At 60.8% G+C, this 57,671-nt stretch carries 51 protein-coding genes and 6 pseudogenes (1 of these 57 running past the window's edge); 24 read left to right on the plus strand and 33 right to left on the minus strand.

Features of this window, described 5'->3' with window-relative positions; genetic code table 11:
- The 3 genes and pseudogenes from AC1D08_RS30620 to AC1D08_RS30630 form a co-directional block, all read right to left on the minus strand.
- Positions 1–1,091 (minus strand): cytochrome ubiquinol oxidase subunit I (locus AC1D08_RS30620; protein ID WP_477424815.1); only part of this gene is annotated, 1,091 nt, incomplete at its 3' end.
- Positions 1,092–1,971: 880 nt separating this feature from the next.
- Positions 1,972–2,100, minus strand: a pseudogene (locus tag AC1D08_RS30625) (cytochrome b); the annotation flags it as partial.
- 219 nt (positions 2,101–2,319) lie between these two features.
- Entirely contained in the window at positions 2,320–3,084 is a 765-nt protein-coding gene (locus AC1D08_RS30630) for a sensor histidine kinase (protein ID WP_477424817.1), read from the minus strand.
- Between the two features lie 418 nt (positions 3,085–3,502).
- Here AC1D08_RS30630 and AC1D08_RS30635 point away from each other — a divergent pair, with 418 nt between their 5' ends.
- The 6 genes and pseudogenes from AC1D08_RS30635 (at position 3,503) to AC1D08_RS30660 (ending at position 7,554) form a co-directional block, all read left to right on the plus strand.
- Positions 3,503–4,261, plus strand: a complete 759-nt coding sequence (locus AC1D08_RS30635; RefSeq protein WP_477424819.1) for an SDR family oxidoreductase — start codon at positions 3,503–3,505, stop codon at positions 4,259–4,261.
- A gap of 72 nt (positions 4,262–4,333) precedes the next feature.
- A pseudogene (locus AC1D08_RS30640) lies at positions 4,334–5,316 on the plus strand (alpha/beta fold hydrolase).
- A gap of 89 nt (positions 5,317–5,405) precedes the next feature.
- Entirely contained in the window at positions 5,406–5,822 is a 417-nt protein-coding gene (locus AC1D08_RS30645; protein WP_477424821.1) for a cupin domain-containing protein, read from the plus strand.
- A gap of 47 nt (positions 5,823–5,869) precedes the next feature.
- A complete protein-coding gene (locus AC1D08_RS30650; protein ID WP_477424823.1) occupies positions 5,870–6,307 on the plus strand; it encodes a CBS domain-containing protein in 438 nt (145 codons plus the stop codon).
- 86 nt (positions 6,308–6,393) lie between these two features.
- On the plus strand, positions 6,394–6,852 hold the full coding sequence (locus tag AC1D08_RS30655) for a carboxymuconolactone decarboxylase family protein (RefSeq protein ID WP_477424825.1): 459 nt from the start codon (positions 6,394–6,396) through the stop codon (positions 6,850–6,852).
- A 54-nt stretch (positions 6,853–6,906) separates the two neighbouring features.
- Positions 6,907–7,554 (plus strand): HD domain-containing protein, encoded by a 648-nt coding sequence (locus AC1D08_RS30660; RefSeq protein WP_477424827.1) that lies wholly within the window; start codon positions 6,907–6,909, stop codon positions 7,552–7,554.
- A 120-nt stretch (positions 7,555–7,674) separates the two neighbouring features.
- Here AC1D08_RS30660 and AC1D08_RS30665 read toward each other — a convergent pair whose 3' ends face one another.
- The 6 genes from AC1D08_RS30665 to AC1D08_RS30690 form a co-directional block, all read right to left on the minus strand.
- On the minus strand, positions 7,675–8,373 hold the full coding sequence (locus AC1D08_RS30665) for a response regulator transcription factor (protein WP_477424828.1): 699 nt from the start codon (positions 8,371–8,373) through the stop codon (positions 7,675–7,677).
- Positions 8,363–8,752, minus strand: coding sequence for a response regulator (locus AC1D08_RS30670; RefSeq protein WP_477424830.1), 390 nt, complete (start codon positions 8,750–8,752; stop codon positions 8,363–8,365). Before AC1D08_RS30670 ends, AC1D08_RS30665 begins: the two co-directional genes overlap by 11 nt.
- 2 nt (positions 8,753–8,754) lie before the next feature.
- Complete coding sequence (locus AC1D08_RS30675) at positions 8,755–9,396, minus strand: response regulator transcription factor (RefSeq protein ID WP_477424832.1); 642 nt, start codon at positions 9,394–9,396, stop codon at positions 8,755–8,757.
- Positions 9,393–13,007 carry a PAS domain-containing protein gene (locus AC1D08_RS30680; RefSeq protein WP_477424834.1) on the minus strand — a complete coding sequence of 1,205 codons (3,615 nt, stop codon included), beginning with the start codon at positions 13,005–13,007 and terminating at the stop codon, positions 9,393–9,395. Before AC1D08_RS30680 ends, AC1D08_RS30675 begins: the two co-directional genes overlap by 4 nt.
- A 341-nt stretch (positions 13,008–13,348) precedes the next feature.
- On the minus strand, positions 13,349–14,962 hold the full coding sequence (locus AC1D08_RS30685) for an MDR family MFS transporter (protein ID WP_477424836.1): 1,614 nt from the start codon (positions 14,960–14,962) through the stop codon (positions 13,349–13,351).
- A 69-nt stretch (positions 14,963–15,031) separates the two neighbouring features.
- Positions 15,032–16,237: an HlyD family secretion protein gene (locus AC1D08_RS30690; protein WP_477424838.1), complete on the minus strand. Its 1,206-nt coding sequence runs from the start codon at positions 16,235–16,237 to the stop codon at positions 15,032–15,034.
- Between the two features lie 861 nt (positions 16,238–17,098).
- On the opposite strand from AC1D08_RS30690, the gene AC1D08_RS30695 reads away from it, so the two are divergent.
- The 5 genes from AC1D08_RS30695 to AC1D08_RS30715 all read left to right on the plus strand — a co-directional run bounded on the left by AC1D08_RS30695 (position 17,099) and on the right by AC1D08_RS30715 (position 23,142).
- Positions 17,099–17,359, plus strand: a complete 261-nt coding sequence (locus AC1D08_RS30695; protein WP_477424936.1) for a hypothetical protein — start codon at positions 17,099–17,101, stop codon at positions 17,357–17,359.
- A 525-nt stretch (positions 17,360–17,884) separates the two neighbouring features.
- On the plus strand, positions 17,885–19,444 hold the full coding sequence (locus AC1D08_RS30700) for an ABC transporter substrate-binding protein (protein WP_477424839.1): 1,560 nt from the start codon (positions 17,885–17,887) through the stop codon (positions 19,442–19,444).
- Positions 19,445–19,510: 66 nt separating this feature from the next.
- A complete protein-coding gene (locus AC1D08_RS30705; RefSeq protein WP_477424841.1) occupies positions 19,511–21,292 on the plus strand; it encodes an oligopeptide/dipeptide ABC transporter ATP-binding protein in 1,782 nt (593 codons plus the stop codon).
- The gene (locus tag AC1D08_RS30710) at positions 21,289–22,152 is read left to right on the plus strand and encodes an ABC transporter permease (RefSeq protein WP_477424843.1); all 864 of its coding nucleotides are present in this window, start codon (positions 21,289–21,291) and stop codon (positions 22,150–22,152) included. Before AC1D08_RS30705 ends, AC1D08_RS30710 begins: the two co-directional genes overlap by 4 nt.
- Positions 22,153–23,142 carry an ABC transporter permease gene (locus tag AC1D08_RS30715; protein WP_477424845.1) on the plus strand — a complete coding sequence of 330 codons (990 nt, stop codon included), beginning with the start codon at positions 22,153–22,155 and terminating at the stop codon, positions 23,140–23,142.
- Here AC1D08_RS30715 and AC1D08_RS30720 read toward each other — a convergent pair.
- The 4 genes from AC1D08_RS30720 to AC1D08_RS30735 all read right to left on the minus strand — a co-directional run bounded on the left by AC1D08_RS30720 (position 23,132) and on the right by AC1D08_RS30735 (position 27,347).
- Positions 23,132–24,997: a PAS domain-containing sensor histidine kinase gene (locus AC1D08_RS30720; RefSeq protein ID WP_477424847.1), complete on the minus strand. Its 1,866-nt coding sequence runs from the start codon at positions 24,995–24,997 to the stop codon at positions 23,132–23,134. The genes AC1D08_RS30715 and AC1D08_RS30720 overlap by 11 nt on opposite strands.
- Positions 24,998–25,118: 121 nt before the next feature.
- Positions 25,119–25,775, minus strand: a complete 657-nt coding sequence (locus tag AC1D08_RS30725) for a response regulator transcription factor (protein ID WP_477424849.1) — start codon at positions 25,773–25,775, stop codon at positions 25,119–25,121.
- Between the two features lie 721 nt (positions 25,776–26,496).
- Entirely contained in the window at positions 26,497–27,006 is a 510-nt protein-coding gene (locus tag AC1D08_RS30730; protein WP_477424942.1) for a hypothetical protein, read from the minus strand.
- Positions 26,892–27,347 carry an alpha/beta hydrolase gene (locus AC1D08_RS30735; protein WP_477424851.1) on the minus strand — a complete coding sequence of 152 codons (456 nt, stop codon included), beginning with the start codon at positions 27,345–27,347 and terminating at the stop codon, positions 26,892–26,894. Before AC1D08_RS30735 ends, AC1D08_RS30730 begins: the two co-directional genes overlap by 115 nt.
- Positions 27,348–27,744: 397 nt before the next feature.
- Here AC1D08_RS30735 and AC1D08_RS30740 point away from each other — a divergent pair, with 397 nt between their 5' ends.
- From AC1D08_RS30740 to AC1D08_RS30760, 5 genes and pseudogenes are all read left to right on the plus strand, one after another.
- Positions 27,745–28,674 (plus strand): MBL fold metallo-hydrolase, encoded by a 930-nt coding sequence (locus tag AC1D08_RS30740; RefSeq protein WP_477424852.1) that lies wholly within the window; start codon positions 27,745–27,747, stop codon positions 28,672–28,674.
- 62 nt (positions 28,675–28,736) lie between these two features.
- Positions 28,737–28,952: a (2Fe-2S)-binding protein gene (locus tag AC1D08_RS30745; protein ID WP_477424854.1), complete on the plus strand. Its 216-nt coding sequence runs from the start codon at positions 28,737–28,739 to the stop codon at positions 28,950–28,952.
- 234 nt (positions 28,953–29,186) lie between these two features.
- Positions 29,187–30,101, plus strand: a complete 915-nt coding sequence (locus AC1D08_RS30750; protein WP_477424856.1) for an MBL fold metallo-hydrolase — start codon at positions 29,187–29,189, stop codon at positions 30,099–30,101.
- A 96-nt stretch (positions 30,102–30,197) separates the two neighbouring features.
- Positions 30,198–30,657 (plus strand): annotated as a pseudogene (petA, locus tag AC1D08_RS30755) (ubiquinol-cytochrome c reductase iron-sulfur subunit).
- A gap of 4 nt (positions 30,658–30,661) precedes the next feature.
- Positions 30,662–31,234 (plus strand): annotated as a pseudogene (locus AC1D08_RS30760) (cytochrome b); the annotation flags it as partial.
- Positions 31,235–31,336: 102 nt separating this feature from the next.
- Here AC1D08_RS30760 and AC1D08_RS30765 read toward each other — a convergent pair.
- A complete protein-coding gene (locus AC1D08_RS30765; RefSeq protein WP_477424858.1) occupies positions 31,337–32,248 on the minus strand; it encodes an ankyrin repeat domain-containing protein in 912 nt (303 codons plus the stop codon).
- A gap of 629 nt (positions 32,249–32,877) precedes the next feature.
- On the opposite strand from AC1D08_RS30765, the gene AC1D08_RS30770 reads away from it, so the two are divergent.
- On the plus strand, positions 32,878–34,644 hold the full coding sequence (locus AC1D08_RS30770; RefSeq protein ID WP_477424860.1) for an adenylate/guanylate cyclase domain-containing protein: 1,767 nt from the start codon (positions 32,878–32,880) through the stop codon (positions 34,642–34,644).
- Between the two features lie 312 nt (positions 34,645–34,956).
- Entirely contained in the window at positions 34,957–35,409 is a 453-nt protein-coding gene (locus tag AC1D08_RS30775; protein WP_477424861.1) for a thermonuclease family protein, read from the plus strand.
- A gap of 114 nt (positions 35,410–35,523) precedes the next feature.
- On the opposite strand, the gene AC1D08_RS30780 is transcribed toward AC1D08_RS30775, so the two are convergent.
- From AC1D08_RS30780 to AC1D08_RS30835, 12 genes are all read right to left on the minus strand, one after another.
- Positions 35,524–36,060, minus strand: coding sequence for a plastocyanin/azurin family copper-binding protein (locus AC1D08_RS30780; RefSeq protein ID WP_477424863.1), 537 nt, complete (start codon positions 36,058–36,060; stop codon positions 35,524–35,526).
- A 304-nt stretch (positions 36,061–36,364) separates the two neighbouring features.
- On the minus strand, positions 36,365–36,940 hold the full coding sequence (locus AC1D08_RS30785) for a thermonuclease family protein (RefSeq protein WP_477424865.1): 576 nt from the start codon (positions 36,938–36,940) through the stop codon (positions 36,365–36,367).
- Between the two features lie 48 nt (positions 36,941–36,988).
- Complete coding sequence (locus AC1D08_RS30790; protein WP_477424867.1) at positions 36,989–38,212, minus strand: PAN domain-containing protein; 1,224 nt, start codon at positions 38,210–38,212, stop codon at positions 36,989–36,991.
- Positions 38,196–39,851 carry an ABC transporter permease gene (locus AC1D08_RS30795; RefSeq protein ID WP_477424868.1) on the minus strand — a complete coding sequence of 552 codons (1,656 nt, stop codon included), beginning with the start codon at positions 39,849–39,851 and terminating at the stop codon, positions 38,196–38,198. Before AC1D08_RS30795 ends, AC1D08_RS30790 begins: the two co-directional genes overlap by 17 nt.
- A 196-nt stretch (positions 39,852–40,047) precedes the next feature.
- A complete protein-coding gene (locus tag AC1D08_RS30800; protein ID WP_477424870.1) occupies positions 40,048–40,614 on the minus strand; it encodes a phage terminase large subunit family protein in 567 nt (188 codons plus the stop codon).
- Entirely contained in the window at positions 40,592–41,209 is a 618-nt protein-coding gene (locus tag AC1D08_RS30805; protein ID WP_477424872.1) for a hypothetical protein, read from the minus strand. Before AC1D08_RS30805 ends, AC1D08_RS30800 begins: the two co-directional genes overlap by 23 nt.
- Positions 41,181–41,519 carry a DNA methyltransferase gene (locus AC1D08_RS30810; RefSeq protein WP_477424874.1) on the minus strand — a complete coding sequence of 113 codons (339 nt, stop codon included), beginning with the start codon at positions 41,517–41,519 and terminating at the stop codon, positions 41,181–41,183. The genes AC1D08_RS30805 and AC1D08_RS30810 overlap by 29 nt, the downstream gene beginning before the upstream one ends.
- A gap of 631 nt (positions 41,520–42,150) precedes the next feature.
- A complete protein-coding gene (locus AC1D08_RS30815) occupies positions 42,151–43,158 on the minus strand; it encodes an alpha/beta fold hydrolase (protein WP_477424876.1) in 1,008 nt (335 codons plus the stop codon).
- A 407-nt stretch (positions 43,159–43,565) separates the two neighbouring features.
- Positions 43,566–44,231, minus strand: a complete 666-nt coding sequence (locus AC1D08_RS30820) for a glutathione S-transferase family protein (RefSeq protein WP_477241421.1) — start codon at positions 44,229–44,231, stop codon at positions 43,566–43,568.
- A gap of 123 nt (positions 44,232–44,354) precedes the next feature.
- Complete coding sequence (locus AC1D08_RS30825) at positions 44,355–44,975, minus strand: pyridoxamine 5'-phosphate oxidase family protein (RefSeq protein ID WP_477424938.1); 621 nt, start codon at positions 44,973–44,975, stop codon at positions 44,355–44,357.
- A 10-nt stretch (positions 44,976–44,985) separates the two neighbouring features.
- Positions 44,986–45,450: a nuclear transport factor 2 family protein gene (locus tag AC1D08_RS30830; protein WP_477424877.1), complete on the minus strand. Its 465-nt coding sequence runs from the start codon at positions 45,448–45,450 to the stop codon at positions 44,986–44,988.
- A gap of 61 nt (positions 45,451–45,511) precedes the next feature.
- Positions 45,512–46,060, minus strand: a complete 549-nt coding sequence (locus tag AC1D08_RS30835) for a carboxymuconolactone decarboxylase family protein (RefSeq protein WP_477424879.1) — start codon at positions 46,058–46,060, stop codon at positions 45,512–45,514.
- Between the two features lie 122 nt (positions 46,061–46,182).
- Here AC1D08_RS30835 and AC1D08_RS30840 point away from each other — a divergent pair, with 122 nt between their 5' ends.
- The 6 genes from AC1D08_RS30840 to AC1D08_RS30865 all read left to right on the plus strand — a co-directional run bounded on the left by AC1D08_RS30840 (position 46,183) and on the right by AC1D08_RS30865 (position 51,529).
- On the plus strand, positions 46,183–47,088 hold the full coding sequence (locus tag AC1D08_RS30840) for a LysR family transcriptional regulator (protein WP_477424881.1): 906 nt from the start codon (positions 46,183–46,185) through the stop codon (positions 47,086–47,088).
- A gap of 180 nt (positions 47,089–47,268) precedes the next feature.
- Positions 47,269–47,649: a hypothetical protein gene (locus tag AC1D08_RS30845; protein ID WP_477424883.1), complete on the plus strand. Its 381-nt coding sequence runs from the start codon at positions 47,269–47,271 to the stop codon at positions 47,647–47,649.
- A gap of 69 nt (positions 47,650–47,718) precedes the next feature.
- Entirely contained in the window at positions 47,719–48,561 is an 843-nt protein-coding gene (locus AC1D08_RS30850) for a cytochrome b/b6 domain-containing protein (RefSeq protein ID WP_477424885.1), read from the plus strand.
- Entirely contained in the window at positions 48,561–49,322 is a 762-nt protein-coding gene (locus AC1D08_RS30855; RefSeq protein WP_477424887.1) for a molybdopterin-dependent oxidoreductase, read from the plus strand. The genes AC1D08_RS30850 and AC1D08_RS30855 overlap by 1 nt, the downstream gene beginning before the upstream one ends.
- A 705-nt stretch (positions 49,323–50,027) precedes the next feature.
- Positions 50,028–50,750 carry a ubiquitin-activating E1 family protein gene (locus AC1D08_RS30860; protein ID WP_477424889.1) on the plus strand — a complete coding sequence of 241 codons (723 nt, stop codon included), beginning with the start codon at positions 50,028–50,030 and terminating at the stop codon, positions 50,748–50,750.
- A gap of 446 nt (positions 50,751–51,196) precedes the next feature.
- On the plus strand, positions 51,197–51,529 hold the full coding sequence (locus tag AC1D08_RS30865) for a hypothetical protein (protein ID WP_477424891.1): 333 nt from the start codon (positions 51,197–51,199) through the stop codon (positions 51,527–51,529).
- Here AC1D08_RS30865 and AC1D08_RS30870 read toward each other — a convergent pair.
- The 7 genes and pseudogenes from AC1D08_RS30870 to sdhA all read right to left on the minus strand — a co-directional run.
- Positions 51,522–52,001, minus strand: a pseudogene (locus AC1D08_RS30870) (beta-ketoacyl synthase N-terminal-like domain-containing protein); the annotation flags it as partial. The gene AC1D08_RS30865 and the pseudogene AC1D08_RS30870 sit on opposite strands and share 8 nt — an antisense overlap.
- 10 nt (positions 52,002–52,011) lie before the next feature.
- Positions 52,012–53,197 (minus strand): annotated as a pseudogene (locus AC1D08_RS30875) (beta-ketoacyl-ACP synthase).
- Positions 53,198–53,271: 74 nt separating this feature from the next.
- Positions 53,272–53,589, minus strand: coding sequence for a hypothetical protein (locus AC1D08_RS30880; RefSeq protein ID WP_477424892.1), 318 nt, complete (start codon positions 53,587–53,589; stop codon positions 53,272–53,274).
- Between the two features lie 569 nt (positions 53,590–54,158).
- A complete protein-coding gene (locus AC1D08_RS30885) occupies positions 54,159–55,016 on the minus strand; it encodes an SMP-30/gluconolactonase/LRE family protein (RefSeq protein WP_477424894.1) in 858 nt (285 codons plus the stop codon).
- A gap of 27 nt (positions 55,017–55,043) precedes the next feature.
- On the minus strand, positions 55,044–55,808 hold the full coding sequence (locus AC1D08_RS30890) for a spermidine synthase (protein WP_477424896.1): 765 nt from the start codon (positions 55,806–55,808) through the stop codon (positions 55,044–55,046).
- A gap of 24 nt (positions 55,809–55,832) precedes the next feature.
- The gene (locus tag AC1D08_RS30895) at positions 55,833–56,612 is read right to left on the minus strand and encodes a succinate dehydrogenase iron-sulfur subunit (protein ID WP_477424898.1); all 780 of its coding nucleotides are present in this window, start codon (positions 56,610–56,612) and stop codon (positions 55,833–55,835) included.
- A gap of 48 nt (positions 56,613–56,660) precedes the next feature.
- Positions 56,661–57,671, minus strand: the 3' portion of a protein-coding gene (gene sdhA, locus AC1D08_RS30900; RefSeq protein WP_477424900.1) for a succinate dehydrogenase flavoprotein subunit. 783 nt of this gene lie beyond the right edge of the window; the window shows 1,011 of its 1,794 coding nt (coding positions 784–1,794); its start codon lies off the right edge, out of view; its stop codon occupies positions 56,661–56,663.

Genomic DNA, 57,671 nt, shown 5'->3' on the forward strand with positions numbered 1-57,671 from the left:
GGCGCCGCGATCTGAGTGATCGTGAGAAAAGCCCGCGAAGTGTCCAGTTGTTCGCGCCAGCGAAGCCATCCGCCGAAAAGGACGAGCCCGAGCATCAGCATGCCGCAACCGACCATAACCCGGAAAGCGAAGAAGGGGATCGCGACAGGTGGGCGCTGGTCAGCCGGAAAGTCCTTGAGGCCCTTGACCTCGCCGTCAAGCTCGTGGGTCAGAATGAGGCTGCCAAGCCAGGGAAGGTCGATGACAAAGCGGTTGCGCTCGCCCTTGTCGTCCGGAATGGCGAAAAGCGTCAGTGGCACCCGCCTCGCGGTTTCCCAACGCGCTTCGATCGCAGCGAGCTTGGCCGGTTGGTGCTCAAGCGTGTTCAGACCGTGCTGGTCGCCGATGAAAATCTGGAGCGGGACCAGCACCGTAAGCAGCCAGAGCGTCATGGACAGCATCGTTCGCCCTTCCGCGACGGACCGCCCGCGACGCATCAGATAGGCGCCGACGCCCATGACGACGAAGCCGGTCGTGACGAAGAAGGCGACCACGGTATGCGCCAGCCGGTATGGGAAGGAAGGATTGAAGACCACCTTGAACCAATCCGTCGGGAAGAAACGACCGTCGATGATCTCGTAGCCGGCCGGCGTCTGCATCCAGCTATTGGCCGACAGGATCCAGAAGGAAGAAAGCAAAGTTCCGAGTGCCACCATCAGTGCGGCGACGAAATGCGCCCAGCGTGGCACCAGTTGCCGTCCGAACAGAAGGACGCCGAGGAAGGCCGCCTCCAGGAAGAATGCCGTCAGACCCTCATAGGCGAAAAGCGGGGAGAGCACGTTGGCGGTGGCGTCGGAAAAGCGGCTCCAGTTCGTACCGAACTGAAAGGGCATGACGACCCCGGTGACGACGCCCATCCCGAACGCAATCGAGAAGATCTTGATCCAGAACGTCGAGATGCGGAGATAGATGTCCCTTCCGGTGAAAAAATTGAGGCCTTCCAGCATCGCGATGAACGCCGCCAATCCTACGGTAATAGCCGGCAGCAGGATGTGCCAGCCGATGACCCAGGCGAATTGCAGGCGCGACAGGAATGCAGCATCGAAATCCATCGCTTATCTCCTCCAGGCGCGAACGAGCTGGCAAGAGCGGCCTCAGTCCGACTGTTGGTAAAGCCGCGACAAGTTGTCATGGCTCGTTTTCTAACGCCGTGGTCAGAGCCAAAATCGGATATCGACAGGGTTAGTTCTGGAGCCATTTGACAAACGACATCATGTCCCTTTTCACCGAGCCGCTCAACAACTTTGCCCGAGCGCCCCGACCGCCGATGACATCGATTCATGTCACTCCTCATGGGCAGGACGAAGAATGGGCCGGGCGAGGTATGCGACCCTATTGGACAAAGGCATGGATCGGCCTATGCGAGAGTCCAGGTCGCGCCCTGCGCCCTGCCGGACGCATCGACGCAGGCAGTGTATCCCATGCCGGGATCAACTCGCCGATGACACAAACAGAGGCATCGTCATTGACAATGATGACGAGCGGCTGCTCCGGTGTCCAGCGAGACACGACCTTAGCCCTTCACTCAGGAAGCCTTAAACCAATGTATCGACTGCACGCGTCCTAGGCACGATGGCTCACACCTCGCGAAGGTTTGCATGGTGGTTCGCCTGAACAACCCGCCGAGGAATCGAAAAATGACGATACGGTCCGCACTTTCGAAATTGCTGCCGATCATCCTGAGATTCTGGGGCGTCGCCCCGACAACGCCGCTGGTGAGACACGGCGGCGGCCAGTTTGCTCGCGCGGAATCTACACACGCAATGGGGTGAGGGCCTCGATCTCCCAAGGCGGTGAATGGTCTGGCGAAGAGCCAGACCGCTGCGTCTTGGTGAGCGCCAAAAATTTAGGAAACAGGAAGCAACGGATGAGCGTTGGACACTCGACCTATGTCGCCAAGACCGGGATCGGCCGCTGGTTCGATGCTCGGCTCGTATAGGCATAGTTCAGGTTGCGCGGGACGGGATAGACGATGAAGGAATCATGCACCATGCGTGGCAGCGGCACCACCCCGCCTATTTCTGCTCCGGACGGAGGCGTCACCGGCCTCGTGCTGGCGATACATTGTGCGGCCGACACGACACTCACCCTCAATTCGGTCGAGAAACTCGTGCGCGACGTGAATTCCGGCTGGCTGCGCGAGACACCGGCCATCGATAGCCCGTGCGGTAGTAGGCCACTGCGAGCACGCCATGGGCAATCGGCAGCTCGAAGCGATGTTGCGAGGCATTTTCGGTGATCGCTGGGTTCATGTGAGCATCCTCAGCTATTCGGTTGCAGCTATGGCCCGACGTCTGCTTGCCCCGCCGCGGGCAATCGCAAGATCACTGTTGTGCCTGACCCGAGCGCGCTGTCGATTTCGACACTGCCGTCATGCTGTTCGGCGAAATGCTTCACCATCGGCAAGCCGATACCGCCCAGGCCCTGGCACTTCGTGGTGAAGAAAGGATCGAAGGCGCGGGCCATGGTTTCCTGGGTCATACCGATACCGGTGTCTGCGACGCGCAGCTCGACAAGGGCGCCACGGACTTTATCCGCTAATGCGACGTCTATCGAGATCGAGCCGCCGTTAGGCATCGCGTCGCGCGCATTGAACACGAGATTCAGGACCGCGTTCTGCAGGCCCAAACGATCGCATATCGCGGGAGGCAAATCGGATCCGATACGGACCTCGAGCTGGATCTGCAGTTCCCATGCGCTTCGGATGAGAGTTTCGACCTCAGCCAGGCAGCTACTCAAGTCCGTGTGTTCGATTTCTCTGGGAGCCTCCAAGGCTCTGCCCATTGTATCTCGCACGAGCGCGCCAGCGCGTTGCAGCGCGGTCCTGGCACTGGCGATCACGGGCTCAAGGGCCGGAACCGTTGAGATGCTTGGGTCCCGCGCGACGCGGTTCAGCGCGGATGACGCAACCTGGATGAGATTGCCCAGGTCATGAACGATGCCGGCGGTCGGCTGCTCGGTACGGCGGGCGTGCAGGGCAACTTGGGCCTTCCTATCAAAGCCACTGTCGCCAATCGTGCCTGGTCTTGCTTCTGCGCGTGACAATTGACGTCCCTCCAATCCCCGGGCACGAAACTGCTGTGGTCGTGCCGAAAACACTATGTGGGCAGGCACCCGCGGTCGATTGGGTCGAGGATCAGGACGACGCGCGCAGCCGGATAGGATGGCCTACCGGAAGCTCCCCGGGACGCGGCTCGATGTGTGTGGGAAGATCGACCAGCTACGCCGATGGTCCGTTCGACCAATGCACCGGCACTGCCCTTCGTCCCATACTGTCTAGAATCCCCCAGTCTCTGAAAGCATCGGCACTAGACCTTCGCATCAAACGACAGATGCTTCCGTTCGATAGTTTGGCCGGCGTCTCCGTCGCATTGTTTACCGCGAAGACAGGGTGACGTGCCGGCTGTATGGCCGCTCGGACAGACAACCCCAATCCCTGGAATGCGAACAAGGAGGTTCGACCATGAAAATCGTCGTGATAGGCGGCACCGGACTCATCGGCTCGAAGACGGTCGAGAGGCTGCGCAAGAAGGGCCATGAAGTGCTCGCTGCGTCGCCAAACTCGGGTGTCAATACGATCACAGGCGAAGGATTGACCGAAGCGCTTACGGGAGCGCAGGTCGTCATCGATCTGGCGAATTSGCCATCCTTCGAGGACAAGGCCGTCCTGGAATTCTTCGAGAGGTCCGGCCGAAACCTGCTCGCCGCGGGAAAGGCCGCCGGCGTGAAGCACCACATCGCGCTTTCGATCGTGGGGGCCGAGCGTCTGCCCAAGAGCGGATACATGCGCGCCAAAATGGCTCAGGAAAAGCTGATCCGGGGCTCCGGCATCCCCTACACCATCGTCCATTCGACGCAGTTTTTCGAGTTCCTTGGCGGCATCGCCCAGTCGGGAACGGTGGGAAATATTGCAACGGTTCCGTCTGCCTATTTTCAGCCGATCGCTTCTGACGACGTCGCCGACGTCATGACCGACGTGGCGCTCTCGCCGCCCGTCAACGGCGTGATCGAGATCGCTGGTCCCGCGCCGGTCCGGATGAGCGACCTTGTCGCGCAGTTTCTGAAGGCGACGAACGATCCACGCAAGGTGGCTGCGGATCCCCACGCCTCCTATTTCGGCACGGAGCTGGACGACCGGTCGCTCGTCCCCGGCGATCACCCGCGGATCGGCGCCAAGCGCTTCGAAGACTGGTTCAGCCACGCCTCGCCTCGGCCGCATTGAGCGACCCGACCCGTGGCCGCGCGTCGCCGGATGTCGCGCGGGCCTCGAGCTCGAAACACGAAGGAGCAAACAATGAAAGAGCACCTTCCTTCCCACCACCGAGCATCCCGCCGCGATGTCTTGTTAGGCGCCATTGCCGCAACGGTTGCGGTCGGCCTGTCACGAGCCGCGACCGGACAGGCGGAAGGAAGCAAAACCTTCCCTCCTCCACCTCAACCAAAGGATCGACGACCATGAGCACGATCACCACGAAGGACGGCACGGAAATCTACTACAAGGACTGGGGCACGGGCCCGGTCGTCACCTTCTCTCACGGCTGGCCGCTGAATGCCGACGCCTGGGATGGCCAGATGCTCTTCCTCGCGCAGAACGGGTTCCGCGTTGTCGCACACGACCGGCGCGGGCACGGCCGGTCGAGCCAGGCTTCCTCCGGCAACGACATGAACGGCTATGCCGATGATCTCGCTGCCGTCATCGAAACGCTAGACCTCAAGGACGCCACGCTAGTGGGTCACTCCACTGGCGGCGGCGAGGTCGCCCGCTACATCGGTCGGCACGGAACCGGCCGGGTCGCCAAGGCGGTTCTCATTGCTGCCGTTCCGCCGATCATGCTGAAGACCGAGGCCAACCCTGAAGGCCTGCCGATGGAAGTCTTCGACGGCATCCGTGCCGGCGTCGCGGGCGATCGGTCGCAATACTACAAGGACCTGGCGCTCGCCTTCTACGGCGCCAACCGGCCAGGCGCCAAGGTCTCGCAGGGCACGTTGGACCAGTTCTGGTTGTGGAGCATGCAGGCCGGCGCAAAGAACGCCTATGAGAGCGTCAAGGCATTCTCAGAGACGGACTTCACCGAGGACCTCAAGAAATTCGATGTCCCGACGCTGGTCCTGCACGGGGAAGACGATCAGATCGTGCCGGTTAAGGACTCGGCGCGGAAGTCGGCAAAGCTGATCAAGGGTGCCAGGGACATCTACTATCCGGGCGCGCCGCACGGCATCACCGCCACGCATCAGGACCAGGTCAACGCCGAGCTGATGGCATTCATTAGCTCATAGACTAGCGCCGTACCTGGCGCGAGCCCGATCGCCGGTCGTCCCTCGCCGGCCGGCGATCCCCCATCACACACCCAACTGGAGTCACGACAATGATCAGAACAATCTTCTGCACCGCCGCTATCACAACCAGTCTCGTCACGGTCCCGGCGCTCGCCCATGATTCCCATGGCGACAAGGCCACGCTGATCTACGACCACACGCTGCCGAACGTGCCGGGCAAGAGCATGCGCGCCGTGCTCGTCGAATACGAACCAGGCGGCACTTCTGCTGGACATACGCATCCAAAATCCGCGTTCATCTTTGCGACCGTTCTCGAAGGCGCAATCCGCAGCCAGGTCAATGACGGACCGGTCACGACATATCGCGCCGGCGAAAGCTTCTCGGAATTTCCGGGCGACCGTCACGGCGTCAGCGAAAATGCCAGTGCGACCGAACCCGCCAAGCTTCTGGCCGTGTTCGTCGTCGATACCAGTGAAACGGAGCTGACCACATACAACGACGACTGAGGTCGACCATCTCACGGATCGGTGTTTGAACATGGAGGACCGCTGCAATGCTCATCGACAAACTGCATGCATTGACGTCGCCACGCCTTGCCGTCATCGACGTCAATGCCACCGTGCAGGCGGCCGCCCTTTCGCTTTCCAGGCCCGGCATCGGCCTTGTCGTGGTCCGCAATGGCAACGGCGGCGCCGAAGGCGTGCTGAGCAAATCTGACCTCGTCCGCCATCTCGTCAGTTCGGCCACGTCAGTGCCGCCAATTTCAGCCCTGATGAGCAGACAGATCGTTTCGTGCACGCCGGAGGATGATCTGCATGAGGTGTGGCAGACAATGGCTGCCACTAACCTGCAGAACATGCCCGTGGTCGACGTAGGCGCCCGGCCTATCGGTATTCTCGACATACGCGACGCGATGAAAGCTCTGTTCGAACAGGAAGAGATCCAAGATCAGATACTCTCCAACTACGTCGCCGGTGTCGGCTATCGCTAGCCGAGATCGTCAGCCGTCGGCGCCGACGAAACAACGCCGGCGCCTCGCGAGAAAATGAAACCAACAACCGACATCAGGAGCCTCACATGACCAAACGTCTGAATTTCCTGGCCCGCAAGAACGGCGGCATCGAGGGTCTCGTCGCCATCGAGAGCTGGCTTGCCAACAGCTTCGACCCGAAGCTGCTCGAACTCGTCAAGGTGCGGGTGTCGCAAATGAACGGCTGCGCGCATTGCCTGCACATGCACCGGCAAGACGCCATCAAGCTGGGCGAGACCGACGACCGGCTGCTGCTGCTCGACGCTTGGCGCGAGTCTGCCCTCTACACGGAACGCGAACGGGCCGCTCTCGCCTGGGCGGAAGCCCTCACCCGGATCTCAGAAACCCATGCGCCTGACGCTGCCTACGAGGAAGCCCGGAAGGCCTTCTCGGAAGATGAACTCGTCGCGCTGTCGATCGGCGTCGCTACGATCAACGCCTGGAACAGGTTGGCGATCGGCTTTCGCCTGCAGCACCCCGCAGATCGCATGCGCGCCGCCGCTTGAAACCGGCGACGACACGGGCCGGCGAAACCGGTCGGATTGAGGAGATAGTTCGAGATGAACGGAACCACCAGCCGGATACTTGCAGGGGTCTCGGTACCCGATACCCCGCTCGTGCAACAGGCTCTTGAATATGCGCGGAGAGAATGCGAGGCTTATCTGTTCAATCATGTCGTCCGCTCCTGGTTGTTTGCGGCACGGCTCGGGCAACTCCGTAACATCGACCACGACGCGGAAGTCGTCGCGGTCGGGGCCCTGTTGCACGACATCACGCTCAACGAGCGTTTTGACGGTCCGCGCCGTTTCGAAGTCGAAGGCGCGGATCTGGCCAGGGTCTTCTCACGACAAGGCGGTGTCGACGAGCGCCGGGCCCAGCTCATATGGGACAGCGTGGCCCTCAACTCGACCCCGTCGATCGGCCTCTACAAGGAGGCGGAGGTAGCCCTTTGCACTGCGGGCATCTGCCTGGATGTTGTCGGACTCAAGTACGAGACCATCCCTGCGGCAGAAATCGCCAGGATTGTAGGTGAATTCCCGCGGCTCGAGATGAAGCGACGCATGACACGGTGCTTCTGTCACATCGCCCAGACGCACCCGGAAACAACCTACGACAATTTCGCCCGGGACTTTGGCGAACGCTTCGTGCCCGGGTACCGGGCGCCGTCTTCCGTCGACGTCGTGTCGAACGCGCCCTTTGAGGAATAAGCCCCTCTAATTCCAGAGCGACCGCTTTTGGTTCGCCCGGCCTGACGAATGCGGCTTCCGGCTCTGCGCCGGCGACGGGTTCCTCTTCCGCGCTTAGACATCCCACGGATGACCATGGGATCAAGCCGAAGGCCTGGCCGCGCTGGTATCACGTATCGTAGCCGGCAATGTTTCCCATGCCCGGATCAGCTCGCCGATGGACGCGACCTCCATCTTGCGCATCACATTGCCGCGGTGGAGCTTGACGGTGATCTCGCTGATTCCGAGGTCGAATGCGATCTGTTTGTTGACTCGTCCATGCGCGACTTCGCGCAAGACCTGACGTTCGCGTGGCGTCAGCGTCTCATGGCGTTCTACATTGCGCTTGACGACGACTGCATCCGCCCGCCGAGCGGCGTCCATCGCAATCCCCGCAATCACCGCGTCAAGCAGGGTTTGGTCGCGTGCTGGCTTGGTGAGAAAGTCGACGGCGCCGGCCTTCATCGCCTGGACAGTCATTGGAATATCGCCATGCCCGGTCAGGAAGATGATTGGCTTGGGGTTGCCGCTTTGGGCCAGACGATGTTGCAGGTCGAGCCCGCTCGCTCCTGGCATGCGCACGTCGAGGATCAAGCAGCCGGGGCCGTCCAATACGTCGGCGTCGAGGAATTCGCGGGTTGAGGCAAAGCAGATCGACTGCAAGCCCGCCGACAGGATCAACTCGGACAGCGCCTCACGAACAGCGGCATCGTCATCGACAATGATGACGAGCGGCTGCTCCGTGTCCCACTGCTGTGATAGCGGTGCCGATCTCCGCGGAAGCGGCTGCTCACCTGTCATGATCATCCTCCATTTTTTGATTGCGCAAGGAGTCGCCGACCGCCGCAAGCAGGGCTTGGCCATCGAAGGGCTTGCGGAAAAATCCGCTGATGCCCTGCGCGCGGTCCTGATCGGCTATCTCGTGGCGGCCTGTGATCAGGAACACCGGCAGCTCCGGACGCGCCCTCTTCACCAGGTCACGAAGTTCAAAGCCGTTCATGCCGGGCATCCCGATGTCGGTGATGAGCACGTCCAGGCCCGACAGCCCGCTGACAAGCAACTGTCCCGCCGATGAGAAGCTGCGGGGCACATAGCCGGCGGACTCCAGAAGCTCCTCCAGCGACTCGATCAGTCGTGGATCGTCGTCGACAACCGCCACAACACGCCTGACGTTGCTCACGCTCAGCTCCTTCCCGCCCGGCGCGAGTGGGTGATCGGTATTTCCAATCGCTCCGCGATACGCACGAGATCGGCGAACGACGCCGCCACCATTTTCTGCATGACGTTCCTTCTATGGATTTCCAGCGTGACCTCGCTGATCCCCAGTTCGGCGGCGGCCTGCTTATTGAGCAAGCCACTCACCACCAGGGGCAGCACGTCGCGTTCGCGCGGCGTCAGGTCGAGATAGCGTTGCCTCAACACGCCGAGCTCGGCGCGCTCTGACCTATTTGCCTGATCCTGGGCAATCGCCGCATGGATGGCGGCCATGAGGTCCGCATCACTGAACGGCTTGGTCAGGAAGTCCACGGCGCCGCGCTTGATCGCGCGCACGGATGACGGGATGTCGCCGTGCCCTGTTATGAAAACGATCGGCGGATGATCCCCCTCGGCGATCTGCCTCTGCAGCTCGAGGCCGTTGATATCCGGCAATTCGACATCGAGGATGAGGCAGGCCGGCAAGTCCGGCTTGTCGACGCCGACATAATCGCCGGCCGATGCGAACGCGATAGCGTGCATGTCGTGTGACTCCAGGAGTTCGCCGAGCGCCTCGCGAATGCGTTCATCGTCATCGACGATGTAGACAATATGGTCTTCGGGCTTCATGGCGCCGCTTTCGCTTTAACCGGCAACGTGAAGAGGAACGTCGTTCCGTGCGGTTCGTTCGTCTCCACCCACAGCCGGCCGGCGTGGGACTCGACAATCGAACGGCAGATCGCCAGCCCCATGCCCATCCCATGCCCTTTCGTCGTGAAGAACGGCTCGAATATTCTCTCCGGAAACTCGACGCCCTGCCCGCGATCGCTGATGTCCGTCTGGATCACATCGCCCAGTCGGCGCACGCGCACGCCAAGGACCCTCTCGCCCGCAACAGAGTCCATCGCATCCATACCGTTGCGCATGAGATTGACCAGGACCTGCTGGATCTGGACGCTATCGAGCAACAGAAGCGGAAGATCGCGTTCGACGTCGGTATTGATGCGGACACGATGCCGCCCCGCCTCCTCCGCCATGAGATCCAGCGCCTCGCCAATGACGCTAGACAGCGCTGTGTTGGTCCTCTGGGTTTCCATGGATTGTTTGAACAAGGCGCGGATGTGGCTGACGACATCCGCCGCCGCGTTGGCGTCCCGGATGACGCGCCCCACCGTTTTCTGCGCCCGCTCGATATTGGGAGGGTCGGCGGTGAGCCAACGCTGGCATGCATGCGAGTTCGCCACAACGGCCGCCAAGGGCTGGTTGACCTCATGCGCGATCGATGCGGAGAGCTCGGCCAGGCTGGCCGCCTGGGTCTGACGCGCAAGGTTCTCTTGGGCAAGGCGCAATTGTTCCTGCACCCGAACCTCACCGTCGATGTCCAGGCAGATCACGTTCCATTGCATAATGGCGCCTTCGGCGTTGCGCATCGGCGCGGCGCGTGTCTCGACCCAGCGATATTCGCCATCGAAGCGCCGCAGACGATGCCTCCGCGCATAAGGCTCGCCGGTGGACAGCGAATGGGCATATCTCTCCTTGACGCCCGCCACATCGTCGGGATGAACGCCGGCGTCGAGTGTGCCGACCAGCCGGGACTTTCCTGTCCCGTCTAATTCTTCGAGATTGTATCCGAGAAATTCGCGGAGCTGCTGGCTGCGATAAACCGGCTCGCCATCCGGCGCGGCGCAATCGATCATCGCCGGCAGCGTTTCGACGAGCTGCCAGAGGAAGCGTTCTCTCTCGCGCAGCGCCTCCTGAGAAGTCACATGATCGTGGATATCAACATTGGCTCCGTACCACCGGATAATGCGACCGCTCTCATCACGGAGTGGATCCGCGTGGCCCTCTGTCCAGCGGTATGAGCCATCCGACCGGCGGTTGCGAAACTTCAGCTCGAACGGTTGACCCGTGCTGAAGGAATGGGTCAAGGCGCCCAGCAACGCGGCCCTGTCATCCGGATGGACGATGGTTTGGATGGCACTCGGCAATCCGCCCTCAGCATCAAAATCTTCCAGCTTCAGACCGATATAGTCCATCATGGTTTTGTTGATGTATGCTGGCTCGCCGCCAGGCGTTACACACCACATCTGCACTGGCACGGTGTCGATGAGCTGCTGCAGCTGCCGCTCGCTGCGTCGCAGCGCCTCCTCGACGAGCAGCTGATCGTCGATGTCATGCGAGAGCCCGTACCACTCGACGATGCGCCCGCTCTCATCTCGCAGCGGCTCCGCGCTGCCTTCGACCCAACGGTAGACGCCATCCGCACGCCGCAGGCGATACTTCTTGGAGAAGCGCTCGCCCGTGACGAAACAATGGTTGAACGCTTCCGACAGACCTGCAGCATCATCGGGATGGACGACCGTCTGTATGACAGCCGCCAGCCGGCTCATGCCCGGCTTGTCTGCGTCTCCTATGTCCAGACCGAGAAAAATCACTAGGCGCTTGTTGAAGAAGGTCGGCTCGCCCTCCGAACTCAGCCGCCAAAGCAGGCTCGGAACCATATCCACGAGTTGCGCGAGTTCCCGCTCCCGGTCGCGCAATGCCTCCTGCGCGCGCACCTCATCGTCGATGTCCATGGCAGCCACGTACCATTGCACGATCGTTCCCGCTTGATTCCGCAGCGGCTCCGCGCGGCCCTCCATCCAGCGATAGACGCCGTCCGCGCGGCGTCGGCGATACTTCATGGTGTAGGGTTCGCCGGTTGCGAGGGCGCGGCCAAGTACTTCCCTCATACGGGGTCCATCCTCCGGATGGACGGTTGCCCCTATCATCGCCGCCACGCGGCTCATTCCTGGCCTGTCCAAAGCCGCAACGTTATCCAGGCCGATAGATTCTAGCGTACGCTTGCTGAAGAAGGTCGGCTCGCCGTCAGGCGCCATACGACCAATGTTAACCGGGACCATGTCGACTAGCAGTGACAGCTCACGCTCACGCTCACGCAACGCCGCCTGCGCGCGCACCTCGTCGTCGACGTCGAGGGAAACGCCGTACCATTCGGCAACCGCTCCGTCATCGTCACACCGTGGTTCTACCCGGCATTCCGCCCACCGGTAGTCGCCATCCTTCTCGCGCCAACGAAACCGCATCGTGGAGGCGTTGCCGGTTGCGAAGCAGTTCCACAGCGTCCGTTGTACCTCGGGAGCGTCCTCCGGATGAGTGAGTTCCTGCACCAATGTCTCGATACGCGGGGACTGGAGAGCATCGAAGGTCGGGATAACGGCGCGGAAATGGTCCTGGTATCGCTTGTTGAAGTACAACGGCTGGCCCGTTGACGTAGCGCTCCACACGCGGACCGGGAGTGCATCGATCATCCGCTGAAGTTGGCGCTCGCTTTGTCGCAATGTACGCAGCGCCATCTGGTGCTGCTGGGATATGGCGGAGACGATGAGCGCCGAGAATGCCGAAATGGCCAGAAACAACTGCAGCATGATGTGCTTTTGCTTCAGAGATTCGGGATCGCCGGCAAATTGGCTGGCACCGGATATCGTGAATACCGCCGTGATCAGCGCGAGGAGGATCAAGGCGACGGCGGCGCCTTTGAACTCGAAGCGCACTGCGGCCCAGAGCAGAGGCGGCATGATTATGTAGGCGAAGGGCAGGTAACCGCTGAGTGAAAGAGTTGCGACGCCAAGAAAGATCAGCCCCAGGATGCAGACTTCCAACCAACGCGCCTTCGAGAGCTGAGTCACGTCACGCCAGTTCTGGAAAACGACCAGCGCCAGGGGCGCGACGATCAGGACCCCTGTGGCGTCGCCGATCCAGAATAGCGGCCAAGCCCCCGTGAAAGTTTGCGATTGCATGCCAAACCACGCAAGGGTGGCACTTCCGACCGTCGCGCTTGCGACAGGTGCGATTCCGGCGGCCAATACCACGAATGCGAGAACTTCCTGCAAGCTTTCCAGCCGGACCGGCCGCTTGCAGGTCAGGTTCACGAGCCATGCCCCGACCACCGCTTCAAGTGCGTTGCCGGCATAGATCAGGAAGGCCGCAGGCAGCGGACTGTGGAACCACAGGAAATTGCTAAACAGTTCGGCCAGACAGCCCGCCGCTACCCACCACGGCCAGCTGGGCCTGGACGCGAGGACAAGCGTAGCGATGAACAGCCCGCTCGGGGGCCAGATGGAAATACCTGTTCCAGGCACGGTTGCAAGCAGCTGAGCGAACCCGCAGCCCAGGACATATGCCGCAAAAAAAAGTCCCAGGTGCAAAAATTGGGGGCGATGCGACCAGACGTGCATCATTTGCTGCTCCTCCAGGACAAGCAAAGCATCGGAACTGTCAGTGCTACGTATAGCACTTGTGCTTGGTGACTGGACCTGCGCTGGCGAACTCACACCCCACCCTAGTCCCACCAAGCACCAGCCGCACCTTATGGAAATCCATTAGGCGAGACGAGCTGAGTGGCATGCCCACCAAACCTCCGGCCCAACAAACCTCCGGCCCACCTAACCTCCGGAGTGACGCCCTTAAGCTGCCCGAGTGGATGCACCCCGCTCCCTGTTGGCGAGGGCGCGAATTCCCGTGCTCGTCTCACGGTCCGCTCAGTCGTGTCCGGCCTTTTGGTCGGTTCGGTCAGCGCGGCTCAGTGCGCGCCGCCGCTTTCGATATGGCTGGGCTTCTTCAGGAGCAGAGCGGCTGCGAGCGCGATCACCAGGGCGATGCCAAGCAGGAAGAACGTGTCGCTGAAGGCCATGATGTAGGCCTGCTGTCGGACTCTCAGTGCAATCGCGATCACCGCTTTGTGCGCGGCGAGCGCGTGGTCGCTGACGCCATGCGACAGGAAGTAGGCGCTGAGCCTCTCGACGCGGGAACGCGTTGCCTCTTCCAACAGTGAGACCGACTGCACCAGCACGTTCGAATGGTACTGCTCGCGCTTGGTGAGGAAGGCCTGCAGCAGCGCGATGCCGACGGCGCCGCCCAGGTTGCGGGTCATGTTGAACAAAGCCGATGCTGAGCCGGCGTGCTCCTTCTCGATGCCTGATGTGGCGATCGCCGAGAGCGGCGCGAAAACCAGCGCCTGGCCGATGGCGCGCACGATGTTCGGCCAGAACAATTGGTCGCTGGCATAGCCGGCGGTCATGTGCACGTTCATGAAGTTCGAGGCGGCGAAGAGTGCGAAGCCGGCCGCGATCACGAGGCGCACGTCGAAGCGCTGCATCAGGCTCGGAACCAGCGGGATCAGCAAGAGCTGCGGCAGGCCGGTCCATGCGAGCACCATGCCGATCTGCTCGGCATTGTAACCTTGGATGCGCGAGAGATAGACCGGCAGAATGAAGACCGAGCCGTAGAGCGCTGTTCCCAGCATGAAATTGGCTAGGATGCCGAAGCCGAAATTGCGACGCACGAGCAGTCTCAGGTTGAGCAGCGGATGGCTCGAGGTGAGTTCGATCCAGACGAATAGCGAGAGCGACACGGCCGCGACGATCGCCAGCCGCAGGATGAAAGGCGAGCCGAACCAGTCGTCCTGGTTGCCTTCCTCGAGCACCGTCTGCAGCGCGGCAAGCCCGACGGCCATGGTCACGATACCCCGCCAGTCGCCCTTACCAAGCAGAGCAAGCTGCATCGGGGTGCGGTCGAGCGAGAACCACAGCATGCCGATCATTAGCGCGCCGGGCACCAGATTGACGTAGAAGATGTATTGCCAGCCCCAGTTCTCAGTGAGGTAGCCGCCGATGGTCGGTCCGATCGCCGGCGCGAAGGTGGCCGAGAGTGCGAACAGCGCCAACCCAATCGGCTGCCTGGCCTTGGGCAGCAGCGTGATGATAATGGTGAAGGCCATGGGAATCAGCACACCGCCGGTGAAGCCCTGGATCGCCCGCAACACGATCATCTGCCCGAGGTTCGCGGCGAATGCACAGGCGACCGAGAAGGCAAGGAACAGGACCGCGTTGGCGATCAGGTAATTGCGTAGCGAGAAGACCTGCGACAGCCAGCCCGTCAGCGGGATCACGACAATCTCGGCGATGAGATAGGCGGTCGAGATCCAGCCACCGTCGTCGATGCCGGCGCCGATAGCGCCCTGGATGTCGGCAAGCGAGGCGTTGACGATCTGGATGTTCAGCACGGCCATGAAAGCGCCGAGTGTAGAGCCAACCACCGCCACCCAGACGCGCGGCGATGTGGCGGCACCAGCAGCCCCGGTCGCGTTCCAGGCGGTATCGGCCGGAGCGGGGATGGACGAGACGATGGCGGTCATGGCTGCAACTCCGTAAGTGCAGGGAGGATGGCCGAAAAACCGATGTCGATAGTCGAGAGCGTCGGGAGATTATCCGCCCGCCGTCCCTTTGGTATCGATGGTCGGCTCGACCGACATGCCCGGCCTCAACACCCCGGCGAAATCGTGATCATCGACCACAATCTTCACCGGGATGCGCTGCACGATCTTGGTGAAGTTGCCGGTGGCGTTGTCGGGCGGCAGCAGCGCGAATTCCARGCCGCTCGCCGGCGACAGGCTGTCGACATGGCCCGTCAGCTCGACGCCGGGCAAGCCGTCAATGGCGACGCGCACCGGCTGGCCATCACGTACGTAGGTGAGCTGCGTCTCCTTGAAGTTGGCGACGACATAAACGGCATTCAGCGGCACCACCGCCATCAGCTGCGTGCCGGCCCCGACATACTGGCCAACTCTAAGCGTGCGCGCGCCGACGGTACCGTCGACCGGCGCAGTGATGGTCGCATAGGAAAGATTGAGCCTGGCCTGCTCGCCCGCGGCCTCCGCACGGTCTACCTGCGCAAGCGCCTTGTCGCGCTCGGTGGCGAGAACATCAATCCTGGTCTCAGCCGCAACGACCGAAGCTTGGTCGCGCGCCAACCCGGCGGCGAACTGGTCCGCCTCGGCGCGGCTGGCCTCGGCCTTCTGGGCTGTGCCAGTGCCACTCTTGGCCAGCGCGGCGTAACGGTCGGCGTCGGCCGTGGCGAACCTCAGCGAGGCCTGCGTCGCGGCGACCGTCGCCTTTGCCTGCTCGATCAGCGATTGCTGCAGCGCGATCTGCGCATCGAGATTGCGGACGGTCGCCTCGGCCGCCTTGACCTCGGCCTCGGCTTGAGCAAGTGCGGCGCGGAAGTCGCGGTCGTCTATGCGGGCGAGAACCTGTCCCGCCGTGACGTTTTGGTTGTCGCGGACCAGCACCTCGGCGATGTAGCCTGAGATTTTCGGCGCGACTGTCGTGGAGTCGGCCTTCACATAGGCGTCGTCAGTCGATTCCAGATATTGGCCGTTCGTCCAGTAATCGTAGCCCCAGTAGCCGCCTCCCGCCGTGCCAGCCATGAGCGCGAGCGCAAACACGAGGCGCTTGAGGCGGCGCCTGGGTTCCGGCGCGATCACCTCCTCAGGGGTGACCGCGGCGGGAACCGGCAGCAAGCCGGGCTGCTCGGACTGCGCGGGCCACACGACGGGGGAAGCAGGTTGCTCAGCTGGTGCGGCCTCGTCGGTTGGGTCGGCGAAGCTCTTGGTGGCGGGCATCTCGGACATCTCGTCCTCCAGACGATCTTGCACAGCAGGCCTCCAAACGCGGATGGCCCTGATCAAGTTATTTTAGAAAGGCGCTGCAGGTCGATCAGGTGTCGGGCTAGCTTGCTTCGTCCGAACGTCTAGGATTTCTGACACTTCGGTAGCACTACTCGTTTCTGAATCACGAACGCGCAGCTCTGCCATCATTTCAGCCGCACCGCCTTCCCGGGGACGGCCGCAGCAGGTCCGCGAGCTCGTCCCCGGTGGTCACGCTAGATTATCTGCGGGCTCCGGACTTAGTGCTCGAAGGTATCTGCGACCTGCGACCTGCCACAAGCTCCATGACAGGGATCGTCGCAACGCAATGCCCAATCATAACGTGCGTCCACATCGGTCCCTGCGCAGACCCGCATCCGAGCAGGGATAGGGCGACCACTGCCCAACGATTGGACCATTCGGCCCAAGCTTCGTAGCGAGAGAGCGCAGGGTAGAAGAGCATACAATCAGCTCCCACGATCCCCGCGTTCCTAAAAGCCCTTGGGCGGCACGAAGAGACAAATCGTATGGCCTGCATCAATACCCGCCCTGATGCGCGCACCAATGGTATTCGCCATTGGGCGAAGTTCTTCACCCGCTTGTCTTGATAGCCCACGACCTCGCCAGTGAATTTGCCTTCAGGCTTTTCCACAGACAGGCGAGGTGAACGGGCCGAAACTATCCGACAGGATCCTATCAGGATCGCCCTCCATTGGGCGCATCCTTCCAAGACCTTGGCATCGCATCGCAGATACTCTTGCAGAATAGGTTCGCGGGAGGAGTCGGCGCATTCTGTTTCCCAAAGCCGCAATCCTCATGGAGGAGTCAATGTACGATCTCGCGGGAATGCCGTCGCACCTCACATCCCTTGCCGTACCAGCTTTCGCAGCCCGGAACGTCGTGGGGATGTCACTAGCCGTACAGTTGGCATCTGCGGTTCGCGAATTCATCGCACCCCGCTACAGGCCCGAGCTCCACTATATGCGAGGCCCGGGACCCGCCTGTGCGCGTCGCGCGATCAAGGTTGAATCGAGGCAAGTCCAGCCGGCAGGCTGCCAACCACGGCACGATACGGCCTGGCACGGATACCTTGGAGGCAGCCAATGAACTGTATCCACTGCGGCTCCACTTTTCACCGGCGACTGTTCCATTATCGCTTCTGCTCGCAGATGTGCTGGGAGGTCGTCAAGAGAGACACACCTTGGTTCAAAAGAAGCTTGGGCCCGATGCCTCAGTGTGTGAAGGCTACCCTGTGCGACAGGGTGGATATTCTCGACACCATGCCCGCCGGTCGGATGAGAATTGATGTCGGCCGCAGTGCTTTCAGCAATCTCATTCGGTTCGATCGACCTTTGCTGAGCCGGCATTCGCGTTTCAACAATCTATGCCTAAGGATAGGGTATCCTCTGCCGGGGACTCATAGACTGCTATCGGTGGGCTGACGTATCGTGCAACCGGGCAGTGTATAGTCTGGCTGCCAGCGCCGATGTCGAGGGACGAAGGAAAGTCTCGACGGCATCGGCGGATGCTGAGTTGAACAAGGGCCTGAGATGCCCTCTTCGGCTAAGGATTTGAGTGCGTATGGCTTGCCGCAGTGCCCTCGCCGAAAGACCAGGCCAACAGGGACAATTAATGCAGACGTCCTACTCTCGTCCGGCCAAACAATCCTCCAGACGCAGCTTTGGCCTGCGTATGCTGGGACTCGCGATCGGTTTGCTGCTTTGGGTGGCGCCGGCGTTCGCTCAGGATGTATTACGCATACCGTATGTGGCCGATATCGGCACATTCGATCCCGACAACGGGTTTGAGACCGGCGCGATGAGCGCAATTGACAACGTCTACGAAGGCCTCGTCGAATACGAGCCGGGTTCGACAAGGATCGTCGGTCGGCTCGCCAGGAGTTGGGATATCTCGGACGACGGGCTGACTTACACATTCCACCTGGTCGAAGGCATCAAATTCCACGACGGCACGCCATTCAATGCGGCAGCGGTCATAAAGTCGTTCGAAAGGCTCCGCGATCGTGGGCTGAGCCAGAGCTACCGCCTGGCCAATGTAAAGGACATGAGGGCGCCCGACGATTCGACGGTCGTGCTCACGCTGGGCCATCCTCAGCCTTCGCTCCTCGATGCCCTTTCCAGTGCGTGGGGGCCAAAGATCATCAGTCCCGTAGCGCTCGCCGAGCATGATAACGGCGACTTCGCGAAGACCTGGCTCAATGAGCATGCGGTCGGCACCGGTCCATTCAAACTGGCTGAATTCAAACGCGGTCAGCGCTATGTGCTCGAACGCAACGACGACTACTGGGGTGACAAACCGTTCTTCCGGCAGATCCAGATTTCGGTCGTGCCCGATATCAGCCAGCAGATACTTCAATTGCAGGCGGGTGCGATCGATGCCGTGCCGATCAACTATCCGTTCGCGCAACTTACCAGCCTGCCGGGGGGTCTGGAGATCACCGCCGCCCCGAGCATGATACCGTACTATCTCTTCGTTAAGCCGAACTCGCCGCTCGACGACGCGGAGGTCCGCAAGGCCGTTTTGACAGCGATCAACCCGGCGCTGTGGGTCAAGGACGCCTTTGGAGAGTTCGCAAGCTTGTCGAGGTCGGTATATCCCAACGTGATGCTCGACCCAGTGAGCCCGATCCGATTCCCGACCGACTTCGAGGCAGCGAAAGCCGCGATCGCCAAACATGGCGCGGTCAATTTGGTCATCGGCCTTCATAGCGCGGCCCCGAGCTACGGCCGCATCGCCGACCTGATGATAGCGCAACTGGCTTCGATCGGCGTAAAGGCAACGGCCTACGTGCTGCCCTCCGGAGCTGCTTACACCTTGAAGGACGACCCAAACCCTCCCGATTTGCTGCTCACGATCGCGGGCCCGGACGCCGCTCATCCGGAGAGCCAGGCCAAGGTGTTCTTCACAAAAGGCGGTCCCCTTAACTTCTTTGGCCGGGTCGTGCCGGAAGCCGATGCCATCGTGGATCAGGCCGGACGGTTGACCGACATCAAAGAACGCGACGCTCTCTACGAGAGAGCGGGGCAGATGTATTTCGATGCCGGCATCGTCATCCCGCTTGTCGACGTCAACGATGTGGTTGTCCACGCCAAGGGTCTGAAGGACCTTGGACTGCGTCCCGTGTACCCACCCGGCAACATCGACTTCAGCACCGTTCGCTGGGGACACTGAACTCCGGCCGTCCGGTTCATTCCGCAAGCAGGTCAGGCTCGCACCGCAGATGATCAAGCGCACCGAATGTCCGAACCCGTGACCGAGTCCGTTCTCGCCGTCAAGGACCTCTCGGTCTTCCTCAGCCGTGAAGGCCGTCCTTCCCGCGTGCTCGATGACATCAGTTTCGACATGTTTCCAGGCGAGATCGTCGCGCTGGTCGGGGAAAGCGGTTCTGGCAAGACAAGCATCGGGCTGACGCTTCAGGGGCTCCTGCCGCGCGAATACCTGCCGCAGGTTGCAGGCTCGATCCGGCTTGCAGGGATCGAGCTTGTCGGCGCGGGAAGGCGCACCTGGCAGTCGGCCCGCCGCCAACTCGTCCGTGCCATCTCGCAAGATCCAATGGGCGCGCTCAACCCCACGATGACGATCCGCCGCCAGATGCGAGAAACCAGTGGGGGGGCCGAGGGATCGATCGAAGACTGGCTCAGCCGAACTGGCCTGCCTGACCCGGACCGCATCGCCGATGCGCTTCCGCATCGCCTGTCGGGGGGGCAGCGTCAGCGCGTGCTGATCGCCATGGCAATGATGGCAAGACCGAAGCTGCTCATCGCCGATGAACCGACAACCGCCCTCGATGTCACCATGCAGGCGCAGATCCTCGACCTGTTGCGCGATCTCGCCCGCGAGCAGCAGACGGCAATTCTGTTCGTCACGCACGATCTGGGTGTGGCGGCCTCACTGGCCGAACGCGTCCTGGTTCTCTATGCCGGACGCATCGTTGAAATGGGCCGGACAAGGGACGTGGCCCGCAATGCCGCGCATCCCTATTCCGCCGGCCTGCTCGCCGCTCGATTCGATCTGGACACTGATCGACGGCGCCCGCTTCCCACGCTCCCGCCCGAGCGCACACCCTCCATAAATGTTGAGAACGCCTGCGCCTACGCGACACGTTGCCCGATCGCCCAGCCAGACTGCACGGCGATCCGCCCACCGCTGGAGCCTGCTTCCGTCCACGATGGTGCGGTCGCCTGCCTTCACCACAATCAAACCTCATTTCTCTTAGCGCAGCGCGCTGTTGCGAAACCATGGCCGGCCCAGGCGATCCAGGAAACCGCCGCCTTGAGGCTATCCAACGTCGGAAAGACATATCGGACAGGCCCCCGATCGTTTTGGGGACGGCGTCAACCGCAGCCCGTTCTTAGGTCGGTCAGCCTCTCGATCAAGCTTGGCGAGTGCGTGGCGCTGGTGGGCGAGAGTGGCGCCGGCAAGTCTACCCTTCTGAGGATTGCTGCCGGGCTCGTGGTACCGGAGAGCGGCACTGTTACACGCTTCGACAAGCTTCCTCCGCAAGTCGTGTTTCAAGACCCAGTGGCGGCGCTGACGCCATGGCTCACGATCGGCGAGCAGATCGGCGAGCGTCTGCGAGCCGTTTCGCTGGACAGTGGTTACGGCCGCCGTCGCGTCGGAGAGGCAATAAAGCTGGTCGGCCTCGATCCGGTCCTGATGGACGCGCTGCCGGCCGAGATGTCGGTCGGGCAGTGCCAGCGCGCCGTTCTGGCACGCGCGGTAATCGTCCCCCCAAGGCTTCTGCTCTGCGATGAGCCGATCAGCGCCATGGACGTGTCGCTGGCAGCCACGACCTTGAACCTTCTTAGCGATCTTCGGCGGCGGCTCGACATGGCGATGCTGTTCGTGACCCACGACCTGGCGGCCGCCAGGATCATCGCCGACCGTGTCGCGGTGCTGAAGGATGGCGAGTTGGTCGAGGTTGCCGACCCAGATGCCATCATTGCCGCGCCACAGTCCGCCTACACGCGCTCCCTCATCGCCGCGATGCCGAGCCTGCAGGCGGGAGGCGGACGATGACCAGCAGGCGAACCCCGGACACGCTGCCTGCGCGGCCTCGGTTCAACTGGCGCGATTTCTTCCGGCGTGCCGGTTGGCTTGAAAGCATCGGTATTTTCGGCGTGCCTGTCGTCACCGTTGTGGCCGTGCTGGCGCCGTGGATCACGCCGTTCGATCCACAACTGCGCGTCGCCGGGGCCTACCTGCCGCCTTCGGCCGAACATTGGTTCGGCACCGACGAGATCGGCCGCGATCTGCTCTCGCGGGTGATCCTCGGTGTTCGATATACGTGGCTGCCAGGGCTTGCCGTTATCGGTTTCAGTCTCACTGTGGGCTCTCTTGTCGGACTGATTTCGGGCCTGATGGGCGACAAGGTCGATCTGGTCATTGAGCGGATCGTCGACTTGTTCTTAGTCCTTCCAGGAACGCTCATCGCACTCGCTGTCGTGGCTTCGCTTGGCCCCGGGCTCGTCAACACGATGATCGCGCTCGCCATTTTCTGGTGGCCCTGGTACGCGCGCATATCCCGCGATGAAATTCGTCGTCTCAAGGCCCGTCCTCATGTCGAGGCAGCGCGCATCGCTGGGGTGCGCGGTCCGCGCCTGCTGTTGCGTTACCTGTTGCCGGGAGTGGTCCCGGCCTTGCTCATCGGGGCGTCACTGGATGTCGCCAACATCATCATGACGATGTCGCTAATGTCGTTCCTTGGCCTTGGACTGCCTGCACCGGCGCCTGAACTCGGAGCGATGACGTCACGCACCCTCGACAGTCTCACCGTCTATTGGTGGCTGCCGATCCTGCCCGCCGCGATCATCTTTCTCCTCTGTCTCCTCGCCAACCTTGCGGGCGACGGCATTCGCGCTGCGCTCAGGGGGGCCTAGATGCTGGCATATCTCATCAAAAGCTTCGTCGGCGCTGTCGTCGTTCTCCTGGTGATGAGCTTCATCGTTTTCTGCCTCCAAAGCATTATCCCCGCCGATCCAGCGCGGGCCATTGCCGGGCCGAGCGCTCCGCCGGAAAAGGTCGAAGCGATGCGCGAGCAGCTTGGACTGGACGACCCGGCTGTCGTTCAGTACGGGCGCTTTCTGTTGCGCCTCGCGCATGCGGATCTGGGGACGTCGGTAAGAACCAGGCGGCCGGTGGCTGACGACATTCAGCAATATCTTCCCGCCACACTTGAACTCGGACTGGCGTCGATCGCTTTGGGAGTGGCGCTCGCCGGCGTCATGGCAGCGCTTCAGTTCTTGATTCCGGGATCGGGCGGCATAAGGCTCGCTATGGTGGGGGTGGGTTCCACGCCGATCTTTCTGTCGGCATTACTACTCACCTACTTTTTCTGGTTCCGACTCGATTGGCTTCCCGGAGCTGGGCGGCTTGCCTACCGCGACTTCGCAGGCCCCACGGGACTCAACGTCGTCGATGGAATACTGGTCGGCCGGCCCGAAGTCAGCGTCGACGCGCTGCTGCACATGATCTTGCCGGCGCTTGCACTGGCGTTGCCGATCGGCATCGCTGTTGGGCGAAGCCTGAATGGTGCGCTTCACGACGTGATGAGTCAGGCGTATGTTCGGACAGCACGCGGCAAGGGTCTCAGCGAGACAAAGGTGCTGTTGAGCCACGGTTTGCGCAATGCTGCCACGGCCCCACTGTCCATGCTCGGCCTGCAGGTCCGCCTTCTCTTCGGCAACTTGCTTGTTGTCGAGCGCGTTTTCGGGTGGCCTGGTCTGGGTCTTTACACGGTCCAGGCTTTTGCCAGCGCTGATCTCCCGGCAGTGCTGGGCGTCGCCATCGTCTTCGGAATCCTGTACATCTTGATCAACACGCTGATCGAAATCGGGCAGTCGATGGCCGATCCCCGGATCAACCTCTGAATGCCCTCACTCCGGCGCTTACTATCGCAGCGGTAGGTGTCTTGGCCGCGTCGGCAGCGTTGATGGGGAGGCTGAAGGTTATCGATGCCCCCCCTGTCTCGACATTTTCTGCCCAAAGCCGTCCGCAGTGTGCCTCGACAATCGAGCGGCAGATTGCCAGGCCCATTCCCATTCCATCCGGCTTGGTTGTGTAGAACGCCTCGAAAATCCGTTCCGGATTGCTAAGTCCGCGGCCGCGATCTCGCACTTCGACCTGGACTGTTCCGTCATTCTGACGCCGCGACGCGATCCGCAGGCTTCGCACGCTAATGGCGACGTCCTGCATCGCTTCGATGCCGTTGCGGACGAGGTTGAGGACGACCTGCTCCATCTGAACGCGATCGGCAGCCGTCGCAGGAAGGCGGGGATCGAGGTGAAGGTCCAGCTTGACGCTGCTCGATGCGATCCTGTCACCCAGGAGATCACACACTTCGCGGATCACGGCGTTCAGATCGATCGCGTGCGGATCGCCTTCGGTTTTGCTGAACAGCGCCCGGATGCGGCTGATCACCTGCGCCGCCGCGTCGGCGTTTCTGATGATTTTTTGGGCGACCCGGCTGGCGTGATCGAAGTTTGGCGGATCGGCGTTCAGCCATCTCTGGAACGCGCCGGCGTTGGCCACGACCGCCTGCAGCGGCTGGTTGAGCTCGTGGGCAATGGACACCGACAGTTCGGACAGGCTGGCGGCGCGCAAGGCGCGCGCGAGCCGTTCGTCCGCCAGACGCAGGGATTCCTGAGCGCGGACCTCATCGTCGACGTCGAAGTTGACGCCGTACCAGCGAACGATGGTGCCGTCTTCGTCACGTAGCGGTTCGAAGCGCGAATCGATCCAGCGATATTGGCCATCCTTCCGACACAGCCGACCTTTGTGCTGGAGTGGCTCTCCACGAGCAAAGGACTTCTGGAACACGGCCTTGACGGCCGCCCGGTCATCGGGATGGAACAACTCCACATGCGAGGCGAATTGCCGCGTGCCACGCGGTTCCACCATGGCCGAGTCGATGCCCGCCCAGTCGACGAACCGTTTGTTTAAATAGTACGGCAACCCCGCCGGCGTCATCAGCCAGATCATAGTAGGAACCGTATCGACCAGCAGCCTGAGCTCCCTCTCGCTCTGGCGCAGCGCAGCTTCCGCCTTGCGCCGGTCATCGATGTCTTCGGTATGGCCAAACCAGCCGACAATTCGCCCCTGCTCATCGCGCGAGGCAACACCCGTATCGCGAAACCATCGATAGGTGCCATCGAACCGGCGCAAACGCTGCTCTTCGATCATCGGCTCGCCCGTCTCCAGGCTGTGGCGCCATTGCGCCATGCTCGTCTCGACATCGGCGGGATGGACAAATCTCAGCCACCAGGAAAAGTCGTCGGCATCCATGATCTCGCGCATTTCCTCGGCGGTGACACCAACGTACTCGAGGGCTGCAGGATTGAGGAACCGAAGGCGCCCGTCCGGATTGGCGGACCAGCCAAGGCCTGGAATATCGGCGATACTAGGTCCGGCTCCCTGGTAGACCCGGTCAAAAAAGCTGATCCTCCTGAATATGTTCACCACCAACCACAGGCCAAACGCTGCGACAACAAACGCGACCAACCGGACGGCGCCATCCTCGGCCCCGTATGCCGGCACGATCACAGCTGAAAGCAGACTGCCTGCGGCAATAGCCGCCAATCCCGCCTTCCATCCCAGGCAGAAGCATATAGCTGCAATGGCGACCAGCAGGCCGGAAGGCTCCCCGGCAAACAGAGCAAGTAACACTGTCCCAGCGCCGATCGCCCCAGCTACGGCGCGGCGTTGTGTCATTGTCGTCAGTTTCATTTCAAACCCTCCCGAAACCGCCTATGCGCGGTTTCGGTATCAATCACAGTCCCCGAGGACCACTGCGCCTCGCTGCGCACATATCCTCCCAGCAGCGAGGGCCGCACCTCGAATGGCGTTTTCAGCGCATATCGGCGGGCATCGACTGCCAGGTACTCAAGAGATGCGTGAGGGACCTTGCATTCATCTTCTTCATCATGTTGCTCCGATGGAGCTTCACGGTGATTTCGCTGATGCCAAGATCGAATGCGATCTGCTTGTTCATCGCCCCGGAGACCACAAACCCAAGCACCTCACGCTCGCGGGGAGTGAGCGTCTGGTAAAGCGCCATGGTCTTGCGCGATACTGTCGCCRCCGCCCTCCGAGCAATATCGGCAGCGACGGCTGCCGATATTGCATCGAGGAAGGTCTGGTCGCGCACAGGTTTGGTCAGGAAATCAACCGCCCCCGCTTTCATCGCCTGCACACTCATGGCGATGTCCCCGTGGCCCGTCAGGAACACAACCGGCGTCTGTATGCCCTTGGTCAGTAGCAGATGCTGGAGATCCAGGCCGCTCAGTCCCGGCATGCGCACATCGAGAACAAGGCAAGCCGGGCGATCCGGAAGCTCTGCATCCAGCACTTCCTGGGTCGAAGAGAACGATATCGACTCGATGCCGACGGAAGTCAGCAACTCCTCCAGGGAGTCGCGGACCTCTGTGTCGTCATCGACAAGAATCGCTATGGGGCTGCCTAAGCTTCCTGAATATGCTCCGGATGCTGAATCTAGCACGCCCATGATCCTCGCCTTAGGGAGATCTGCTGGACACGAAATTGGCTGCGCTTACACAGTATATTATCAACCGCGTGTCCGCCACACGTCAACCATGACCTGCGCTTGATGCCTGCCGCTGGGAACCGATTGAGCGACAGATAGTCCCGTACATGCCCCACCAACGTGTGACGTTACCGTCGGGACTTACATAGCGGAATTAGGATCGGCAGCACTACTACGCCAAAGTGCGATCGAGCCGAGAGGTTTCGATGCCCAACCTATGCTTCGGTATAGGTCTGCATAACGCACGCCGACGCGACAGTTGATCGTCTCCGCGAAGGGCAGCAACTCCTCCGGATGTTTGCATAGCTCAACGAAAGGGCCGGTACCCGTCACGACACCTGTGGTCAGATAGCCGATGATGATGCCGAGTCCGAGGCGCCTCAAGGGAGGCGCCTGCGACGCCCCCTCGCTCCAGCCAAGGCGTCCGCGAGGTAATACTTGGCGACGATCTGCGTCCACAGGTGCGTGCTGTACGGGTCCCAGTCCAGTCGGCGTAGCGCAGCGGAGGCCAGACAGTCTTGTTGTCTTGAGTCATCTGATCGGCTCCATGTTCCTGGCGCTTCTCCCCGCGTTACGGACCTTGGCAAAAGGAGGTTTATTAGAACGCACATCGAGCTCATTCTACTTAAGTGATGACGTCCTGCACCTCGTGATGGGCAATCGCCGCCGATATTCAGGGCGGCTAGGCTGCCTGAAGCGGCAGAATCTTGGGCGCGCGGGCGTTCTTCGCAGCCCAATCGAGCGCGAAGTCCGCGACCTCCTCCCAGCCCGGCTGAAGACAGGTCCAGTGTGAGCGGTTGGGATAGATTTTCAGCTCGGTGTTCGACGGCGCCTGCTTCTGCTTCTCGAACATGGCTTTGGTCATCTTGGCCTGGGCAATGAGGTCGAGGCCCCCGCCAATGAGCAGCAGAGACGCGCGATTGGGGTTGTCCCAGAGGATCTTCCCTGCGGCCGAGACCAGACCGTCCCAGTAGATCTTCCCCGGCGTGGGGACGATGTAGCGGTCGTAAATGGTGTTGACCTGCCCTGCCGGCACAGTCTGTGCGAAGCGCGTACTGAAGAATCTCCGCGACATGGTCATGACGCGGCGCCAGCTCCCCCAGGAAAAGAATACGGGGAAGGTCGACTTGATGGTCTGCCACCCAACGAGAACGCCGGAAGTCGGCGCGGGGTCGATGGCGACGCCGGCCACGCCGAGCCCCCGGTCAAGCAGGTGCTGCGTGAGGTACCGCCGAACGAGTGTCCGATCAGGATTGGTGGCTCGGGCAACGTGCGGATGAGCCGATCGTAGTGATTGATAAGCTCGTTGATGCCGACCTGGGCGAGGGCGGGGTTCGGGGACGCACGCAGCTCGGTGGGAGATCGGTCGTCGAGCGGCCAAGCCGGGGCGGCGACAGTGTAGCCCCTGGCTTCGTAACGAGCCTTGAAGCCTTCCCAGCAATGGGCGTTCAGCCAGGCGCCGTGGATCAGCATGATGGTCTTGGACATTGGTCTCTCCGTCGGTTCTCTGCTTGATATGCCCGCACTCCACATTTGCTCGATCGACCAGCGAGCCGATAAGAGCCATCAGAACGCTATGTTGAGGGCGCGCGTGAAGTCGACTGCATCAAGGCCGTGGGCGGCTAATACCGCGGAACAGGATGTCCCCCACGTAGGTGTACCGCCGACTGGCAAGAAGCACAGCGGCCGTTAGCTTGGACAAAGCGGGCCTTCTGATTTCTGCGCGGGGTCACCCAAGCTCGCGAAGGGTCTGCCATAGACCTTTGCATGGCATGACTGACGCTTCCGTTCGATGTTCGCGCAGGCTGCTGCGGCGCAATCTCCTCAGCAGACGCCGAGCGGCCGTCCATGGAGGCGCGTGCCATTCCACGGGGGCCACGGTGGAGGCGGCCGATATTGCCGTGGCAAAGGCGATCAACAGGAGACAAAGATGAACACAAACATCAGCATGGACGACATTTCACACTCCAGTCGACCGGGGCCCGACGAGCTGGTTCCGTCGCGCTACGCACTCAAGGTCGGCGAGATTGACGTGTTGATTGTCAGCGATGGAATACTACCAATTCCATCCCAGACTATGGCATACAATGTCGACCCGGCCGTCCGGGCAGCCTGGCTGGAGGACGAGTTCCTGTCGCCGGAGATGCTCGAGTGGCCGCTGAACGTGGTCGTGGTGCGCAGCGGCGGCCAGACCATTCTCGTCGACGCTGGGCTAGGGGCGGACCCGGACTTGCACTTGCCCCGGGCCGGCCAGTTGATTCATCGACTTGAGGCCGCCGGCATCGATCTCGCATCAGTGACTGACGTGGTGCTGACCCACATGCACATGGACCACATTGGCGGGCTGCTCGTCGACGGAGTGAAGGAGCGGCTGCGTCCGGACCTGCGGATTCACGTGGCAGCCGCTGAGCTCAAGTTTTGGGAGTCACCCGACTTCTCCCGTGTCTCCATGCCACAGGGGTTCCCGGACGCGCTTCGGCGGGCAGCCAAGCGGTTCGTGAATGAGTACCGCAGCCAGCTGCGCCCGTTCGAAGACGAACACGAGGTGGCGCCAGGGGTGGTCGTCCGTCGCACCGGCGGTCACACCCCCGGGCACWGTGTTGTCCGCCTGACGTCAGGCGACGACCGGCTGACGTTCGCCGGTGACCTCATATTCCAGGTCGGGTTCGACCATCCCGATTGGCACAACGGCTTCGAACACGACCCTGAGGAGGCGGCCCGCGTCCGCGTCAGTCTTATGCGCGAGCTCGCGGCGAACCGCGAGCCGCTGGTGGCTACTCACCTGCCGTTCCCGTCACTCTGCCATGTGGCAGTGGACGGCGACGTTTTTCGGTGCGTACCGGTTGTCTGGGACTACTGACCGCTTGCTGGGCTAAGACCGGAACCAGGCTAGATATCATCGCCGTCGAGAAACGTGGCCCCATGATCGTCTGTTCGTGCAATGCGTTGACCGATCAAGATGTCCGCTCGGCTGTAAAGGCGGAGCGGCCGCGCTCGGCCAGCCAAGTCTATGGCTGTCTCGGCTGCAGCCCCAAGTGCGGACGCTGCGCGCTCACCATTCGTCGCCTTATGGACGAGGCGCGCGGCAGCGCCCGTCCTGCATCCTGCAAAGGCTGCGCGCGGTGCCCGCAATCCTGACTCGGCCACCGCCGGAGCGGAGCTCCGCTGAACATGCGTGACCCGGACGGCTACCTCGTCGAGGTCGGCCAGTCCACCGGCCTGCCACACGGCAAGCTCGCTGCAAACCGGAGGACCTCCCTGGGTGAACTGTGTTACCGGCCGGGAAGTTCCCGCTAGCAAGGCAACCATCCGCCAACCTGGCTCCTTACGACAAGCCCGTGAACAACGACACAATGGAAGGAACACAGACAAATGAACGTGATCAAGAAAATGGACGGCATTGGACCGGCGCTCGACGAGTTGGTCCCGTCGCGCTACGCGGTGCAGATCGGCGACATTGAGGTGCTGATCATCAGCGATGGCGTGGTAACGCCGCCCTCCGAGTCAATGGCCACCAACGCCGACCCGGCCGTTCGAGCGGCTTGGCTGGACGACATGTTCTTGTCGCGGGACGCGTTCGATTGGGCGCTGAATGCGGTCGTCGTGCGTAGCGCCGGCCGGACCATACTCATCGACAGTGGGTTGGGGGTGGAAGTCCCGGACTTCCCCAGGGCCGGTTTTTTGGTCCAGCGACTGGAGGCCGCCGGCATCGACCTCGCATCCGTGACTGACGTGGTGCTTACCCACATGCACTTTGACCACGTCGGCGGTCTGCTCGTCGACGGGGTGAAGGATAGGCTGCGTCCGGACCTGCGAATCCACGCGTCCGCCGCCGAGGCCAAGTTCTGGGCAGCGCCCGATTTCTCCCGCACCGCCATGGGCCCGGTGCTCTCGGACGTGGCTCGCCGGGCAGCCAGTCAGTTTCTGGACGAGTACCAAAGCCATCTGCGGACCTTCGAGGCGGAGCACGAGGTGGCACCAGGGGTGGTCATCACTCGCACCGGCGGCCACACTCCCGGGCACAGCGTGGTCCGCTTGGCCTCCGGCGGCGACCGGCTGATGTTTGCCGGCGACGCCCTGTTCCCGGTCTCGTTCGACCACCCCGAGTGGCACAACGGTTTCGAACACGACCCGGAGGAGGCGACCCGCGTTCGGGTCCGTCTTATGCGGGAGCTGGCGGAAACCGGCTCCTTGCTGGTGGCCACGCATATGCCGTTCCCCTCCGTAGGCCGGGTGGCGGCCGCCGGCGACCTGTTTCGTTGGGTACCGGCCTGGTGGGATTACTGACCGCTGTTAAGGAAGCCAGAAAAGCAACGCCGTGGCTTGCTTTGCCCCTTACGGCTGAGGCGATGAAGCAGCTTTTCCAACAACAGGAGTCGCATCATGGCAGACTTTTCCGGACTCGAAGCCGGCACCGCCGAACGCACATCGCCCACCGAGACCCCGGCCCCCGTCGAGGTCGACGTCTCCTCGCTGACGCCTGGCATGTCGCTCATTGTCAAATGGCGCGGCAAGCCGGTCGTGGTGCGCAACCGCACCGAGCGGGAGATGAGGGACGGCGAGGCCGTCAATCTTGCCGACCTCAAGGATCCGATCGCCCGCAACGCCAATCTACCGGCCGATGCGCCTGCGACCGACGCCAACCGCACCACGCCCGGCAAGGAAGCCTGGATGGTGATGGTGCAGGTCTGCACGCATCTGGGCTGCATTCCGCTGGGCCAGGAAGGCGATTTTGGCGGCTGGTTCTGCCCGTGCCACGGTTCGCAGTACGACACGGCCGAACCGCCCGGCGCCGGAAAACATGGTCGTGCCGGTATTCAAGTTCATTTCCGATAAGGGATAATTCGATGAGCGAGGGACACTCGACCTATACGCCAAAGACCGGTATCGAACGCTGGTTCGACGCTCGCCTGCCGCTGCCGCGGTTGGTGAATGATTCCTTCATCGTCTACCCCGTCCCTCGCAACCTGAATTACGCCTATACGTTCGGCGGTATTCTCACGATCATGCTGGCATCGCAGATTCTGACCGGCATCGTGCTGGCGATGCATTACTCCCCGGATACGGGGCTGGCCTTCAATTCGGTCGAGAAGATTGTGCGAGACGTGAATTCGGGCTGGCTGCTGCGCTCCCTGCATTCGAACGGCGCCTCATTCTTCTTCATCGCCGTCTACATCCACATCTGCCGCGGGCTCTATTACGGTTCCTATAAGGCGCCGCGTGAGCTTCTGTGGGTACTCGGTTGCACCAACCTGCTGTTGATGATGGCGACGGCCTTCATGGGCTACGTGCTGCCCTGGGGCCAGATGAGCTTTTGGGGCGCCACCGTCATCACCGGCTTCTTCAGCGCCATCCCGCTGGTCGGCGACTGGATCCAGCAGCTACTTCTCGGCGGTTTTGCCGTCGACAATCCGGCCCTGCTGCCATATGCATGACAATAACCTCCCTTCGCTGGTGAAGTTCGACCAACTGGCGCCTTCCTGGACTTCAATCCCGTACAAACCGCGCGCCGGCCATGCAGATCAGGGCAGCGGAACCGGCGAGCCAGCGAGCGTTCGCAGATAGGCGATCACGTTCAGCCGGTCGGCTTCATCGGGCACGCCGCGGAATTCCATGTTGACGCCGGGCGTGGTCAGCGTCGGACCAGCGAGGAAGGTGTTGAGATCCTCGTAGGTCCAAGACCCATCCCAGGCCAGCAGGGTCTTGGAGTAGCGGTCGAACTTCGTTGAGGCCTTGTCGCGTCCGACGACGTCCCACAGGTTCGGCCCTACGGTAGAATTGTCCTTTGGCCGTACGACATGGCAGGGGGCGCAGGTGGAGGCAAAGAACGTCGCGCCCTTTGCAGGGTCGCCGGCCGCCAGCTTGGCGGAAATCGGCTCCGGTTTCAGGATGACGACGCCATGGGCCTTGAGGTAGGCGGCGATGTCGGCATGGTCGTCGTGCCTGGCAAGGTGGTAGGGCGTGATGATGCTCGGCCGCTGGGCGGGGTCACCTTGGATCCAGATGGCATTGACGTCGGCGCCGGCCTCGACCAGCACCTTGACGCAGTCGAGACAGCCGTTGGCGACGGCGAGGGTCAGCATCGGCTCGCCCCGCGTCGTGCCATTGGCGTCTGCGCCATGCGCCAGCAGCAGCCGGATCATGTCGGCGGCGTCCTTCAGCACGGCAACCGTCATCGGCATGCCGAGCGCCGACTCCTTGTTGACATCGGCGCCGCGCTTGATCAGTAGTTCCGCGGCCTCCGCGTGGCCGCTGCGCACAGCCAGGAAGAGCGGCGTGGCGCCCTTCTCCTGCTCCTCAATATTGGCGCCGGCATCAAGCGCCGACGCAATTGCATTTAGATCGCCGCTCTTGGCCGCATCATGAAGCGGACCGGCCTGGGTGGTTGAGAGCGTCCCCAGACAAATGAGCAAGCTGCCGATCAGACCACGCATGCGGCTGTCCCTCCGCCGATACGGATCGAAGAACGTACACCCGATCATCGCTCACGGCCAGCGGCTTCGTTAAGCGTTAGCTAATATAGATGAGCCCGCGTCATCCAATTGATTGGATGGAAGCCCAACATGGGTCGGTGCTACTTTGATGCGTGGCGCGGCTTAAAACCTCTTCGCCATTGCGCGCCGGCTGAAGGAGGTCCCCCCTTAGCCATTAGTCTGCCGGCGCTTCCCCCGGACGAGGGCAGGCCCAGGGAGGGCGGCGCCGTGGCGACCGGACCGGCAACAGTGGACTCGATCGTTCCAGCACCGCCGCAAAGTTATGGCGCGGAACCGCTGCAATGGCGGGCGAAGATCTTCATGAAGCTGAGGAACGTGCTGCTGCCAGCAAGTACGAGGCAGGGCCATGTCGCGGCGTGGGGAGCATGGTGGCTCGCAAACACCGGCCACGGATAAAACGCCGCTGTCGGGCGTTTGTCGGGGCGACAACGGCAATTGTTAGCTGATCGCACGCCAGGGTCGCTGTCTCCGGCGTCCAGGGCGAACCACGCGCGCCAAAAACCTGCTCGACCGTCTTGAGGCAAGTTTCTGGCAGACATTTGCGCCGTGTTGTAGACTGGTTAGGGGTGATGGGAACGAAGAGGTTGGTCGGCGTGGTTGGAACTGCTGCGCAGCGCCGTTTGGCTGCCATCCTAGTGGCCGACGTGGTTGGTTACTCCCGCCTCATGGAGGCGGATGAACTCGGCACTTTTGATGTGATCAAGGAACGGCGAAGGGAGATCGTGGTGCCGGCCGTTCGAGAGCACGCAGGTCGAATTGTCAAGTTCATGGGCGACGGAATCCTGGCCGAATTTGCTAGCGCAGTAAATGCGGTGAGTTGTGCACTTGACCTTCAGCTCCGCATGGCCAAGGCAAATGAAACGCTAGCAGACGCTAACCGGATCAGATTGCGGATAGGCATTAACCTAGGCGACATCATAGAGGACGAGTCGGATGTCTACGGTGACGGTGTTAACATCGCCGCTCGGCTTGAAACCCTGTCCGAGCCGGGAGGTATTTGCATTTCGGGCCAAATGTACGACGCGATTCAAGGAAAGCTCGAGATTTCAATCGAGGATATTGGGGAAAGCTCCCTCAAGAATATATCCCGAACAATTCGCGCCTATCGCATCAGGCCCAGCGACGCAGAAGGAGTCCAAGAACCCCAATTTTTAAGGGGCAACGAGCGTACGACGGTGGCGGTATTGCCGTTCGCAAATATGTCTGGCGACCCCGCACAAGACTATTTCTCGGATGGAATAACCGAGGACATAATCACGGAGCTTTCCCACTATCAACATCTGTCAGTGATTGCACGTAACACGACAGCTCTGTTTAAGGATCGGTCCATAAACGTGGCTGAGATAGGCCGCAAGCTTCGGGCTGATTTTGTGATCGAGGGAAGCATTCGGCAAGCCGGCAACAGGGTCCGTGCTACAGTTCAACTCATTGACGTTCAAACTGGGACTCATGCGTTCGCAGAAAACTTCGATCGGAAAATTGAAGACATATTTCAAGTTCAGGACGAGATCGTTGATGCTATTCTTGGTCGGCTTTTTTACAATCTAGATGAAGCAGCAAGCAAAGCTCGTCAGCGAAATCCGACGACAAGCACCACCGCCTATAGTTTGTGGTTGCGCGGCAGGCAGGCTTCGAGAAATGGCGATGAGGAGGATGCTATAAGCTGCCTGAATCAGGCGATCAAAGTTGATCCTCAATATGCGAGAGCGTTGGCCATGTTGAGTGGCCTGTATGGCTATAGACGATTCACCGGATCCGCACGTGACACTCATATGAAAATCGCCGAACTATCTCGCGGATACGCTGAAAGAGCTATCGCTGCCGACAAGACAGACGCCTACGTGCTTGAACAGGTAGCAGCTGCGTACCTAATGCTCGGTGATGGAGACAATGCAAGACGATACTCTGATAGTGCAAGTTTACTCAATCCGCGTGACATCTCCACAGCCGCCACACGCGCACTAGTTCTCGCCTTCATAGGCGAACACAATCGCGCACGGGAAATAATTGAACGTGTATATCGGGCTGAGCCACGCGTGCCGCCGGGATGGACCGTTATCTTGGCAGACGTACGGTATCTAATGCGTGACTTTGAAGGAGCCCTTAAGACCTACAAAACAGTTAACGGCGCACCTTTCTATGTAAGATTGCTTCAGTCGATGTGCCTTTCCCAACTGGGGAGGATCGATGAGGCAAAAGCAATTCTAGGCGAGGCACCGACAGGTTTCGATATTCCGGCATTCGCCCGCAATTGTGCAGGCATGTGTGCGCTGGCCGAAGACCGTGAATTGTGGCTCGAGGGGTTTCGCAAAACAGGCGTGGATGTTTACGGCTAAAGCGGAGGACGAACGTTCAGCGCGGAATTTCCCGCGTTGCCGTTCCATAGCGCAGAACGGCGCTAGAAAGGGCAATTCGGCAGGTGACCTGCCCCTGAACTGTCATCCAGCTGCGATTAGAGTCCGGCCCTTGATCGAACCAAACCGGCTTGACGGAACATTAGCAATCTCTAACTATTTTTGCTTGCGGCAAGTGATGCTCACCCCATCACTGCCTTAAGATCGGGATCTTTCACCGGCTACCGATCGGCCCGCGCCTCCCGCAAGTGGCGCGGGCTCTCAGCAGGGGGAAGCGGATGACCGATGTGTAGGTTGACCCTCTCTTTTGCCTTCTTGCTCACGTGTGGCACCGTGTCCGCAGGAGAGCATTGGTTTGCTCATGACGGCGACACGCTGTGGCATGACAAGAAACGAGTTCAGTTGCTTGGTATCGATGCCCCCGAACTTTCGCAGGCGTGTTTTGATGCCGCTGACAAGATCTGGCCCTGCGGGAGGTATGCGCGTGACCACATTCGCCATCTCATTGCCGCAGGGGATGTATCCTGCACCATCGAAGGCAAGGACCGCTATGACAACGAAGTCGGCGTCTGCTTCGTGGGAGGCATCGATCTGGGACGCGACCTGGTGAAACACGGATTGGCGGTGGCCGACAAACAAGCGCCTCGATACCTTGCCGAAGAACGCGAAGCCCGCATTGCCAAACGTAACTTGTGGGCAGGGAACTTTATGGATCCCGGCGAATATAGACGGGGTGGACGCCGATAGCTCCCCATCGCCCCAGTGCGCTGACACTCCTCCAAGGCGCGGGCTATGGCCAAGGAGATCGGCGACAAGGCGCAGATCGAGGAGATCACGCCTCAGGTGAAGAGGCGCTCATTCTTATCGTTCGACTGTGAATTCGGTCCACATGCCAGCTCCATAGTGACCCGGCACGTTGCAGATAAGCAGGTATTTTCCAGCCTTCAGATCGACGGTCAATGTGCCTGATTTGCCGGGATCGAGTTCCGACACCTCGCCCTTGTCTCCGGACTTGTCTTCGTCGACCCGGTTCTCGGCCTCAAGGTAAGGAAGCAGCTTGCCGGGCGCGGCAAGGTACATCACGATCATCTCGTGAATGGTGTCCTTGGAGTCGTTCTTCACTTTGAATGTGACCTCGCCCGCCTTCACCGAACCCGGAGAAGCCTTGATACCCATGGTCGCCTTGGCGAGATCAATGCCCGGTGCCGCATAAGCGAGACCCATCGGCATTTCCGCATTCGCCCCTTTGTCCCACAGGGAGACCTGGACAATCGCAGTAGCCTGGACGGCGCCGGCACTGCCGGCCATTAGCATTGCGGCAGCAAGCCCGAGCACTGCTCTCCTCGATATGGATTTCATGACAATCTCCTCAGGACGGCAGCAGAAGCGCTCCAACATCGCAGCCGCTATCCCTGCTCCCGGCTGCCCCCCACCGTCCTTGCGCTAAATCAAAACGCGCGCCGCCGCGGCATCACAAGGCCGAACGCCTACGCGACAAGCCTGTAACAACCTGCATCGTAAGCGTGTTCGACAACGCATTAGCGCACCGTGCTGGCCACCAAGGACAAGGCCGAAGCGGATGCGATGGAACAGGCGAAGGTCCAAGACGGAGTTAAGGCGCAGATCGAGGAGATTATGCCGAAGCCGAACAGGCGATAGGTCGTTACTTCTTCGGGGGCCAAGAGCTATTTGCGCAAGTAGCCTATTGGACCGTCATCTGCTTTCGCCATTCCCAAGGCCTTTCGAACGACCCGGCCCACATGCCGCGTTTTGCTGCCCTAGCTTCATTTTGAGCCCTGACATAGAATCCGTCGCTGTATTTCGGCCAATCAAGCGCGTAGCCCCGTCTGACCATCCATTCCCCAATATCGATGCCGCCAGCAGTGCAGACGGCCACCATGCGCCTGAACTGGTCGCGGTCGACCTCAATGCACGAAGTCGGACTGTGAACTTTTAGAAAATCCGCAAGGGCGAGGGACGCTTTTTGCCCGCACCGGTAGTTCCTTCTGCCCGCGTCCAGGCAAAGTTGAGCACTTTCGGGCGCGTCGATACCATTGAGGCGAATTCGCTGCCCATGGATTTCGATCGTGTCGCCGTCAACGACAGACGGAACGCCAACCATCGGTTTAGCCGTGGCTGGCTGGGCGACAACGAGTAGGGCGGCGGACAAGAGCATCAATGCCGCGTGTCGAAGGATAATCTGTAGGTCACCCCGCGACATATTCGCAACGCGATCGGCGGCGCTTTCAAGGTCTTCGGTGACGGATGTTCGAGTCACTGTCGGTCATGGCTCCGTTCTCTGCGCAGTTTTTCGGGCCGATGCCATTCAACTGCGGGTGGCTTTAACGCCCGACACCACGCCCTTGAAGGGAGACGATGATGTCACGGTGTCGAGCACGGCGCACATCTTGTTCGGACCGTCAAAATTGAAACCTAGACATCTCTGATCAGCAGCGCAGGCCAATACGCAGTCGGCATAGTTGCTCCGTACATTCGCGTAAGCGCCCCCAACGACTACTGTGTCCTTGGCGAAAACAAGGCTGGAGTACTGAAGATTCGCCTTAATGGCTCCCTTCGCCGCCGTCACAGCATCAGGACTCCTAACCAGAATCGACCCGTTATTTTTCATGAAACAGGCGGAGTGCTTCTTATCGTAGGTGAGTGCTAAGCAGCGGCGATCTGCTTCGCATTGGGCCTGACACTGCTCAAGCGAGACATTCCAAGCAGGCATACCCGGCAGATCGTTTCCGATCGCGTCCCATCCGTCCTGCACGGAGAGTTCTTCGGCCGCGGTCGCTGCTTCTTTCCGCTCATGGTCCATATCGAAATCGCTTGGCGCGAAACTGGCCTCGTCGAGCCAGAGGCAACGGCTGGCGAGTTCTCGCGCCGAATTGTCGTCAAGGCCCACCGACGCGAGTGTCTCGATCGATGACACCGGTGCCTGCGGCTTCGATGTAGGTGAGGTTCTGTTGACAAGCCTTACCTGAACCTCGACTCCGGTGTTCGCCAGCCTCCGCGTATAACACCAAGCGGTGTCCCAAGTTGGATCTTTCTCACTGTCGAAGTGATGACCGGACTCGAGTTGCCAAGTGTTGCCAGCGTAAGTCACTTGGCGATTGGCGAACTTTACGAAATCGAACGTATCTGGATTGGCTGGGTCTGTGGGCGGCGGCGTCTGCTGCTCGTTTGACGGCGACTTCGGCTTGTCTGTCTTGCCCTCCTCGGCAACTGTCTCGCCACCCGGAGCTCCGTCTTCTGATTTCTTTGTCTCTTTTGGCTGGTTCTCGTTCGGGTTTGACGGTTGGTTTTGGGCGACCGGCGGCTCCGGTTGGATCATTGTTGGGTCGCGGTCAAAGACCAGCCACACACCCACACCGATCCCAATAGCGGCTATTGCGATTGCAGCGCCGCTAGCCATTCGCCGAAATGCATTGGCACGAGCGATCTTGTCGTGTGCATCTGCTTCTGCCTGCAGAGTTGGAATAGCCGACCGTTTGATCTGCAGATCTATCGCTTGTTCGAGAAGCTTGGTGTTATGTCGTACGAGCACGTCTACTACCCCGTTTCGCCCCCGTTGTCGGCTCGTCAAAGTCCAATTGCAGTTCACCTGCTAGGGCTTTCTCTATGCGGTCGTACTGTCCCTTCGCAGAAACCTTCACTAGATCGACTACTTCCGGGGGCAGTTCCCGATCCAATGCCCGGCGTAATGCTTCCGGGTCGTCAGTGAGGATTGGGACATAGAGGATCTCTTTGACGACCTTCTCGACTTCGACAGGAACCTCGACGCGCCTCTCGACTTCTCTGTCGACCGGCACCTGCACGGGTACTTTCCGGACACGGCGCCAACGCCAGCGCAGCAGCATTCGGCGTAGCAAACGCGAGAGTTTGCTATCACTCTGAACCTCGGCCTGTGCGCCGATGCGTTGTAGGGCCAGCGCGACCATCGCCGTGATCGGCCCCGCTAGTGCGGCGATGAATGCAAGCGAGGCGAACCAGATCGTCGAAACCGTGCCGGCCTGGGGTTCTGTAACGTCTTCTGGCTTCACCCCATACCAGCGAGCTGCCAGCCTACGGATCTGATCGTTGCGAGCAACCGGGAGGCGCTCTGTTTCCAGGCGGCTCAGTTCCGTCGCGATGGCCTCTTGCCGCTGCTGGTTCTTCGCGAGCGTCTCTGACTTGCGAGTGGCGGCTTCTTGAGCGGCCGCTAGCCCAGTACGTGCCTCGTCAAGTTTACGATCCCAATCGGCAGCGGTACCGTCGTAGAGTTTCTCCAGATCGTTGCGCCTAGCCTCAAGGCGCTGTTTGTCTTCGGGGGTCATCGGAGGACTATCTTTTCGCAGCCTCTCATATTCAGCGCGGGCCGCGGCGACTGCGGGCTCCAATTCAGCCAGTTTCGGCGCGAATTCGGCCTCTTTTTTGGGCCGCGGGTTAGTCAGCTTGTTCAGCCCTTCTTCGTTGCGCTGCACTGATGCAAGGTCGCCTGTTTCGCGTGCGCTCTTTATGCGCTCAACGTAGCTATCCCGCTGTCGCTCGAACTGCTCCACGGCGTCCTTGATCTCTCGATCGCGCCGTTCCACCAGTGCGCTTAGCGCTGCTAGTTTCTCTTCGAGATATTCTTTGGCTCGCGCTGCCGCTGGTGAAAGGGTGGTTGCGGCCTGCAGCTCTTCGTCAACCTCTGTTATCCGTGCACGCAATTTGTCGCGCTCGATGTCAGCCAATCCACCGAGCTGCTCCAGATCGCTTCGGGCTTTTGCCTCGTCGTCAGTGTTTCGCAAGCTTTCGGCTGCAGCCTTGAGATTCTCGAGCTCTTGCTGAAGTCCTTTAGTTTGGTTAGCGAAGTTGGCATACTGCACTTCGCGCATTGTGCTGGCACGCTCCAATCCGAGTAGGACTGTCTCAAAAGTGATGCCGGCCAATACGAGCAGAAACGCCAGGATAACAGGTTTCCAAATCCACGAGGCGCCGAACAGAAGCGTGGCGATTGGGATTTTCGTCAGCTCTGCAATCGCGATCATAAAGAACGGGGCACTTGCAAGGACAAGGTCCATTGAGTCCGCCGCCTGATTGGCAACAAAGCCGCGGTAACTCAGAGCGACGCCGGTTGTTAGACCGATGATCGCCGCAACGATTTCAAGTGCCCACGCACCGCGATACGTCCACTGGCCATAGCTCGCCAGTTTCTGGCTCATTGCCGTGTGCATGTACAATCCCCACCCTTTGCCCAGCCCATCTTGACATGCAACGCTGGCGATTGCAGCAAAATTTGCCGGCGGATACAGCGTAACTTGGAACAAGGTGAATAACCGGCGAGCCGGTGACAAAGACTTTGTTGTGTCTGCTAGACTGATTTATTTGAGATGGCGCCTTATCTCAGCAAGCGCTTCGTCACTCCATCCAGCGGCTCAGGCGAACCCGCCTTGTCCTGCGCGTGAGGTGCCGGCTTTGCGAACTCGTTGTTTGAGCGTTCGAGCCTAAGGTCAATGACGGCGGCGTGGGTGCGGCTGGCGTCGTCGGCTCCACCCGGTCGCGCAAGGCAGGGCTCTCCTCGATCAGCGGATCGATGCGATGACGGGAGTTGCGCTTGGCAAGCTCGACTGTCGGCTGCACGGCCAGCATCGGTCCCGGCGCCTGATGGATGATGAAGCCGATCCAGTTGTTGCCGGCCTCGGTTGCGCCGACCTGGGCGGCCTTCATGAACACGACCCGCTGCACAGGAGAGCCGGGCGACAAGGCGTCCATGATCTCGCGCATGTAGGGCGTGCGGCTGGTTCGGTAGCGGCCCGGCTCGGCGGAAGCTCTTGCCGCCAGCATGCGGTGCCGGTCGGCCCATCCCGATACCGTCATGAACGGGTCGGGGCGCAGGCCCTCGCGCCAGGACGACTTCAATTCATCGACGCCTTCGAAGTGGAACAGGCCTTCTTGCAGAACCTCATCGGAAGTCAGTGCGGACATCGGCCAACTCCGCCAGATGGGCTCTCACCTGGCTCTCCAGAAGCTGGTGCATGGTGGCGGCATCCACACCCAGTTCGGCCGAAAGGATCGCCGCGACACGTCCGGGCCAGTTCACCCAGGCCTCACGTTCCTCCCGCGCCAGCCGGAACAGCAGGGTCTTGGCGCGATCGAGCGAGACAAGCTCGCCCTTCAGCTTCTGAAGCTTTAGCCGGCGCTCCTGCGCCTTCAGCACCTCATTAGCCGTCTTTGCCTGCAGGAAGGTGGTCGAGCCGCCCACGACAGGCGCCGAAAGCCCCTGTTCGCGCAATGTCTCGCCAACGGCCGATAGTGCCTCCTCCGGTACTGCCTTCAGTTTGGGCCGGGGCGGGGAGTGCCTCTGCTTTGAAGGATCGGTCAGAGCTGCCCGGCGTGCGTCGGATCCTGCTCGATCAATCGAGCCATCCTCAAACAGCACGAGCCGTCCGGCAATCCTGGCTTTCTGTATGGCGCCGCGGGAGACCCCGGCACGGGCGGCATACTGGCGCTCGCTCATCCCCTGCATGGTGGTTATGCCCGCTCCAACAAGATCAGGCCGCGGATCGGCCGGAATGAACATCGGCGACGTCGACACGACTGGACTCCAGAACTGCCTTGCGCCCTGTGAAGTTCTGCCACCTCTCTACCGCGACATCGCAGTAACGAGGATCGAGCTCCATGGCGAAGCAGGACCGGCCGGTGGTCTCCGCGGCAATGATGGTGGTGCCGCTGCCGGAGAAGGGCTCGTAGACGGAGGAACCTGTGACGCTGTTGTTCAGCAGCGGCCGCCGCATGCATTCGACCGGCTTTTGCGTCCCGTGGACCGTGGCCTCGTCCTCACCCTGGCCGCAAGCTTCCGCTCCATGAAGGTCCCTTCTAGGCAGGATCAAGCGCCCAGGTTAGCACACAAGTGTGCCGAACGGCGTTTGGCTACTGAGCAAAAGGTCGCTCGGGCGATCGCTTCACTTCGACAATGGCCAGATGTCCGCTCCTGGCGCTACTTGCTCGGTCCCATCGACGAGACGAATGGCAACTTCGTTGCATCAACCCAAGACCCTCAGAAGCCAGTTCACGCATGGCCTGTCGGCGCTCGTCCGCCTACAGGCAGATGTGGTCCGCTGTGCGCCACCTTGAGGCCCTTTGCATGGCCGTCACAAGGGTCGCGGGCTGACCCAAGGCGTCTACAGACGGGAGGTCAGGAAAGCGCTAGCAGAAGCCGTTCGGACATGCATTCCTGAACGACCGGGACTGGCCGTAGGCGGACCGGCAGGTTTGAGGCTGTAGCGAACAGAAGCGGACCTTCAGGCCAACGGTCGAGCGCATCGACATCGGAATTGAGATGTCTCGCGCCAAGGCATCAAATGAGTTGCCGCGTTGGCCTTTGAGCGCAATGTCGCGCTCGCCCCGAGGAATGAGCATACCAAACTTGGTCATCACCCATCACCCACTCCCTTTGACGGGAGGAAAATGCGAACGGGGCGGGCCGCCGATCGAGCAGAGAACGGCGGCCCGGCGGGACCCTCACTCTGTCTCTTTGACCGTCTTGTCGTAGAAAGTTTTCATGCTCGCGGCGATGAATGGCGCGTTGTCTTCCGCGGCAAAGTGGCCGGCGTCCAGCCGATGCATCTCTGCCTTAGGCAAATCACGCAGATAGGCTTCCCCACCTTCGGGAGTGAAAAATGGATCATGCTGGCCCCAGAATATAATCGTCTGCGGCTGATGATCGTGGAGGAATTTCTCCCACACAGGGTATAGCTCGGCGTTCTTGCGATAGTCATAGAACAGGTCGAGGTTTAGCCGCACGTGACCGGGACGGGCCATGATGCCGTAGTCATATTCCCAATTGTCCGGGCTGATCAGTTCGGGATGGGCGGCGCCGGCCAGGTAAATGCCCTTGATGCCGTCGTGTGTCAGAAATGCCGCCAGCGGCTTTTCATTCTCAGCCGAGCGGTCGAGCCACAGCTTCTTGCGGAAGCCGTCCCACGCCGCCGAAAAACCCTCCGGATATGCGTTGGTATTCTGGATGATCAGCCAATCGAGCTTGGCAGGCGTTTCGGTAACGATTCTGAAGCCGACCGGGCCACCATAGTCCTGGGCATAAAGCCCGAAATGGTCGAAGCCCTTGGCGACCAGCAACTTCTTGGTCGTATCGGCGAGCTTGTCGAAGGTGTACTCATAGTCTGCCGGGTTGGGCGCATCGCTGGCCCCGAAGCCTTGATAATCGGGAGCGATGAGATGAAAGCGGTCGGACAACTCGTCGATGAGCTTCCGGTATTGATGGCCGGATGCCGGGAATCCCATCAGTAGCACGAGCTTAGGCGCGTTGGGGTCGCCCGCTTCGCGATAAGCTATGTTAAGCCCGTCGATGGTCATCGATTTATAAGTGACATCGCGGGACGAGACCGAGGCCGTGTGCACTCCGGCCTCAGGGRCGACAAGCGAAGCCGATTCGGCAAAGGGTACGCCTGTCAGAAGCGCACCTGCCACAAACGCAGCGCGCAGCGAATTGATCGATCGAACATGTTTCATGATCTGGGTCCTTCTGTGAATGGGATCTTGCGAGACAAGGGATAGGCGCGGCGCTGATCTCGCGGTATCCGGTCAATCCGGGATCCATCCTTTCATTTTTCGGGAGTATCGCCGGATCGGGTTTGAGCGATGCGGAGGTTGCTTGCGGCAGCCTGCCTGCAACGCCCACGCTCCCCTTGCACGCCGCTAGCAACCTTCAAGCGGGTATCGGACCGGGAGCCACACCTTACCGCTTAGCTTATGGTCCGGGCGAAGATGCGACTGTCGCTAGCCGAGACGAGCCGCGCCTGGCGATCGACATTGGCCGCGGGGTCCTGAAATTCACCTTGCTGCACCCAAACGCCTTTGTGCTGGGCTCTTCGTGGTTTGCCCCGAAGCGCGATTAGGTGAATTTGCCGCCGTGACAGCTAGCCCTCATAGGCCACGCCCGTTCGACCGAATAGCTCCAGCGAAACGTCGCGATCGGTCATGATCGTTCGGAAGTGGGGCCGGGCATCCATGCGACTCATATATGCTGGCGCATCGGGAACTAATTGCTCCACAATATCCTCCCCGTATATCGCCAGCGTCGCCTTCCGGATCATTGTAAAGTGGACATAAGCGACACAATCCGCAGCGGTGAACTCGGAACCGCAGGCGTAAGGCGCGAACCCTGTCAGACGTGCCACTGCCTGGAGGCCCAAGACGAGCCGGTTCCTGGCCTCGTCCTTGGTTTCCTGGGAGACCCTGCCCCCAAAAAAGCACTCTTTGTAGAGCCGGCGGGCGACCCATTCTGAGTTGAGCTCAAGATGCTGGATCAACTCGCGGCACTTCGCCCGTGCAAACCTACCCTTGGGATAGAGCGGGATCGCCGGAAAGCATTCCTCCAGATATTCAAGGATCGCTTGCGACTCTGACAGGCCGCCTTCATCGGTCTCGATGAAAGGAATTTTCCCGATTGGCGACTGGTTGATGAAGCTCTCGCGCTCCCACGGGTAGACGAGGCGTTCGCGAAACGGGATCTGTTTCTCCAGCAACACCAGCTTGAGTTTGTTGTAATAATTGCTCACGCCGAATCCGCACAACGTGATCATAGCTGCATCCCCCGCGAGCCTGGTTTAGGAGAGCATACATCAAACGTCCCAAGGATCTCCCGACATTCGCACTCAGCGCGGACTTAGTTTCTTTCCCCCTCGCGAGATCAAGCCTACTCAAGTTCAGATGCGGCTTGTCCGAACCGCGGCAAGTTCCGCTTCAAGCTCCGCAATGCGCAGGTCGCGTTGCGCGAGGGCGGCGGCGATTTCGGCGGCTTCGAACCGTTGCGGAATGTGCTGCGGACAGTTTGCATCCCAGGCGGCGACGGTGAAGAGGATAACCTGCTCCGGGCGCGCCTTGTAGTTGGCGGGCATCAGTTCGGCAATTTGCCCGGCATCGCCTTCGACGACGCGTGCGGTGCCCCATAGCTTGATGCGCCGCCGTTGTGCGTAGTCGATCAGGAACAGGTAGGCTTTCGAGTTCTCGGCCAGGTTGCCGGTCGTAATGAATTGCCTGTTGCCGGCGAAATCGACAAAGCCGATGGTGCTGTCGTCGAGCACCTTGAGAAAACCGGCCGGACCGCCACGATGCTGGATATAAGGCTGCCCTTCAGCATTGGCGGTGGCCAGGAACACGCTGGTCTGCGCTTCGATGAACACCTTCAGCGCTGCGTCGATCGCTGTGGACCAGCCGCCGCGTTGTTCCTGATGCGCATATGCCCGCCGAGAACCTCTGCGGCTCTGGATCGCCTTGACCATCGGTGTGAAGGCCACGTCGCTGGAGTGGGTGGGTTCGTCCGCCATCGTCGACAACTCACAATCCCAGATCGCCCAACCCTGGATGGTCGTCGGGCCGGCGTCCCGGCGTCCAGAAAAACAGGCGCTTCCCTGGGTCGATGGCGAGATCGTTGATGCTGGCGATACGTCGACGCATCAGCCCATCCTCGTCGAACTGCCAATTCTCATTGCCATAACTGCGGAACCACTTTCCCTCGCTGTCGTGCCACTCATAGGCAAAGCGGACGGCGATACGGTTGTCGCACCATGCCCAGACTTCCTTGATCAGCCGGTAGTCCTGCTCGCGCTGCCATTTGGCGACGAGGAAGGCCTGGATTGCGTCACGGCCCTGTATGAAATCGGCGCGGTTACGCCACTGGCTGTCGGCCGTATAGGCAAGCGCGACGCGCGCCGGATCGCGGCTGTTCCAGCCATCCTCGGCAAGGCGGACCTTCTGGGCAGCGGTCTCGGGCGTGAAGGGCGGAAGCGGCGGTCGGCTCATGAGGAGGCTCCTTCGGACAAGTGCGCTGCCGTGGCCGAGACCGCGGCAGCAAGCGGACGTGTCATGCGGCCAAGGCGGAGGCGATCGGGAAATCGATCTCGGTTCCGGCGACTGAGTTGAGGTAGTTGGTCCAAGTGTTGAGCGCAACGTGCTGCACGATCTCAATGATCTGGGCGTCGTCATAACCGGCAAGGCGCACTGCACGGACTTCTTCATCTGAGACATGGCCACGCTGGTGGACAATGCTGGCGGCGAAGCGGACCGCGGCGTCGGCCTTGGGGTCGTTCGAGCCGCCGTGTCGATTGGCGAGGATCTCTGCGTCGTCCAGCTTGGCCAGGTTGCGGCCGAGATAGGTGTGAGCGGCCAGGCAATAACCACAGCCATTGATCTCAGCCACCGCGAGCGCGATCCTTTCGCGTGTCGGCGCTGGCAGCCACCCCTTGGCCAGCGCACCGGAGAGGCCGAGATAGCCTTCCAGCGCAGCAGGGCTGGTCGCCACCGTCCGGAATAGGTTCGGCACCACTCCGAGCTGTTTCTGGACTGCTTCAAGCATCGGCTGCGACGCCTGCGGCGCGTCGGCGATGGTCGCGGGAGTGGGGAGACGGGTCATCTTTTATGTCCTCTGGGTTCGGTACAGGCCGGGATTGGCCGGACGAACGACAAATGCCAGCTTTCAATGTCGCCTGGCATCCGATAATCTCGGAACCTATCCTTCCGATTTTCGGAACTTTCATGGACCGCATTGATGCAATGACCGTGCTGCTCGCCGTGGTCCAGGCGGGCTCGCTGTCTGGCGCCGGGCGAAAATTAGGGATGCCGCTGCCGACCATCAGCCGCAAGCTTTCCGAGCTTGAGGATCACCTTGGCGCGCGGCTGGTGATCCGCTCGAGCCGGCAGTTGAGTCTGACCGATGCGGGCCGCAGCTACACCACGGCCTGCCAGCGCATCCTGGAGCAGATTGATGAGGCAGAACGTGCCGCGGCCGGCGAATACAGCGCGCCACGGGGCAGCCTGGTTGTGGCCGCGCCGGTAGCGTTCGGGCGCGCACATATGCTGCCTGTGATAGCTGAGTTCCTGAAAGCCTATCCTGAGATCGACGTGCGGCTGATTCAGGCCGACCGGATTGCGCATCTGCTGGAAGACCACATCGACGTCGCGCTGAGGATCGGAAATCTGCCGGACAGCAGCCAGATGGCGATCAGGCTGGGCGAAGTGCATCGAATCGCCTGCGCGAGTCCGCAATATCTGGCGCAACGCGGCGTGCCCGACGCGCTGGAGGCCTTGTCAGGGCACGATTGCATTGCCTTCGACATCCTGACCTCAAGCGACGGCTGGTTGTTCCGCGACGGCGGAAACGACCGGATCGTGGCTATTACGCCGAGGCTGGTGGTCAATATTGCCGAATCTGCAATTGATGCCGCCAGTGCCGGGTTAGGGATTGCCCGAGTGCTGTCCTACCAGGTCATCGAGGCGGTCCGTTTGGGACGCTTGCAACTGGTGCTGACCGGATTCCAGCCGCCGGCCTGGCCAGTCAGTCTGGTCTACGCGGCTCAGGGGCAGCTGCCGCTGAAGTTGCGTGCCTTCCTCGACTTTGCCGCACCGCGACTGAAGGCTGCGCTACAGCCGGCAGGCGCCTAGGGTCAAGACCACCCGCGCTCAGCCAACCGGCCAAGCCTGCGATTGCCGTCTGCTGCCTCCGACATTCCGCAACCTGAAAGCATGGCTCTCGGCTTTGCCCGATATCGGAACGCCGGGGACGGGAGTACTCAACCGGTGCCCAAGCAATCCTGCTGAGCCTCCCGAAAAAGGAATACCTTAATGTCCCGCCTTGCCGCCTTCCGTCGCCCCGCCCTGCACAGAGATGCAGCACTCCTGCTGCAGGCTGTCGCGCTGACCCTCAGTCTCGGCCTGCCCGCCCGCGCCGAAGCCGGCGCCATGGGTGCCGGTTCCGGGATGACCTGTGCAGAGTTTTCGATCATGGACGCCGCCGGGCAGATGCAAGCAATGGCAACCATGGCCGCCACTGGCGCCGATGCCATGGCGACCGATGCCATGGCGACCGATGCGATGGCCAATGACGCGCCGGCGACCGGCCCCATGGCGGCAAGCCACGACGACGTGATCGCGACGGTCGATGCCTGCGCTGGCCACGCCGACATGATGGCTGTGGATGCGATGCATGCAGCAGTCGGTCACTGAGCCGCTGGCGGCGGCGCTCGCCCGCGCAGCGTCGCCGCCTTTCCTGAACCATTCCCGAGGATCATAGAAATGCGAATCTCCTCGATTGCCGCCCCGGAAGTGTCGCCGAAAGGCGGCGACGTGGTACGCCGCCACCGCTTGTCCACCCGCCTGTGGCACTGGATCAGCGCCGTGACGATGGTGATCTTGCTGATGAGCGGGCTAATGATCTTCAACGCGCATCCGCGACTTTACTGGGGCCAGTATGGGGCCAATCCAGACCATGCATGGCTGGAGATCGGCAGTGATGGCGGGCAGGGCTTCCTGCGCATTGGTAGCCAGAGCATCGCTACGACCGGCTTCCTCGGTCAATGGACCGATCGCACCGGCCAGTCCCGTGCACGCGCTTTCCCCGAATGGGCGACGATTCCCTCGGGTTACGATTTGGGCATGTCACGGCGATGGCACCTGAGTTTCGCGTGGCTGTTCGCTACCGCATTGGCCGCATACGGCCTGAGAAGTCTGACGAACGGCCATTTGCGCGGCGACCTCTTGCCCCGCAGGGGCGAGCTTCACGCCCACCACATCTGGCAGGACATCCGTCACCATGCCACGCTCAATTTCCCCAAGGGTATTGCGGCGCTGCGCTACAACATTCTCCAGAAAGCCGCCTACCTCGGCGTTCTCTGCGTGCTGTTGCCGACGATGGTGTTGACAGGGATGACTATGTCGCCCGGTCTCGACGCCGCTCTGCCCTGGCTGCTCGACGTGTTCGGCGGGCGGCAATCGGCGCGGTCGATCCACTTTATTGCCGCAGCTCTGCTGGTGCTGTTCGTCGTGGTTCACCTGGCGATGGTCGTGCTTGCCGGCCCGTTCAACGAGATCCGGTCGATGATTACCGGCTGGTTCCGCCTTCCCGAGGAGAAGCCCTGATGTCACCCGCGATTTCCCGCCGCACGCTGCTGACCGGCCTCGCCCTCGCCACCCCCGCCCTGCTGGTTGGCTGCGACCGCATGGGCGCCAGCCCAAGCTTCCGCGACCTTGTGCTTTCGACTGGCGAGGCCCTCGCATACCGGACCCATCGTCTGTTCGCCCCAAACACTCTGGCGCGTGAGTTCGGCGCTTCGCAATTATCGCCCGACTTTCGCACGAACGGCAACACCCAGCCGCGGTCCGCGCAATACCGGGCGCACCAGGTGGAGGGTTTCGCCAACTGGCGCCTCGACGTCGGTGGGCTGGTAGAAGCGCCGCGCCGCTATTCGCTGGCCGACCTGCGGAACCTTCCGGTTCGTACCCAGATCACCCGGCACGACTGCGTTGAAGGTTGGAGCGCCATCGGCAAATGGACCGGGGTTCCGCTGTGGGCGATCCTCAACGAGGTGCGGCTGGGCGCCGACGCCCGCTTCATCGTATTCCACTGTGCCGACGACTTCGGTGGTGCGGCGTATTACGAAAGCATCGACCTGGTTGATGCTTTCCACCCGCAGACGATCGTTGCCTATGGCATGAACGACGGCAACCTTGCGGTCGGCCATGGCGCGCCGGTTCGGCTGCGGGTCGAACGGCAGTTGGGCTACAAGCAGGCCAAGTTCGTGATGCGGATCGAGGCGGTTGCCTCACTGTCGCCGATTGGCGGAGGACGCGGCGGCTTCTGGGAGGATGCCGGGTCCTATGATTGGTACGCGGGAATCTGATCCGGGCGCGCCGCGCTCGCGGGCGTGATCCGTATGCGAGCGATCTGCATCGAACAAAAGTGCGGCCCCGTGGCTCGCTCGGCGGCCATCGAGAAACCGTTCAGGAGAGATCCGCCCATGCCTATGATCACCATCYGTTACGTGACGCCGGAGCCTCAACCCGGACTTCGCTTTCAGATAGCAGCCCTGGCGGCGCGCCTGGGAGCGGAACGGTGGGGGCAAAGATCCCTCCGTCACCACCGTATTGGTTGAAGAAGCTGATCCAGAAAGCTGGTTCATAGCCGGCAGGCACGCCACCGAAGCTGACCTTTCAAACTTCTGGCTCGATATCGAGATCACCGGAGGGACCAACACAAAAGCCGAAACGGCTTGTTTCGTCAGATCAGCCTTTTCCGGCATGCAGGCGCTGCTTGGACCCCCTCACAAGGAGTGCTACGTCTATGCGCACGCGGCCTGCGGTGACGCGTACGGCTATGGCGGCCGGACTCAGAGCGGCCGCTGGGCTGCCGCTAACCTCGGGTAGCCGGCAACAGGGACTGCGGCCGTTCAAAAGGCAATCGCTACCTGTTTCCGCCAAACACTGTTGTCGGATGGCGGCTCACCTGGAACGGCTGGCGCGGGGGCGTTGCGCCGTTGCGCGATCAGTTGCGCCTTGCGGACGATGAGCGCATGGCCCTCGCGCCGATGGTAGCGGCGGCTTGCCTTATGACAGAGGTCTTCAGCTACCACGCTGGCGATCATCCGATGGCGGGTCGGCGCGTGGCAGGCCTATCGCTCTGGAGGCCGGATGTAGATTGGCGTGAGCCGTCGGCTGACGAACCTGCCCTCGGCTATTTGCCATCGCGCCTCTGGCTCATTGGCCTTGGCAATCTCGGGCAGGCATTCTGCTGGGCATTGGCCGCGCTGCCCTATAAGGACCACGCCGAGGTCGAGCTGGTCCTCCAGGATTTCGACACCTTGGCGACCTCTAACGCTAGCACGTCGATGCTCACGTTTCACGGCGATGTCGGCAAGAAAAAGGCTCGGATTGCCGCCGCATGGCTGGAAGCGCAGGGGTTCAAAACGGTCATCGAAGAGCGTCGCTTCGGTCCGGCGATCAAACGCGAGAACGCTGAGCCGGGCGTTGCGCTGTGTGGCGTCGACAATGCGCTAGCGCGCGCGGCATTGGAGGATGCTGATTTCGAGTTTGTGGTTGAGGCCGGCCTTGGCGCTGGCCCCGACGGGTTCCGCGGCATTTCTGTCCATACGTTTCCCGGGTCGCGAACTGCGCGCTCAATTTGGTCGAATGTCGCGGTCGCCGCCGCATCCGCCGCGCACATGCCGGCCTACGAAGAACTCGTCAACCCTTATCGAGTGAGTCGCGCTCGTACTTCTCGGCGGATTCGTTTCAGTTCTAAGCCCGGCTTAATTCCGGACAACGACAGATAATTCTGGACGGCATACTGGAACAGACTGACGAGAGGGATCAGCCGCACCGTCTCTGTCTCAATTGCGGTCAGGGCGGGCCGGATCAAACCAAACATTTCGGGCACCTGCGCGACGATCAGGGCGTGACGACGGCTCGCATTGAAGTCGTTGGCCAGCCACGCCGGCGAGCTGAAGGGAGACCTTCTTCGCCAGAGCCAGGTGCAGAAGATGATGACGCCGCGCAACGTCAATCCGTTCGCGGAATTTGGCAAAAGCGGAGGTTAGCGCTTGTCCAGGCGAGTGCTGCGCATATGCGCTGTTATTGGGCTCGGCGCAGTGCTTTTCGGATGCGCAAATCGCGAACGGGAAGCGCCGTGCGGGCCTTTGGCGTATGCCGAGGCCGATGAATGCGGCGCGCTGAAGCCTGTCAATTCAACGCCGTTCTCCAGCATCACTGACGAGGATCCATGAACGGTCTTGCCGAAAGCATTCTCGGTGGCATCGACAACATCGGGGAGGACTTCGTTCGCACCGTCTATATGCAGTTGGGCAATGCGATGGGCAACGTCTTCTTCCTTTCGCTCACCACCTTTCTCATGATCCAGCAAATCCTGATCTACGGCTTTCTCGGTTTCTACTTCTCGCTCGTCAATGCGGCCCTGAACACCGCCACATCCGGTGGAGCGACCATGGACAGCAAGATGTCGCTGGTGCTGCCCTTGGTGCTGGTGACGATCATCGGGATCTACGTTCTCATGCAGATACCCTCGATTGCTTCCATCCTGAATGGCGGCGGGTAACACGATCAGCAATGTAGCCAAACTCGGTTGTATTAAACATTTCGACCTGTGGGCCAAGGCGACACGCTGCGAGCAGGAAATTGTATCCCGGTTCACCTTCGGATCCTATCAGCGAAGCGAGAGCGAAGCGGTCGTACCATTCGAGTTCCACCGGTGGCGCTGCCAGGAACAGCGGGCCTCCAAAATTCGCGACGGGAAACCTAGCCTGCAGGATTGCTTCCTCAGCTGCCAGCAAGGCCAGCTTCAGCGACAGTGCCGAGGCCCCCTCCCAGCTTTCCTCAAGAAAGTCGACGGTGCCAGCGATCCGCGTGCGCAAGTTGTCGATCGCAAACCGCGTGATCGTGTGAATTCCCGAAGTGCCGGAAGTGAGCGCCGCCCAATTCTCTTCCTTGCCTCGCCCGAGTGACGAAACCACTCCAAGCCCGGTGACGGCAACCAGGGGACGGCCGAGATGGTCAGTGTATTTTGACACGGGAGTATCCTCAGATCCTGACCAGCCGGGCAACGCCTTCGCCGCGGACAGCACCGATGGAGGTCGCGAGCGCTGTTTCGATGCGGGCCGATCCCACCCGTTCGTTTGTGGCATCGATCGGCGGGAAGGCCGCGCCGTTGAAGACGCTTAGCGCGGCGAGAGCTACGGCAAGCGGAAATTGTGCCTCACGCAGATGGCCCAATTTGCCCGCGATGCCGCGCACCGCCGAGGCAGAAAATAAATCGACGGCCGACTTTTCTGCGGCGGTGATGCCTTTCGCGCCGGTAGCTGCGGAAACAACCAAGCCTATGCCGCTGTTCTGACTCGCGGCGTTGAGCAGCCGAGCAACAGTTTCCTGCAAATTTTCACGGTTGCGGCGAATCTGCGTGCTGCAGATCGCGTCGACTGCGGCGTACGCACGAGCGCCACGCCGTTTCGCCTGCTCTGCGCTTTCCAGTACCAGGAATGCGCCACCGGAGCCGGTGATGATGCCACCGCCAGCCGTGTCCTCTCTTTCCCAGAGTGGATCCCAGCCGTCAGTTTTCAGCATGCCGTTGAGCTCAAAGCCGAGCAGCATGTCTGGATGCTCGGAATTGTAGGACCCGCCGACGAGCGCATGCGTGCTCTGCCCCGAGCGTATGCGTGCAACCGCGGTGTCGATCGCCGAAATGCCTGCGCCTTCCTCGCCCATGAATGTGCGCGAAGAGCCGGTGACCTTGTGAACAATGGAGATATTGCCGGCGAGCAAGTTTGAAAGCTGCGCCAGGAAGAGCGTCGGCCGCAGCTCTGTGCTCAGTTTTTTCATTCAGCATCGTGCCGAGATCATTGCGGACCCGTGCCTCAGCCAGGATCTGCGTGTCGACGGAAACGTCGCGTTCGCCACCGCCYGCAGCCACGACCAAATCCATTGAGGCACAAAGGGTCTCGTCGTTCTTGATCCCGGCATCTTGAAGTGCGAGACCGGCGGCATAGGTACCGATGTGCTGCCAAGTTCCCATTTGTCGTAGATCGCCGCGCTTCGAAATCTGCCTGCTCCAGTCAACCTGCCCCAAGGGATGAACTGTATAGGGCTTGAATGCCTCGCTATCGATACGGGGTTCGGCCTCGCCATTGAAAGCTCGCCAATGTGTATCGGCGCCCTCGCCAAGCGACGAAATCAGCCCGATGCCCGTTATGACGACGTTGTAGTTTTGCATAGTCTCTCTCGACACCGTTCACGCTGCGATCCGGTTGAGTGATGGTTTAATCCGTCAGAACTCGCCTGCGGAATTCAGACATTCTTCGCGACGCAATCAATCAGGTTGGTCTCAGCAGGATAATTGGCGGCGTCATCAACTCTTTGCCTCCGCGTTTCCAGCATGTTCAAAAGGTTAGCGAGTTCCTCGGCGTCGTGCCGATTCAGGCCGGCAATAGTCCGGCTTCCCATTTCAGCGGGGCGCTCGGTGCGGGTGTCGACAGGGTCCAGGTGCCGTTTGACTCCTGGTTTGGCTGATAGCGTTGAGTCATTCGGGTTAGATAACTGCCAACGCCATCGTTGCCAAGCAGCCAGGCCACGCTCATCGATTGATTTTAATGCTTCATGCATCAATCATAGGGTTATCCATATGATTTATCATTTCGGGGCAAGGGCGTGCGAATGAGCGCTCTGCTCCCGCCGGAATATCTCGAAAGATCCGAACAAAGAGGCGAGCGCACCTATGGCCTGATGCAAGGTCGGATGCTCGACCAGCGCAATACTAGCGACGAACGACAGGTCCGAATAGAGGTCAGGTTATCTGTGGAAGACAACGATTAGAATCAGCACAACGGCCGCCAACGCTCCAAAGAGATAGAAAGCTCGGTTGGCGCGTGTTCGCCATCCCTCGCTTTTCCTCCTTCGTCTCATTTTGTCTCTTTCGCCATTCGTTGTGCCCTTAGCCGAGCTGTCTTTGCGTCCCGCTCTGCCTTCTCGGCGTCAGCGATTGATCGGACTTCGATATTGCTACGGGTTTTTCGCCTGTCTCCCTGACTGGGCAAATTAAACAGATTATCTTTGGTTAAAGTGCCGAGGTATACGGCTCTTTTATTCGTATCTGCCATGATTGTTCTCCAATCCGCTAATAACGTATCAACTCATACTGTTTATGGCCTTAGCAATGGACCGCATAGCAGCGCCCGCTAGCTGCTATCAAACAATCGCAGTGCGGGGGTCTCGACATAGGCGACATGCACCTGCGCTGTCGCAGGGCAGCCATCGACGGCCTCGATTCTCTTGTCCACCGTTGTGCAGAATAGACTTCTGCCGTCAGGCCCCCCTAGCGCGCAAGCAACAGCCTGACAATGTGGGATACGAATCTGATGGGTGACCCTTCCACCCTCCAGGATGCGCATGAAATACGGTGACCCGGAGCCGGCAAGCCAGACCCCGCCTTCACTGTCGGAGCAAATGCCATCCGGTGCGACGTTGCCCAGATCGGCAAATAGAACCGGTCGGCCGAGCGTGCCGTCCGCCAAAATTTCAAACGCGGTAAGCCGATGGCCGAAAGTCTCCGCCACGACGAGACGTCCGTCCGTGGTGATCACGCTTCCGTTCGGGAACGCCAAATCATGAGCGATTGCTCGCGCCTGTCCATCAGGTTCGACCAGAACCAGGCTCGCATCCGCATAACCGGGGGCGGCTTCCCTCCGAAAGCTGAACACGCCTACATATGCCCGGCCGTTGCGGTCAACGACCATATCGTTGGGTTCGCCCATGATGCAGGCACGTAGATCGGAGTGAATGGCGAGTGAACCATTCCTAAGGCGCAGCAGAGTGCGGTCCTGCATCGAAACAATCAGAAGCGATCCGTCCGGCATGAAGCCGAGACCAGAAGGACGGTTTGGCACCTCGGCGACGATTTCGGTACGTCCATCAAGACCAAGACGGTAAACCTTACGGCCGATCATGTCCGACATCCAAAGCGTCCCATCATGCCAGCGAGGTCCTTCCAGGAAGAAAAACCCGCCAGCTAGGACTTCTGAACGAAGGGTGATCATCAGTGTTTTCGCGCCAACCGCAGTATGTCAAAAGCCCGCTTTGCTTTGCTCCTCGCGACGAGGCAGGTGCCAACGTCTGAACGCGAGTCGATTGAGATCCCAAGCGATTTCATCCGCGCCGACCAAGGGCGGCATCAACATTCTCGGCAGCACCAGTTCGCGAACATTGCCAGCCATCACGATGGCATTGCGGTCTGGCACACCGCGAATATCAAGCAATCTTACGTCACTCCAAACAGAGCTGAGCCTGGCAGCAACGCTATCCGGCAACGAATCCAAATCGTGGCGAGCATGAATATTTCCGATCAAGCAACCGGAAGAATTCTTTAGACGGCTACGCGCCAATCGAAAAAATGTTTCAGTCCGCAGATGCTCTGGGATCCGCTTTCCAACATAGGCGTCCAGGACGATTGCATCATAGCGTTGGCGTTCGGTTCGTAAAAAATCCTCCCCGTCGGCAACGCAACAGTCGACATGGCGGGGAAGCCCAAAATGTCGTCGGGCGATCTGAAAAGCCTGGGGATTTATGTCAACGATCGTCACCCGCGCTCCAACTCGATCGAGCATCGTGCCCAAGCTGCCGCCGCCGCCGCCGATCATGAGCACGTCGGTCACCTGCTTTTGAGCGAGAAGACCGAAGATGGCATGGACATAAGGCACGACGCTCACGCCGTCCTGGTCACACTCGCTTTGAAAGCAACCACCCTGACGGTAAATGAACGAGCCAGTGTCCTTGGCACGAAAGACTTCTATGTTGCCGAAATCGGAATGATATTTCGCAATTCGGATCATGATTTCATCACTGTGGCCAAGTTTCTAAATCCGCCGTTCCACCATCATGGTCTTGATCGCTGCAATAGCCTTTGCCGGATTAAGACCCTTGGGGCAGGCTTGGGTGCAGTTCATGATGGTATGGCAGCGGTAGAGGCGGAAAGGATCTTCAAGGTCGTCGAGACGGTCTCCCGTCATTTCATCACGGCTGTCGATCAGCCATCGATAGGCCTGCAGGAGCACGGCGGGTCCGAGGTAGCGATCACCGTTCCACCAGTAGCTTGGACAGGAGGTCGAGCAGCAAGCGCACAATATGCACTCATAGAGACCGTCAAGCTTTTCCCGGTCCTGATGACTTTGCTTCCATTCTCCCTGAGGCTTTGGCGTTACGGTCTGCAGCCAAGGTTTGATTGAAGCGTACTGAGCGTAAAAATGCGTCAGATCGGGCACTAAATCCTTGATCACTTCCATGTGGGGCAACGGGTAGATCTTCACATCACCAGCCACATCTTCGATGCTTTTGGTACAGGCAAGCGTATTGGTCCCGTCGATGTTCATGGCGCAGGAACCACAGACGCCTTCCCGGCAAGACCGTCGGAATGTCAGCGTCTGGTCGATCTCTTCCTTAATCTTGATCAGCGCGTCGAGCACCATCGGTCCGCATTTGCCAAGATCGACTTCATAGGTATCTATTCGTGGGTTCTGGCCATCGTCAGGGTTCCAGCGATAGATGCGGAATCTTTTGACCTTGGTGGCTCCGTCATCGTTCTTGAAAGTCCGCCCCGCAGTGATCGTGGAGTTTTTCGGCAATGTGAGCTGAACCATCGTCTCTTCCTTTGAAAACCCGTCATGCACCGCGACAGATATTGCCCATCAGTAGACGCGGGTTTTGGGTTCGATGTATGCGATGTCCGCGGTGAGGGTATATGCGTGGACAGGGCGATAATTCAGGCTGACATGGCCCTCGCCGTCGCTCCTGGCCAACGTGTGGGTCATCCAGTTTTTGTCATCCCTCTCGGGGAAGTCTTCGCGTGCATGAGCGCCACGGCTTTCGGTGCGCGCGAGAGCGGAATCGACAAGTGTTGTTGCCTGGAGAAGAAGGTTTTCGAGCTCAAGCGTCTCGACCAAGTCGGAATTCCAGATCATTGAGCGATCTGAAACGCGCAGGTCGGACAGGCCGTCCCACACCTCCCTCAGTTTTTCCTTGCCTTCTTGCAGGATCTCAGCCGTGCGAAACACGGTGGCATAGCTCTGCATGGTTTGCTGCATCCTGGCTCTCAGGCGAGGCGTCGGCGTGCCACCCTTGGCATTGCGCAACTTGTCGAAGCGGTCGAGGGTGGCTTCGCCTGCGTTGGATGGCAGCGCCGGCTGCGCGGCGCCAGGCACGAGGAGTTCGGCGCAGCGCAGTGCGGCAGCACGCCCAAAGACCACAATGTCGAGGAGCGAATTGCAGCCGAGCCGGTTGGCGCCGTGGACGGACACGCACGCCGCCTCACCGACGGCCATGAGACCGGCTACAATGGCGTCCGGATTGCCGTCGGCTCCGCTGATCGCTTCGCCGTGGTAATTTGCGGGAATGCCGCCCATGCAATAGTGGGCGGTCGGCAGGACCGGTATCGGCTCGCGCGTCACGTCGACCCCGGAAAAGATTTTGGCCGACTCCGATATGCCGGGGAGGCGCTCGTGCAGCATCGCGGGGTCGAGATGATCAAGGTGCAGATAGATATGATCTTTATTCGGCCCGACGCCCCGCCCCTCCCGAATTTCGACCGTCATTGCTCGAGAGACAACATCGCGGGAGGCGAGATCCCGGGCAGATGGCGCGTACCGCTCCATGAAGCGCTCGCCTTCTGAATTGACCAAATAGCCGCCCTCGCCACGCGC

This window comes from Mesorhizobium sp. P2_E6 (assembly GCF_056403835.1).

Bases quoted from the DNA above. Each gene is read 5' to 3' on its own strand.
- AC1D08_RS30655 (WP_477424825.1), top strand. From the start codon at position 6,394: ATGACCAAACGTCTGAATTTCCTGGCCCGCAAGAACGGCGGCATCGAG.
- AC1D08_RS30820 (WP_477241421.1), bottom strand. From the start codon at position 44,231: ATGATCACGTTGTGCGGATTCGGCGTGAGCAATTATTACAACAAACTC.
- AC1D08_RS30715 (WP_477424845.1), top strand. From the start codon at position 22,153: ATGCTGGCATATCTCATCAAAAGCTTCGTCGGCGCTGTCGTCGTTCTC.
- AC1D08_RS30745 (WP_477424854.1), top strand. From the start codon at position 28,737: ATGATCGTCTGTTCGTGCAATGCGTTGACCGATCAAGATGTCCGCTCG.
- AC1D08_RS30720 (WP_477424847.1), bottom strand. From the start codon at position 24,997: ATGAAACTGACGACAATGACACAACGCCGCGCCGTAGCTGGGGCGATC.
- AC1D08_RS30705 (WP_477424841.1), top strand. From the start codon at position 19,511: ATGTCCGAACCCGTGACCGAGTCCGTTCTCGCCGTCAAGGACCTCTCG.
- AC1D08_RS30860 (WP_477424889.1), top strand. From the start codon at position 50,028: ATGACAGAGGTCTTCAGCTACCACGCTGGCGATCATCCGATGGCGGGT.
- AC1D08_RS30750 (WP_477424856.1), top strand. From the start codon at position 29,187: ATGAACGTGATCAAGAAAATGGACGGCATTGGACCGGCGCTCGACGAG.
- AC1D08_RS30675 (WP_477424832.1), bottom strand. From the start codon at position 9,396: ATGAAGCCCGAAGACCATATTGTCTACATCGTCGATGACGATGAACGC.
- AC1D08_RS30835 (WP_477424879.1), bottom strand. From the start codon at position 46,060: ATGACCCGTCTCCCCACTCCCGCGACCATCGCCGACGCGCCGCAGGCG.
- AC1D08_RS30865 (WP_477424891.1), top strand. From the start codon at position 51,197: ATGAACGGTCTTGCCGAAAGCATTCTCGGTGGCATCGACAACATCGGG.
- AC1D08_RS30850 (WP_477424885.1), top strand. From the start codon at position 47,719: ATGCGAATCTCCTCGATTGCCGCCCCGGAAGTGTCGCCGAAAGGCGGC.
- AC1D08_RS30710 (WP_477424843.1), top strand. From the start codon at position 21,289: ATGACCAGCAGGCGAACCCCGGACACGCTGCCTGCGCGGCCTCGGTTC.
- AC1D08_RS30885 (WP_477424894.1), bottom strand. From the start codon at position 55,016: ATGATCACCCTTCGTTCAGAAGTCCTAGCTGGCGGGTTTTTCTTCCTG.
- AC1D08_RS30780 (WP_477424863.1), bottom strand. From the start codon at position 36,060: ATGTTGGAGCGCTTCTGCTGCCGTCCTGAGGAGATTGTCATGAAATCC.
- AC1D08_RS30825 (WP_477424938.1), bottom strand. From the start codon at position 44,975: ATGGCGGACGAACCCACCCACTCCAGCGACGTGGCCTTCACACCGATG.
- AC1D08_RS30685 (WP_477424836.1), bottom strand. From the start codon at position 14,962: ATGACCGCCATCGTCTCGTCCATCCCCGCTCCGGCCGATACCGCCTGG.
- AC1D08_RS30890 (WP_477424896.1), bottom strand. From the start codon at position 55,808: ATGATCCGAATTGCGAAATATCATTCCGATTTCGGCAACATAGAAGTC.
- AC1D08_RS30660 (WP_477424827.1), top strand. From the start codon at position 6,907: ATGAACGGAACCACCAGCCGGATACTTGCAGGGGTCTCGGTACCCGAT.
- AC1D08_RS30650 (WP_477424823.1), top strand. From the start codon at position 5,870: ATGCTCATCGACAAACTGCATGCATTGACGTCGCCACGCCTTGCCGTC.
- AC1D08_RS30695 (WP_477424936.1), top strand. From the start codon at position 17,099: ATGCCGTCGCACCTCACATCCCTTGCCGTACCAGCTTTCGCAGCCCGG.
- AC1D08_RS30855 (WP_477424887.1), top strand. From the start codon at position 48,561: ATGTCACCCGCGATTTCCCGCCGCACGCTGCTGACCGGCCTCGCCCTC.
- AC1D08_RS30680 (WP_477424834.1), bottom strand. From the start codon at position 13,007: ATGATGCACGTCTGGTCGCATCGCCCCCAATTTTTGCACCTGGGACTT.
- AC1D08_RS30895 (WP_477424898.1), bottom strand. From the start codon at position 56,612: ATGGTTCAGCTCACATTGCCGAAAAACTCCACGATCACTGCGGGGCGG.
- AC1D08_RS30765 (WP_477424858.1), bottom strand. From the start codon at position 32,248: ATGCGTGGTCTGATCGGCAGCTTGCTCATTTGTCTGGGGACGCTCTCA.
- AC1D08_RS30845 (WP_477424883.1), top strand. From the start codon at position 47,269: ATGTCCCGCCTTGCCGCCTTCCGTCGCCCCGCCCTGCACAGAGATGCA.
- AC1D08_RS30840 (WP_477424881.1), top strand. From the start codon at position 46,183: ATGGACCGCATTGATGCAATGACCGTGCTGCTCGCCGTGGTCCAGGCG.
- AC1D08_RS30805 (WP_477424872.1), bottom strand. From the start codon at position 41,209: ATGTTCATTCCGGCCGATCCGCGGCCTGATCTTGTTGGAGCGGGCATA.
- AC1D08_RS30830 (WP_477424877.1), bottom strand. From the start codon at position 45,450: ATGAGCCGACCGCCGCTTCCGCCCTTCACGCCCGAGACCGCTGCCCAG.
- AC1D08_RS30700 (WP_477424839.1), top strand. From the start codon at position 17,885: ATGCAGACGTCCTACTCTCGTCCGGCCAAACAATCCTCCAGACGCAGC.
- AC1D08_RS30800 (WP_477424870.1), bottom strand. From the start codon at position 40,614: ATGTCCGCACTGACTTCCGATGAGGTTCTGCAAGAAGGCCTGTTCCAC.
- AC1D08_RS30665 (WP_477424828.1), bottom strand. From the start codon at position 8,373: ATGACAGGTGAGCAGCCGCTTCCGCGGAGATCGGCACCGCTATCACAG.
- AC1D08_RS30645 (WP_477424821.1), top strand. From the start codon at position 5,406: ATGATCAGAACAATCTTCTGCACCGCCGCTATCACAACCAGTCTCGTC.
- AC1D08_RS30770 (WP_477424860.1), top strand. From the start codon at position 32,878: ATGGGAACGAAGAGGTTGGTCGGCGTGGTTGGAACTGCTGCGCAGCGC.
- AC1D08_RS30735 (WP_477424851.1), bottom strand. From the start codon at position 27,347: ATGTGGAGTGCGGGCATATCAAGCAGAGAACCGACGGAGAGACCAATG.
- AC1D08_RS30795 (WP_477424868.1), bottom strand. From the start codon at position 39,851: ATGAGCCAGAAACTGGCGAGCTATGGCCAGTGGACGTATCGCGGTGCG.